Annotated in this window: 47 protein-coding genes and 2 tRNA genes; 31 read left to right on the plus strand and 18 right to left on the minus strand. The window is 68.7% G+C overall.

Features of this window, described 5'->3' with window-relative positions:
• Nucleotides 1–460: 460 nt before the first annotated feature.
• Complete coding sequence (gene mnmA, locus EUC46_RS08800) at nt 461–1,636, minus strand: tRNA 2-thiouridine(34) synthase MnmA (protein WP_128773841.1); 1,176 nt, start codon at nt 1,634–1,636, stop codon at nt 461–463.
• Between the two features lie 136 nt (nt 1,637–1,772).
• Here mnmA and EUC46_RS08805 point away from each other — a divergent pair, with 136 nt between their 5' ends.
• A complete protein-coding gene (locus EUC46_RS08805) occupies nt 1,773–3,071 on the plus strand; it encodes an alpha/beta fold hydrolase (RefSeq protein ID WP_128773799.1) in 1,299 nt (432 codons plus the stop codon).
• Nucleotides 3,072–3,257: 186 nt separating this feature from the next.
• On the opposite strand, the gene epsC is transcribed toward EUC46_RS08805, so the two are convergent.
• The 3 genes from epsC to EUC46_RS08820 all read right to left on the minus strand — a co-directional run bounded on the left by epsC (nt 3,258) and on the right by EUC46_RS08820 (nt 5,915).
• On the minus strand, nt 3,258–3,833 hold the full coding sequence (epsC, locus tag EUC46_RS08810) for a serine O-acetyltransferase EpsC (protein ID WP_128773800.1): 576 nt from the start codon (nt 3,831–3,833) through the stop codon (nt 3,258–3,260).
• A 113-nt stretch (nt 3,834–3,946) separates the two neighbouring features.
• Complete coding sequence (gene cysK / locus EUC46_RS08815; RefSeq protein WP_128773801.1) at nt 3,947–4,876, minus strand: cysteine synthase A; 930 nt, start codon at nt 4,874–4,876, stop codon at nt 3,947–3,949.
• A 358-nt stretch (nt 4,877–5,234) separates the two neighbouring features.
• Complete coding sequence (locus EUC46_RS08820; protein WP_128773802.1) at nt 5,235–5,915, minus strand: IMPACT family protein; 681 nt, start codon at nt 5,913–5,915, stop codon at nt 5,235–5,237.
• Between the two features lie 282 nt (nt 5,916–6,197).
• Here EUC46_RS08820 and rpmF point away from each other — a divergent pair, with 282 nt between their 5' ends.
• The 8 genes from rpmF (at nt 6,198) to EUC46_RS08860 (ending at nt 11,340) form a co-directional block, all read left to right on the plus strand.
• Complete coding sequence (gene rpmF / locus EUC46_RS08825) at nt 6,198–6,362, plus strand: 50S ribosomal protein L32 (RefSeq protein ID WP_128773803.1); 165 nt, start codon at nt 6,198–6,200, stop codon at nt 6,360–6,362.
• A 36-nt stretch (nt 6,363–6,398) separates the two neighbouring features.
• Nucleotides 6,399–6,472: transfer RNA gene (locus EUC46_RS08830), tRNA-Gly, on the plus strand.
• A gap of 43 nt (nt 6,473–6,515) precedes the next feature.
• Nucleotides 6,516–6,592 (plus strand) — tRNA-Pro (locus EUC46_RS08835).
• A gap of 228 nt (nt 6,593–6,820) precedes the next feature.
• A complete protein-coding gene (tig, locus tag EUC46_RS08840) occupies nt 6,821–8,218 on the plus strand; it encodes a trigger factor (protein WP_128773804.1) in 1,398 nt (465 codons plus the stop codon).
• 170 nt (nt 8,219–8,388) lie between these two features.
• The gene (locus EUC46_RS08845; protein WP_241655504.1) at nt 8,389–9,036 is read left to right on the plus strand and encodes a TetR/AcrR family transcriptional regulator; all 648 of its coding nucleotides are present in this window, start codon (nt 8,389–8,391) and stop codon (nt 9,034–9,036) included.
• The gene (locus tag EUC46_RS08850; protein ID WP_128773806.1) at nt 9,033–9,887 is read left to right on the plus strand and encodes an ABC transporter ATP-binding protein; all 855 of its coding nucleotides are present in this window, start codon (nt 9,033–9,035) and stop codon (nt 9,885–9,887) included. Before EUC46_RS08845 ends, EUC46_RS08850 begins: the two co-directional genes overlap by 4 nt.
• Nucleotides 9,884–10,609, plus strand: a complete 726-nt coding sequence (locus tag EUC46_RS08855) for a fluoroquinolone export ABC transporter permease subunit (RefSeq protein ID WP_128773807.1) — start codon at nt 9,884–9,886, stop codon at nt 10,607–10,609. The genes EUC46_RS08850 and EUC46_RS08855 overlap by 4 nt, the downstream gene beginning before the upstream one ends.
• Nucleotides 10,610–10,668: 59 nt before the next feature.
• Entirely contained in the window at nt 10,669–11,340 is a 672-nt protein-coding gene (locus EUC46_RS08860; protein ID WP_241655505.1) for an ABC transporter, read from the plus strand.
• A gap of 202 nt (nt 11,341–11,542) precedes the next feature.
• On the opposite strand, the gene EUC46_RS08865 is transcribed toward EUC46_RS08860, so the two are convergent.
• From EUC46_RS08865 to EUC46_RS08885, 5 genes are all read right to left on the minus strand, one after another.
• Nucleotides 11,543–11,884 (minus strand): cupin domain-containing protein, encoded by a 342-nt coding sequence (locus EUC46_RS08865; protein WP_128773809.1) that lies wholly within the window; start codon nt 11,882–11,884, stop codon nt 11,543–11,545.
• 73 nt (nt 11,885–11,957) lie between these two features.
• On the minus strand, nt 11,958–12,728 hold the full coding sequence (locus EUC46_RS08870; RefSeq protein ID WP_128773810.1) for an ABC transporter permease: 771 nt from the start codon (nt 12,726–12,728) through the stop codon (nt 11,958–11,960).
• A complete protein-coding gene (locus EUC46_RS08875) occupies nt 12,728–13,762 on the minus strand; it encodes an ABC transporter substrate-binding protein (protein WP_128773811.1) in 1,035 nt (344 codons plus the stop codon). The genes EUC46_RS08870 and EUC46_RS08875 overlap by 1 nt, the downstream gene beginning before the upstream one ends.
• An 81-nt stretch (nt 13,763–13,843) precedes the next feature.
• Nucleotides 13,844–14,476, minus strand: a complete 633-nt coding sequence (locus EUC46_RS08880; protein WP_128773812.1) for an ATP-binding cassette domain-containing protein — start codon at nt 14,474–14,476, stop codon at nt 13,844–13,846.
• Entirely contained in the window at nt 14,473–15,105 is a 633-nt protein-coding gene (locus EUC46_RS08885; RefSeq protein ID WP_241655506.1) for a class I SAM-dependent methyltransferase, read from the minus strand. The genes EUC46_RS08880 and EUC46_RS08885 overlap by 4 nt, the downstream gene beginning before the upstream one ends.
• Nucleotides 15,106–15,386: 281 nt before the next feature.
• Between EUC46_RS08885 and EUC46_RS08890 the strand changes: the two genes are divergently transcribed.
• The 4 genes from EUC46_RS08890 to EUC46_RS08905 all read left to right on the plus strand — a co-directional run bounded on the left by EUC46_RS08890 (nt 15,387) and on the right by EUC46_RS08905 (nt 18,594).
• Nucleotides 15,387–16,022 (plus strand): ATP-dependent Clp protease proteolytic subunit, encoded by a 636-nt coding sequence (locus EUC46_RS08890; RefSeq protein WP_128773813.1) that lies wholly within the window; start codon nt 15,387–15,389, stop codon nt 16,020–16,022.
• Between the two features lie 3 nt (nt 16,023–16,025).
• Nucleotides 16,026–16,688: an ATP-dependent Clp protease proteolytic subunit gene (locus EUC46_RS08895; protein ID WP_128773814.1), complete on the plus strand. Its 663-nt coding sequence runs from the start codon at nt 16,026–16,028 to the stop codon at nt 16,686–16,688.
• 281 nt (nt 16,689–16,969) lie between these two features.
• Entirely contained in the window at nt 16,970–18,271 is a 1,302-nt protein-coding gene (gene clpX, locus EUC46_RS08900; RefSeq protein WP_128773815.1) for an ATP-dependent Clp protease ATP-binding subunit ClpX, read from the plus strand.
• The gene (locus tag EUC46_RS08905) at nt 18,268–18,594 is read left to right on the plus strand and encodes a chorismate mutase (RefSeq protein WP_128773816.1); all 327 of its coding nucleotides are present in this window, start codon (nt 18,268–18,270) and stop codon (nt 18,592–18,594) included. The genes clpX and EUC46_RS08905 overlap by 4 nt, the downstream gene beginning before the upstream one ends.
• Before the next feature lie 131 nt (nt 18,595–18,725).
• On the opposite strand, the gene EUC46_RS08910 is transcribed toward EUC46_RS08905, so the two are convergent.
• From EUC46_RS08910 to valS, 3 genes are all read right to left on the minus strand, one after another.
• Nucleotides 18,726–20,618 carry an AMP-dependent synthetase/ligase gene (locus EUC46_RS08910; protein ID WP_128773817.1) on the minus strand — a complete coding sequence of 631 codons (1,893 nt, stop codon included), beginning with the start codon at nt 20,616–20,618 and terminating at the stop codon, nt 18,726–18,728.
• 77 nt (nt 20,619–20,695) lie between these two features.
• Nucleotides 20,696–22,543, minus strand: a complete 1,848-nt coding sequence (locus EUC46_RS08915; RefSeq protein WP_241655509.1) for an AMP-dependent synthetase/ligase — start codon at nt 22,541–22,543, stop codon at nt 20,696–20,698.
• A 246-nt stretch (nt 22,544–22,789) separates the two neighbouring features.
• Nucleotides 22,790–25,564 (minus strand): valine--tRNA ligase, encoded by a 2,775-nt coding sequence (gene valS / locus EUC46_RS08920; protein WP_128773818.1) that lies wholly within the window; start codon nt 25,562–25,564, stop codon nt 22,790–22,792.
• Between the two features lie 168 nt (nt 25,565–25,732).
• Between valS and EUC46_RS08925 the strand changes: the two genes are divergently transcribed.
• From EUC46_RS08925 to EUC46_RS08955, 7 genes are all read left to right on the plus strand, one after another.
• On the plus strand, nt 25,733–26,338 hold the full coding sequence (locus tag EUC46_RS08925; RefSeq protein WP_164918796.1) for an MptD family putative ECF transporter S component: 606 nt from the start codon (nt 25,733–25,735) through the stop codon (nt 26,336–26,338).
• A 4-nt stretch (nt 26,339–26,342) separates the two neighbouring features.
• Nucleotides 26,343–27,071 carry an energy-coupling factor transporter transmembrane component T gene (locus tag EUC46_RS08930; RefSeq protein ID WP_206645947.1) on the plus strand — a complete coding sequence of 243 codons (729 nt, stop codon included), beginning with the start codon at nt 26,343–26,345 and terminating at the stop codon, nt 27,069–27,071.
• Nucleotides 27,068–28,639 (plus strand): ABC transporter ATP-binding protein, encoded by a 1,572-nt coding sequence (locus tag EUC46_RS08935; RefSeq protein WP_128773820.1) that lies wholly within the window; start codon nt 27,068–27,070, stop codon nt 28,637–28,639. Before EUC46_RS08930 ends, EUC46_RS08935 begins: the two co-directional genes overlap by 4 nt.
• A 105-nt stretch (nt 28,640–28,744) precedes the next feature.
• Nucleotides 28,745–29,359: an ECF transporter S component gene (locus EUC46_RS08940; protein ID WP_128773821.1), complete on the plus strand. Its 615-nt coding sequence runs from the start codon at nt 28,745–28,747 to the stop codon at nt 29,357–29,359.
• Nucleotides 29,352–31,823, plus strand: coding sequence for an ATP-binding cassette domain-containing protein (locus EUC46_RS08945; protein WP_241655507.1), 2,472 nt, complete (start codon nt 29,352–29,354; stop codon nt 31,821–31,823). Before EUC46_RS08940 ends, EUC46_RS08945 begins: the two co-directional genes overlap by 8 nt.
• A 65-nt stretch (nt 31,824–31,888) precedes the next feature.
• Nucleotides 31,889–33,703 (plus strand): ABC transporter ATP-binding protein, encoded by a 1,815-nt coding sequence (locus tag EUC46_RS08950; protein ID WP_128773822.1) that lies wholly within the window; start codon nt 31,889–31,891, stop codon nt 33,701–33,703.
• Between the two features lie 2 nt (nt 33,704–33,705).
• Nucleotides 33,706–35,436, plus strand: a complete 1,731-nt coding sequence (locus EUC46_RS08955; RefSeq protein WP_128773823.1) for an ABC transporter ATP-binding protein — start codon at nt 33,706–33,708, stop codon at nt 35,434–35,436.
• Nucleotides 35,437–35,546: 110 nt separating this feature from the next.
• Here EUC46_RS08955 and proC read toward each other — a convergent pair whose 3' ends face one another.
• Both proC and EUC46_RS08965 read right to left on the minus strand, forming a co-directional pair.
• On the minus strand, nt 35,547–36,371 hold the full coding sequence (gene proC / locus EUC46_RS08960; protein WP_128773824.1) for a pyrroline-5-carboxylate reductase: 825 nt from the start codon (nt 36,369–36,371) through the stop codon (nt 35,547–35,549).
• Between the two features lie 123 nt (nt 36,372–36,494).
• A complete protein-coding gene (locus EUC46_RS08965) occupies nt 36,495–36,935 on the minus strand; it encodes an Lrp/AsnC family transcriptional regulator (RefSeq protein ID WP_128773825.1) in 441 nt (146 codons plus the stop codon).
• A gap of 189 nt (nt 36,936–37,124) precedes the next feature.
• Between EUC46_RS08965 and EUC46_RS08970 the strand changes: the two genes are divergently transcribed.
• Entirely contained in the window at nt 37,125–38,144 is a 1,020-nt protein-coding gene (locus tag EUC46_RS08970; protein WP_128773826.1) for an ornithine cyclodeaminase, read from the plus strand.
• Nucleotides 38,145–38,313: 169 nt separating this feature from the next.
• Here the strand turns inward: EUC46_RS08970 and EUC46_RS08975 are convergent, their stop codons facing one another.
• Entirely contained in the window at nt 38,314–39,735 is a 1,422-nt protein-coding gene (locus EUC46_RS08975) for an alpha-amylase family protein (RefSeq protein ID WP_128773827.1), read from the minus strand.
• 102 nt (nt 39,736–39,837) lie between these two features.
• Between EUC46_RS08975 and EUC46_RS08980 the strand changes: the two genes are divergently transcribed.
• From EUC46_RS08980 to ileS, 4 genes are all read left to right on the plus strand, one after another.
• On the plus strand, nt 39,838–40,617 hold the full coding sequence (locus EUC46_RS08980; protein ID WP_128773828.1) for an SDR family NAD(P)-dependent oxidoreductase: 780 nt from the start codon (nt 39,838–39,840) through the stop codon (nt 40,615–40,617).
• Nucleotides 40,618–40,752: 135 nt separating this feature from the next.
• Complete coding sequence (locus tag EUC46_RS08985; RefSeq protein ID WP_128773829.1) at nt 40,753–41,079, plus strand: PadR family transcriptional regulator; 327 nt, start codon at nt 40,753–40,755, stop codon at nt 41,077–41,079.
• A complete protein-coding gene (locus EUC46_RS08990) occupies nt 41,079–42,248 on the plus strand; it encodes a permease prefix domain 1-containing protein (protein WP_128773830.1) in 1,170 nt (389 codons plus the stop codon). The genes EUC46_RS08985 and EUC46_RS08990 overlap by 1 nt, the downstream gene beginning before the upstream one ends.
• Nucleotides 42,249–42,917: 669 nt before the next feature.
• Nucleotides 42,918–46,271 carry an isoleucine--tRNA ligase gene (gene ileS, locus EUC46_RS09000; RefSeq protein WP_128773831.1) on the plus strand — a complete coding sequence of 1,118 codons (3,354 nt, stop codon included), beginning with the start codon at nt 42,918–42,920 and terminating at the stop codon, nt 46,269–46,271.
• A gap of 179 nt (nt 46,272–46,450) precedes the next feature.
• On the opposite strand, the gene EUC46_RS09005 is transcribed toward ileS, so the two are convergent.
• Nucleotides 46,451–46,765: a hypothetical protein gene (locus EUC46_RS09005; protein ID WP_128773832.1), complete on the minus strand. Its 315-nt coding sequence runs from the start codon at nt 46,763–46,765 to the stop codon at nt 46,451–46,453.
• A gap of 60 nt (nt 46,766–46,825) precedes the next feature.
• On the opposite strand from EUC46_RS09005, the gene EUC46_RS09010 reads away from it, so the two are divergent.
• Nucleotides 46,826–48,700 carry a bifunctional folylpolyglutamate synthase/dihydrofolate synthase gene (locus EUC46_RS09010; protein ID WP_128773833.1) on the plus strand — a complete coding sequence of 625 codons (1,875 nt, stop codon included), beginning with the start codon at nt 46,826–46,828 and terminating at the stop codon, nt 48,698–48,700.
• Nucleotides 48,701–48,749: 49 nt separating this feature from the next.
• Here the strand turns inward: EUC46_RS09010 and EUC46_RS09015 are convergent, their stop codons facing one another.
• Nucleotides 48,750–49,424, minus strand: a complete 675-nt coding sequence (locus EUC46_RS09015; protein WP_128773834.1) for a hypothetical protein — start codon at nt 49,422–49,424, stop codon at nt 48,750–48,752.
• A 407-nt stretch (nt 49,425–49,831) separates the two neighbouring features.
• On the opposite strand from EUC46_RS09015, the gene dhaL reads away from it, so the two are divergent.
• Nucleotides 49,832–50,482, plus strand: coding sequence for a dihydroxyacetone kinase subunit DhaL (dhaL, locus tag EUC46_RS09020; protein ID WP_128773835.1), 651 nt, complete (start codon nt 49,832–49,834; stop codon nt 50,480–50,482).
• A 105-nt stretch (nt 50,483–50,587) separates the two neighbouring features.
• On the plus strand, nt 50,588–51,022 hold the full coding sequence (gene ndk / locus EUC46_RS09025) for a nucleoside-diphosphate kinase (protein ID WP_128773836.1): 435 nt from the start codon (nt 50,588–50,590) through the stop codon (nt 51,020–51,022).
• Between the two features lie 283 nt (nt 51,023–51,305).
• Here ndk and EUC46_RS09030 read toward each other — a convergent pair whose 3' ends face one another.
• On the minus strand, nt 51,306–53,063 hold the full coding sequence (locus EUC46_RS09030) for a L,D-transpeptidase family protein (protein WP_241655508.1): 1,758 nt from the start codon (nt 53,061–53,063) through the stop codon (nt 51,306–51,308).
• 282 nt (nt 53,064–53,345) lie between these two features.
• Between EUC46_RS09030 and gatC the strand changes: the two genes are divergently transcribed.
• From gatC to gatB, 3 genes are read left to right on the plus strand one after another with little or no spacing between them, the layout of a single operon-like run.
• The gene (gene gatC / locus EUC46_RS09035; protein WP_128773837.1) at nt 53,346–53,651 is read left to right on the plus strand and encodes an Asp-tRNA(Asn)/Glu-tRNA(Gln) amidotransferase subunit GatC; all 306 of its coding nucleotides are present in this window, start codon (nt 53,346–53,348) and stop codon (nt 53,649–53,651) included.
• A complete protein-coding gene (gene gatA, locus EUC46_RS09040; protein ID WP_128773838.1) occupies nt 53,648–55,168 on the plus strand; it encodes an Asp-tRNA(Asn)/Glu-tRNA(Gln) amidotransferase subunit GatA in 1,521 nt (506 codons plus the stop codon). Before gatC ends, gatA begins: the two co-directional genes overlap by 4 nt.
• Nucleotides 55,168–56,664, plus strand: a complete 1,497-nt coding sequence (gatB, locus tag EUC46_RS09045) for an Asp-tRNA(Asn)/Glu-tRNA(Gln) amidotransferase subunit GatB (RefSeq protein ID WP_128773839.1) — start codon at nt 55,168–55,170, stop codon at nt 56,662–56,664. Before gatA ends, gatB begins: the two co-directional genes overlap by 1 nt.
• Nucleotides 56,665–56,696 lie beyond the last annotated feature (32 nt).

The raw sequence follows: 56,696 nt of genomic DNA on the forward strand, positions 1-56,696 counted from the left end.
TTCTACAACCACGACCGCCGACACAGCACAGCCGACATGCAGAGCCCCATCGACTACGAGACCAACACGGCCCAGGGCCTGCCCAAAACCGCATAAGGAAGCCCTCCACGATTCGGGGGGAACCACACTCCGTATTGGCCACCCCCTGGGAGGCCAGCAGCACAATCCGCGCCCGCCGCACATAACCGGCAGGCATCGTCGAAGAACGCAACCAACGCCCAAGCTCCTCACCATCACCATCACGAAGCACAAGACCAGGAGCACCAGGATGAGCCATACCCACATACTCCCAAACACCCAACCGTCTAGACACTAACGACACGCGACACTAGGAGTGGGCACAGTGATCACCGCCCCGATTCTGACTGCGTTCTTGACCTGGTGGGCAGTGCGGGCCATTGAGCGCCACACCTGCCTGCGCTGAGGCCACCGGCCATTAACCGGGGCGGCCCTGCGGCATTCACATGCCGTTTGCCGGGGGCCGCGCCGGGCCGGCCACAGTCGCCTGGGCCAGGACCTGGACGCCGTCGCGCCCGCCGTAGACGACGATGCTCTGGCCCGCCGCCAGGCCCCGCAGGGGCTGGGCCAGGTCCGCGTGCAACCTCCCCGCCGCCGGGTCGACCACCACGCGCGCCGGCACCGTGCGGCCGTGGGCCCGCACCTGCACACTCACGTTCTCCCAGCCCAGGGGGCCGGAGTCGGCGGGGTAGGGGCCGGCGGCGTTAAGCGGTGCGGTGTCAGACAGGAGGACCAGTCCATCCCCGTCCACGCTGCGCCTGCTCAGCAGCTCTGCGGGGCCCACGACGACCTCGTTGGTCTCCGGACGGGTCTCAATGACGTAGCGCGGACGGCCGTCAGGGGCGGGGCGCGTCAGCCCCAGGCCCCGGCGCTGCCCCACAGTGAACCCGTAGTAGCCGTTATGAGAGCCCAGCACCTCGCCCTCGGGCGAGACCAGCGCCCCCTTGTCCGTGCCCAGAGCCCGGGTGAGGAATCCTCGCGTGTCGCCGTTGGCGACGAAGCAAATGTCGTAGGAGTCCGGCTTGTCCGCCACCGGCAGCCCCCGGTCCCGCGCCTCGGAGCGCACCTCCGCCTTCGAGGGGACCTCGCCCAGGGGGAACAGGGCCCGGGACAGGCCCTGGCGGCCGGAGACGGCCAGCACATAGGACTGGTCCTTGGCGCTGTTTCTGGCCCGGAGCAGTTCCAGGCCGGTCGCCTGCCCTGGGCATCCCGCGCTCGCCCCACCGCGCAGGCGCGCGTAGTGCCCGGTGACCACCGCGTCGAAACCCAGGGCCAGGGCGCGCTTAAGCAGGGCATCGAACTTGACTCGCTCATTGCAGCGCACACACGGGTTGGGGGTGCGTCCGGCCCGGTACTCCGCCAGGAAGTCCGACACCACCCGCTCCTCGAACTCCTGACTCAGGTCCCACACGTAGAAGGGGATCCCCAGGATCTGCGCGGCCCAGCGGGCGTCGGAGGCGTCCTCAATGGAACAGCATCCGCGCGAGCCGGTGCGGGTGGCGGCCCGGTTGCGGGTCAGCGCCATGTGCACGCCGACCATATCGTGCCCGGCGTCAAGCACCCGCGCCGCTGCCACAGCCGAATCAACGCCCCCTGACAGGGCCGCCAGCACGCGCATACACACGCACCTCCTCTCGGACAGAACGGGGCCGAGCCCCGTCGGCGGCAGGCGGGCCGCCGAGCTCACCGGGACATTGTGTCCCACCGCGAGGGCATCGTGCGCCTGTGCCTCAGGCTGTGCCTAGAGTTGCCGCGTGCCTGTCTCACCCGACCTGTTGACCAGCCCCTGGTCCCCGGCCACTGCCGGGCTGCTGACCCGCGACCACCACCTGACCGTCCCCCTGGACCGCAGCGGGAACGGGGATCGCCTCCCCGACGGTAGGGCGACCATGACCATCTACGCCCGTGAGATCGCCCTGGTCGCGGACCGCGACCCGACCGCCAAGCCACCGTTGGTCTTCCTTCAGGGCGGCCCCGGATTCGAGGCGCCCCGCCCCAGCCCCGACGCCGGTCTGGGGTGGATTGGCGCCATTTTGGAGCATCACCGTCTCATCTTGATCGACCAGCGCGGCACCGGCGCCTCCACTCCCATTGACCGCCCCGACGCCGGAGGGGACGCGGCCGGCACCGCCCGCCTGCTCACCCATCTGCGTGCTGACGAGATTGTCGAGGACTGTGAGGATCTGCGCCGCGCGTTGGGCCTGGAGCGCTGGAGCGTGCTGGGCCAGTCGTTCGGGGGCTTCTGCGTCACTCGATACCTGTCCGCCCACGCTCAGAGCCTGGAGCACGTCTATTTCACCGGCGGCCTGCCCGCCGTGGACCGGGGCATTGAGGACGTCTACGTTCTGACCTATGAGGCGATGCGCGCCAAGAGCGAGGACTTCTACGCCCGCCACCCCGCCGACCGCGACCGCATGGCCGATCTCACGGAGCGGGCTGCGCGCGGGGATCTGCTCACCCCGACGGGCAAGCCCATTAGCCCCGCCCGCCTGCGCTCCATCGGCGTCGTGCTGGGCGCCAGTGGTGGCGTCGACTCCTTGCACCACCTCCTGGAGGCCGATCCCGACTCCATGCGCTTGCGTCACGACCTGGTCGCCGCCCTGCCGTTTCAAGCCCGCAACCCGCTCTACCCCGTCCTACTCGACTCCTGCTGGGCCAATGGCGGGGTCACCGCCTGGGCGGCCGAGGGCGCCCTCCCGGCGGACTTCCACGCCGACCCCACCCTGCTCACCGGTGAGCACGTGACCCGCACTCACCTGGCCGAGGACCCGCTCCTGGCGCCCTGGCTGCCGGTGGCCCAGGCCCTGGCCGAGCACGAATGGCCCCGCCTCTACGACGAGGCCGCCCTGCGCTCGGCCCAAGTGCCCGGAGCGGCCGCCGTCTACGCGCGCGACGTCTTCGTGCCCATGAATTGCTCGCTGGCCACTGCGGCCCTCATGCCGCGTCTGCGCACCTGGGTGACCAGCGAATACGAGCACAACGGCTCGCGGGCCTCCGGCGGCGCCGTCTTCACCAGGCTGCGGGCCCTGGCCACGGGCGCGGTTATCCGCTGACCGTTCCGACCGTTTTCTGATCGTCTTCCGACCGTTTTCGGTCCCCGGTCTCGGTCTTCCCTGGTCTGCCGACCGGCCGCCGCGGAGGCGCGCGCCTCCGCGGTACCCCGGCGATGCGCGCCGGGGCGCACACGTCGAGGACTCAGATGTAAATCTGATAAATCAGATAAATGGGTGTCAATGGGCTCAGATGTAGATGGTGGGATCGAGCATGAGCTCGGGGTCGGTCTTGGGGTCGCGCACCCGACTGGGGACCCCTACGGCCACATGACCCTGAGGCACATTCTTAATCAGCACCGCATTGGCCCCGATCTTCGCCCCGTCCTGCACCGTGACCGGGCCCAGCACCTTGGCCCCGGCCCCGATCTGCACATTGTTGCCAATGGTGGGGTGGCGCTTGCCCGGATTCATGGAAACCCCGCCCAGGGTGACGCCGTGGAACATGAGGACGTCGTCGCCGACCTCAGCGGTCTCCCCAATGACCACGCCCATGCCGTGGTCGATGAAGAAACGCTCTCCAATAACCGCCGCGGGATGGATTTCAATGCCGGTGGCATTGCGGGCGGCCTGGGACAGGGCCCGGGCGGCGAAGCGGTGCCCCTTGCGCCATAGGCGGTGGGCGGCGCGGTGAGCCCACAGGGCGTGCACCCCCGGGTACAGCAGGGCCACCTCGAAGCTCGAGCGTGCGGCGGGGTCGCGCCTGCGGGCCGTGGCCAGGTCCTCACGGGCCAAATCGAGGAAGGACCGGTGCGAGTTGTGCATGGTGCTCCTGTCAGGAGAGTCGTCACGGGCGCCGCGCCGGCGGCCCCCGAGGGACAACGCCGCCGGCGGCGCCGGTGTTCCCGGGCGCCGCCGACAGCCGGCCGACTCATGACTCAGTTGAGGTAGTCGGCGTACAACGGGGTGGACAGGTAGCGCTCGCCGGTGTCCGGGAGCACGGTGACAATGGTCGTGCCGGCCAGCTCGGGGCGCTTGGCCAACTGCGCGGCGGCCACGAGGGCCGCACCCGAGGAGATGCCCACCAGCAGGCCCTCCTCGGCGGCGGCACGACGGGCGTAAACCAGGGCGTCGTCGGAGCGGACGTGCAACAACTCGTCCCAGATGCCCTGGTCCAGGACGTCAGGGATCACATTGGGGCCCAGTCCCTGGATCTTGTGGGGGGCGGCGTGGCCCTCACTGAGCAGCGGGGACTCGGCGGGCTCCACGCCGAAGATCTTAATGCCGGGCACCTCCTGACGCAGTACGTGCCCGACGCCAGTCAGCGTGCCGCCGGTGCCGATACCGGCCACGAAAACGTCGATCTTGCCCTCGGTGGCCTCCAGGATCTCCCTGGCCGTGGTCTCGCGGTGGATCTTGGGGTTGGCGGGGTTGGAGAACTGGGAGGCCAGGATCGAGTTAGGGGTGATCGCCTGAATCTCTTCGGCGCGCTTGACCGCCCCGGCCACGCCGCCCTCGGTGGTCAGAACCAGGTCGGCGCCGAAGGCGCGCATAATGGCCCGGCGCTCCTTAGACATGGTCTCCGGCATGGTGATGACGACCCGGTAGCCCAGGGCGGCGCCGACCATGGCCAGGCCGACCCCGGTGTTACCGCTGGTCGCCTCGATAATGGTGCCCCCCGGCTGGAGCGCCCCGGAGGCCTCGGCGGCGCGCACGATCGACAGGGCGATGCGGTCCTTGACGCTGCCGGCGGGCTCGAAACCCTCGAGTTTGGCCAAGACGGTGGCCGGTGCTCCGTCGGTGACGCGGTTAATGCGCACCAGGGGGGTGGAGCCGACAAGGTCAGTGATGTTGGAGGCGAAAGCCATGGTGGTTCCTTATGGTTGTTGGGTCCCTCGTCCATGAAGCTCCGGGAAACGGGGTGCGGCATGGAGGCGTTGAGGGGGCGGGCGTGTGCCGGTGACGGTTCGCCGCCGTCGGGTACGGGTCGGCGGGGCGTGCGCCCCAGGCGCCGGGCATGCGCGTGGCGAGACGCGCACAGTGTCATGGCCGGGCGCCCTATTGACACATGCAGCAGGAAAGGGGCATCGCGCACATGACGGTGGTCATGGGGTCCTCCTCTCCCGGGCTGCGGGCCCATCCCGGGAACCGCAATGAGCGGACCATACCGCTGCCCGTGGCGCCGCCGTCAAGTCCAGTCCACCAGCCAGTCCACTTAGGCGGCTCTCAGAGCGGACGTTCCACTACTCGGCTCCCGGCCGGCTCAGGGGTCACCCGCCCCTGAGTCAGGGAGGCCAGCAGCTCTCCCAAGGGTCGAGGGTCGGGGGAGTTCGTGGATACGACGACGACGGCGTGGGTGGAGCCCCAGCGCGTCTCCTCCACGGTGAGTCCGCCGACCGAGCCGACCGATTCGGGGTGCCCCCTGGTCGCACCCGGGTTCCGCAGCCCCGCTTCCAATCGTCCGGCCTGAGACACTGGCGTGCGCAGTTCCCACAGGTGGCGGCGCTCCAGGCGCACCCGGGTGGCCGCGGCCAGGGCCTGGGCGGTGGCCTGGGAGTAGGCGCGCACCAGGCCGCCGGTGCCCAGGAGGGTGCCCCCGAAGTAGCGGGTCACCACCACGGTCGTATTGGTCAGGCCCGTGCCGCGCAGCACCTCCAGCATGGGCTGGCCGGCGGTGCCCGAGGGCTCGCCGTCGTCGTTGGAGCGTTCGACCGGCCGGGCTCCGGGGGCGTCCACCACGAAGGCCGAGCAGTGGTGGCGCGCGTCGGGGCGGGCGGCGCGGATGCGGGCAATGAAGGCGCGGGCGGCCTCCTCGTCGTCGGTGCGCTCGGCGCGCCCCAGGAAGTGGGAGCGCTTGACCTCCAGGTCGACCTGTGGCTGCTCGCCGCGCGAGAGGGTCAGTGGCATAGCCGTATGGTTTCATGCCCCTGGTGTTCGGTGAGGCGCCTCGAGCGGAAACTGGTTCTCCGCCTCCGAATTCCCGCCCCGGGGGCCCGGCGGTTCCCGCCCCGGGGGCCCGGCGGGGAGCCGAGGCCCGGTCAGCCCGGCGGGGGCTCTCAACGGGAGCGATGTCACACGGTAGGGGCTGGCTCTGGGCTGGTAGCGACTCGCGTCAAGTCGTTATGGTGTCCCTTGGTCCAGTTTTCGACGGATCGCTAGATCCCCTAGACGCTTGAGAGGAGCGGGTCCATGGCAGTGCCGAAGCGGAAGATGTCCCGCAGCAACACCCGTACCCGCCGTTCGCAGTGGAAGGCCCAGCTCACCGAGCTCAACACCGTCCGCGTGGCGGGCCGCGAGATCACCGTGCCCCGCCGCCTGGTGAAGGCGTACAAGACTGGCCTGATCGAGCCCTGAGGGCGTCCTCCCGGGCGGCGACTGCCGCCTGATCGCGCGGGTGTAGCTCAATGGTAGAGCCTCTGCCTTCCAAGCAGATTGCGCGGGTTCGATTCCCGTCACCCGCTCCACGGGTCGGGTAGGGGCTGCGTCGGCAGCCCCTACCCACTCTCACGGGCTGTGGCGCAGTTTGGTAGCGCACCTGCTTTGGGAGCAGGGGGCCGCGGGTTCAAATCCCGCCAGCCCGACCATTGAAGCTGCACGCCGAATCGACGTTAGCCCATGTCATGGATGCTCCATGGCGTGGGTTTTCTCGAGCCCGGCGCCAGGCGGCGCCTGTGGCCAGGGTCATCGACCATGCCCCGGTCGTGCTTTCACTGCGCCGGGGGCGGTGCCCTAAGATGACACGGATTGACGCCGCACAAGGCGTCCACCGCGCAGCCGGTGCCACCTGTACCCCAGTTTCGGAGTAGACACTCGTGAAGAGCACTGTCGAGAACCTTGACCCCACGCGCATCAAGCTGACCGTGGAGGTCCCCTACGAGGAGCTCAAGCCCAGCCTCGACGCCGCCTACAAGGAGATCGGCTCCCAGATCCAGGTGCCCGGCTTCCGTCGCGGCCACGTCCCCGCCCGGGTCATTGACCAGCGGGTGGGGCGCGCCTCCGTCATCCAGGAGGCCGTCAACAACGCCCTGCCCGATATCTACCGCGACGCCATGACCCGGGCCGAGCGCGTCCCCATGCTTCAGCCCGAACTCGAGATCACCGAGCTGCCCAATGTCTCCGGCCCCCAGGGCGGCCAACTCGTCTTCACTGCCGAGGCCACCGTCCGCCCGGTCTTCGATCTGCCCGCGCTGGCCGACGCCGAGATCACGGTCGACACCATCGAGGTCGCCGACGAGGATGTGGACGCCGAGCTCGACTCCCTGCGCGCCCGCTTCGGCTTCCTGCGATCCGTGGCCCGCGAGGCCCGGACCGGCGACTTCGTCACCATTGACCTCAAGGCCGTCATCGACGGGGAGGAGGTCGACTCCGTGGCCGGTGTCTCCTACGAGATCGGCAAGGGCAACATGCTCCCGGGTCTGGACGACGCCCTGAGCGGACTCAAGGCCGAGGAGTCCACCACCTTCACCACCGAGCTGGCCGGGGGCGAGCACGCCGGCGAGCAGGCCGAGGTCACCGTCACCGCCACCGCCGTCAAGGAGCGGGAGCTGCCCGAGGCTGACGACGAGTTCGCCCAGATGGCCTCCGAGTTCGATTCGGTTGACGAACTGCGCGATGACCTCAAGGGACAGGTCGCCAGCCGCAAGGCCGGCGACCAGGCCGTCGCCGCCCGTGACGCCCTCCTGGAATGGCTGCACGCCGAGGTCTCCTTCGATGTCCCCGCGGCAGTCGTTGACGTCGAGGTCAAGCAGCACCTCACCGCTGAGGGCAAGGAGGAGGACGACGCCCACGGTGAGGAGATCCGTGAGAAGGTCGTCGGTTCTGTGCGCGAGCAGATCCTCCTGGATGCTCTGGCTGAGGCCCTCCAGGTCGAGGTCACCCAGGATGAGGTCTTCCAGTTCCTCGTCCAGACCGCCCAGCAGTACGGCATGGAGCCGGCCGAGTTCATGCAGGGCGCCCAGAAGGCCGGCCAGATCCCGGCCTTCGTCTCCGAGATCGCCCGCAATAAGTCCCTGGCCCTGGCCCTGCGCCAGGTCAGTGTCAAGGACTCCGCCGGCCAGGCCGTCGACCTCACCGAGTTCATTGGCTCAGATGAGCTCGACGCCCAGAACCTCGTCACCGAGGTTGAGCATGTCGCCGACCCGACTGACGCCGAGGACTCCGCCTTCTCGCCATCCTCCGCCTCCTCGGCCTCTGCTGACTCGGCGCAGTGAGAGCGGTGAGATAACCCTCTTCAGCACCGACCCGCACGGGCCCCGCACCGGTTTACCGGTGCGGGGCCCCGTTTTGTCGCGCCCTCATCTCGTGGTCTTGTGCACGGCGCCGCCCCGCCCTAGTATGTGACTGACCAGTCATATGACTGAGCAGTCACATGGAGGCGGCAATGCCCAAACAGACGTTCTTCAACCTCTCCGGGCGCAAGCGCACTCGGCTCATGGACGCCCTCAAAGCCGAGTTCGCCGCCCACCCCTACTCGCGGGCCTCCGTCGAGCGCGTCACGGTCGCTGCGGGAGTCTCCAAGGGGAGCTTCTACCAGTACTTCGAGGACAAGCAGGACGCCTACACCTACCTGGTCACTGAGCTCATGAGCAGCCGCATTGACGTGGTCGGCGCCCCAGTGCCCCAGGAGTCCTTCCGCGACGTGCTCCTGGCTCAGATCGGGGCTTCTCGCGACTTCCAGGCGCGCGACCCCCTGGGGTGGGCGGTACTTTCCCGCTCCTACGCCGAGGACGCCTCCATGGCGCTCGCCTCCCGGGCGCCCCTGGCCGACGAGGTCCGCGCCTGGGCCGTCGTCGCCATTACCGCCGGACAGGCCGAGGGCTCCCTGCGCGACGACGTCGACCCCCGCACCGCCGCGTGGCTGGTCGAGCGCGCGCTCATGGGCCTGCCGGAGCACCTCATGTCCCGCTTCCCAATCGACGTCGCCGCCGCGGCGTCCCGGGGCAGCGCCATGAATCGACCGGAGATAGCGCAAGTCGCTCGGGAGGTGGTCGACATGCTTGTCGCTGCCCTGGCCCCGAGGCGGCCATGAGCGCGCCGGCGCTGCGCCTGCGCGCACTGGGGTTCACCTACCAGGGGGCCGCCGCCCCCGCCCTTGACCGCGTCAGTCTGGAGCTTCCCACTGGCGGGGTTCTGGGCCTGCTCGGGCCCAGCGGCGCCGGAAAATCCACTCTTCAGCGCGTTCTCACCGGACTTCTACCGGGCTATCGAGGCTCCGCCCAGGTTCTGGGCGCAGAGGTGTCGGCGTGGGGGCGCGCGCTCTATGAGCGCATTGGGGTGAGCTTCGAGACCCCCATCTCCTTCGGGCGGCTCACCCTGCGGGAGAACCTCCGCTACTTCGCCGCCATGTACACCCGCCCCACCCGCGATCCCGACGAACTGCTGGAGGCCGTAGGACTCGAGGACGACGCAGACACCCTCGGAGCCCATATGAGCAAGGGCATGGGGGTGCGCCTCAACCTCGCCAGGGCCCTGCTGTCCGACCCCGAGCTCCTCTTCCTCGACGAGCCCACCTCCGGGCTCGATCCGGCCCGGGTTGCCCAGGTCGAGGCGATTATTGGACACCAGCGCCGGCGTGGCCGAAGCGTCGTGGTGACGACCCACGACATGGTCCTGGCCCAGCGGGCCTGCGACCGCATTGGCTTCATCGTCGACGGGCGCCTGCTGGAGACCGGTGAGCCCGACGCCATGCGGCGCCGCCATGGCGCCCCGGAAGTCTTAGTGACCTGGGAGGGCGGTGGCGCCCGCTTCCCCCTGGACGGACTCGCCGACGACGAGGATTTCCGCACCGCGCTGCGCACCCACCGGATCCAGTCCATCCACAGCCAGGAGGCCGACCTGGCCGCCGTATTCCTGGCCGTCACTGGTCGGAGCCTGCAATGATCCCCGCCCTCAGGCGCACGGGCGCCACCCTGCGGCTCAACATAGGGCGCCAGGCCAGGGGAGGGTTTTGGCTGGTCGCCCTGGCAGTGGGGGTGCTCAACGCCGCACTCATTCGGGCCCTGCCCCAAGGACCGGGCCCGTGGTGGCCCGTCATAATCCTGGCCGAATTGGCGGTGACCGGTTATTACTTCGCCGCCGTCCAGGTCCTGCTCGAGCAGGCGGAAGGGACCCTGGCGGCGCGCGCGGTCACGCCCATACGGCCGGCGGAGTACCTGGTCGCCCTGGTTGTCTCCCTGGTGGGCCTGGCGCTGGCGGAATCCGTGGCGCTGGTGCTCATTGGGCACGCCGGCGGCGTGCAGTGGGCCGCGCTGGCCGCCGGCGTCACCTTCCTGTCGGGCCTCTACGTGCTCTACGGAGTCATTGCGGTGGCCGAATACGACTCCATAGGCGGTTTCCTGCTGCCATCGGGGGTGTGGACACTAGTGCTCATTGTCCCCGCCCTGCCGCTCCTGGGACTGCCGGGCGGGTGGTGGCTCTGGCTCCACCCGCTTCAGGGCGCCTTCACACTCATCCAACTCGGCTTCGGCCAGGCGCGCCCGCAGGCGGCCCTGCCCGCGACGCTGGCCGCAAGCGCCTGGCTCTGCGGAGTTCTGGTGCTGGCGCGCCACCGGCTCGCCGGCATTGCGGCCGGGTCTCGAGGACGCTCATGGCATCGCCCGTGATCGTGGCTCTGGTCGACGCTGACCGTCGCCGACTCTCGCGCGACGGCCTCCTTGCGTGGATGTCAGCACTTCCGCTGGTCATGGCGGCCGCCGCCCGGACCGGCCTGCCGCAGTTGGCCGCAGCGCTGGGACGACGCGGCATCGACATCGGGCCCTGGCTCCCACGGGTGCAGGCCCTGGCCTTCGCCGTCGTCGTCCCACTCATGATCGGCGTGGTCGTGGGCTTTATGCTCCTGGAGGAGAAGCAGGACCGGGTATGGCAGGCCCTGGCGGTCACTCGGGTGTCTTTGCGGCGCTACCTGGCGTGGCGGGCGGTGACCTGCCTTGGAGTGGCGGTGGTGGTGACCCTGGCCGGCCTCCTTGTCGGCGGGCCCACCGGACTGACCGCGGCGCAGAAGGCCTGCCTGGCCCTGGGGGCAGCGCCCCTGGCGGGAATGGCGGCCTTGGCGCTGGCCGCGTGGACGCGCAACACCATCGAAGGATTCGCGGTGGTCAAACTGGCTTTCGCGATCCTGGTCCTGCCCGTTGCCGCGCCTGTGATGGGATCCCCCTGGCGGGAACTGCTCGCCCTTCTGCCCAGCTGGTGGGTCCTCCGGGCAGCGGAGGCCATGCAGGCGGGTGAGGGCTGGCAGCTGCTCGTCATCGGCGCCATGAGCGTCAACCTGGTGCTCATGGGGGCGGCGGCAGCCACCGCGGTGCGAGTCGGGGCACCAATCGGCGCCACTGCTTAGAACAGGCTCCAGCCCCCGGGCTCCTGGGGCGACCGGGTCCCGCCGCGCGGGGGCATGGTGACTGGGTCGCCCCTGCCCCCGGGCGCCTGGGGCGGCCGGGTCCCGGCGCGGGATCACCGGCCGCCCGACTCCCCTCCCGGCGCCCCCGGGAGAGGGTGACAACCCCGATGAATCTTAATGAATGCGGGGGCGGGTCGGGCCCTCAGCCCTGGCCGACCTCCACCAGGACCAGCTGCATGCGGCAGGCGGTGACGGCCTTCAGGGCGTGGCGCGCACCAGGAGCGAGGTAGATGACGTCGCCGGCCTTCATGCGCTCGGTGCGCTGACCGACGGAGAAGTCCATCTCACCCTCCAGAAGGGTGACGACCACGGCCTTGGTCGAGGCGTGCTCGGTGAGGAGCTGACCGGCGTCAAAGGTGAAGACGACGGTGCGCAGCACCTCGTTGTTGACCACGACGCGGGAGGTGGTGGCCTCCTCGCTCACCGGCAGGGCCTCGTTCAGGCCCAGACGGAAGAGGGACTCGGTGACAGGTGTCGTAGTCATGAGTGATTCCTTTCGATGGCGTACTCGTGTTTCATATGTGTTACAGATTGTCAGGTGTGTTCCGGGACTGACTCTATCGCCAGGGGCGGGCCAGTCGACGCCGCAGCGGTCCCAGGACGCACAGCTCCAGGACAAGTGTGAGCGCCGCCATGACCACGGACAGGGCGAACACGTCGTCGGTGTCCAGGTTGGTGCGCGCCCGCTGGACCATGGCGCCCAGGCCCGTTGTCGTGCTCAGCAGCTCGGACATGACGGTGACCCGCACGCTCTGGCCCACGGCCACTGTCAGGGCCGAGAGCACCGGCGGGGCGACGGCGGGGAGGATGACTCTGCGAACGGTCCACGCCCGCCCCCTGGCGAACACCCGCGCCATCTCCAGCAGGTCGGCGTCCACGCCGGCCACGGCGTCGCGCACGGTGGTGGTCAGCAGCGGCAGGGTCACCAGTGCCACGACCAGGACCACGACCCCGGCGGTGGGACCGAGCCAGATCATGCCGACCACCACGACGACGATCGGCGGTACGGACAGGAGCACCTGCATCCAGGAGTCCAGCAGCTCGCGCAGCCACACCCAGGTGCCCATGGCCCAGCCCAGTGGTATCCCCACCAGGCACGACAGCCCCAGCCCGGTGGCGCCGCGCCCTGCGGTCAGCACAAGGGCGTCGCCCAGGCGCCCCCGGTCGACGAGGTCGACCAGCGCCTCCCAGGTGGCCCGGGGGCCGGGCAGGACGTAGGCGGGCTGGGAGCGGGCCACCAGGTGCCAGATGAGGACCGCCAGGAGGATGCCGGCCCACCACAATACGGCCGAGCGCAGCCGCTCGGTACGGGACCGCGGCTCGTGCATTAGCGCGGGTCGGCGAGGTAGAAGTCGTTCGCCGGCAGGGAGCCTCCAATAATGTCGGAGTTGAGGGTGGACAGCCTGGTGTAGTAGTCCTCCAGTTCGTCCTGGGCCGTGGCGGCGGGGACTATCTCGAGCTGGAGGCGCGGGATGACCTCCTTGACCACCGGCACCGGTACGTCGTTGGCCTCCGAGATCGCCTGCACCGTCGCATCGGGCACGGCGTTCACGTCGGCCACGGCGGCCTCCAGCTCGTTCAGGACGGCGCCCACGAGCTCGGGGTGGGAGTCGGTGAGCGTCTGCGGCATGACCAGGCCCGCCATGGGGAAGCGGGCCTTGCCGCCGGTGACCTCGGCCCACAGCTCCTGAAGGTTGACCGTGCGCTCCAGGGTGCTGCCCTGCTGCTCGGCCTTGGCCAGGCAGGCGCTCGCGGCGTGCTCGGGCAGCACGGCGTACTCGACCTCCCCGGTCAGCATGGCGTTGAGCGCCTCCTGGCCCTCGGTGTAGGACCTGATGCTCAGGTCGGTGTCGGCGTTCCAGCCCTTCTGCCCGATCAGGTACCGGAAGATCAGGTCAGGCGTGTTGTTCGGCATGGGTACGCCCACGGTCGCGCCGCGCAGCGCCTCCAGGCCCTGGGCGGAGGAGTCGGCGGGGCCGACGATGTAGAGCATGCCCCACACCTGTATGGCGATCAGGCGCAGTGGCACGCCCTTGGTGAACAGGTTCGCCGCCGCGTAGGAGGGGGTCGCCGCCAGGTCCGTCTCGCCGTTGACGAGCAGGGACTTGAGTACGTCGGCGCTGGCCCAGGTGTCCTTCTTGACCTGCCCTACGAGGGCGTCGAGGTTGCCGTAGGTGCCGAAGGAGGTCATGGGGGCGGCGTAGGCCAGGGTGGTGGGGGTGTGCACGCGCAGGACGTCGAGGACCGTGGCCCCCGACCCCGAGGGCTGCGAGGTGTTGGCGGAGTCGGACGAGCAGGCGCTCAGGGCCCCCGGTGCCAGGAGGCCGAGCCCGGCCAGAGTCAGGAGGGAACGGCGCTTCATGGTGTGATTCCTTTCGCGGAGTTCGTACAGGTGGTGCGGTGGTGGCTGAGGCCCTGGGCGGCCGGGACCGCGGGAATGCGATCAGGTGTCCAAGCGCCAGGTACCGGGCGGGCCGTCCAGGTGCAGGTGGAGGTGGGAGACCTCCTCCGCCTCCTGCGGATCGTGCGTGACCCACACGGTCACCACGTCCTGGTCGGCCAGGAGCGCCATGAGGTCGGCCCTCAGGGAGGCGGCCAGGGGCCTGTCCAGGGCGGAGAAGGGCTCGTCGACCAGCAGCAGGGCGGGTGAGGCGGCCAGCGCCCGGGCGATGGCCACCCTCTGGCGCATGCCGCCGGACAGGCGGGCCGGGGGCAGGTGGCCCGCCGAGGCCAGGCCCACCCGCTCCAGCCACTGCACGGCCACCAGGTCCGGGGCGGGGCCGTCCGCAATGAGGGAGATATTGCGATGCGCGGAGTACCAGGGCAGCAGGCGGGGCTCCTGGAACACCTGGGACAGCCGGCCCGAAGGGCGCCTGATGCTGCCGGCGTCGGTGGGCGACAGGCCGGAGACGGCGCGCAGGAGAGTGGTCTTGCCCGCGCCCGAGGGGCCGGTGACGGCCAGGGTCTGGCCGGGACGGACGGTGAGGGACAGGTCCGTCACCAGGGTCAGGCCCCGGCGCACCATGGTGACGTGGTCGAGAACCAGGTCAGCGGTTGTGGAGGTCGTGGCGGTCATGCCGTAGACGGCCTCCGGGCCACTATGCCCACGGCGCTGAGCAGCTCGCCTTGCAGCGCAAAGGCTTGGCGCATGGCCCGTATCCGGTCGCGGGCCCCGGGGGTGCGACGCGCGTTGCGCCAGAAGCGGGCGGCACCGAGCAGGCCCTCGTCCTGGATGAGGCGACCCGGTTCGAGCAGGTGCATGGGGGCGGTGCCGGTCCACTCCACGACCAGCCCGGCGTTGGTGAGCAGCTCCTTCCAGGCCTCCAGCGGCAGCGGGCGGGCGCCGACCCGGATGGTGCGGGAGAGCTCCTTGCGGGTTGCCTCGAGCTGCGCGGGGGAGCGGTCCCCGCGCAGAGCCAGCTCGTGGATGGCGTAGCGGCCCTCCGGTGCCAGGAGGCGCACGGCCTCGGCGACTATCTCGCGCTTGTGCTGGTCGGACTGGATGGTGAGCATGGCCTCACCTACCACCAGGTCGGCGCTGGCAGCGGGCAGGCCCGTGGCGGCGGCGTCGGCCACCACGTACTCGGCCCCGGGGTGCCGCGCCAGGACGGCGGCCACCTGCTCGCGGCCCTGTCCTGCCGGGTGCAGAGGCGCGGGTCCCGGGGCGGGGCCGGTGACCCGGGACGGGTCTTGTATGGCATCCATGTCATTTGATCCTGTTTTCTTCGGTATAAATTGGTGAGGTTAGACTATCCTCTTCCGGTCCCGTAGCGCCAGGGGTCGACCCGCCCCGGTCGGAGCGGCGCCCCTCCTCGACCCCTCGCCCGCCCGTCGCCCGCCCCCGGTTGTGCCCGGTCCCCGCCGCTCGCGCAAAGGGTCCCTGTTGGTGACGCTAACCTGCGCCGTGGGCGAAAAGCCCAGGACGGTGGGCATGGGCCCGCCTGGCCCCGCGTTAGCGTTGGCACGACCAACACGAGAGGACTGACGTGAGCGAGCTCTACACGCCTGCGCCGGCTGTGCCCCAGGCTACTGACGGCCCCAGCGCCAGCCTCGGGCTGACCGATTCCATCTACAACCGCCTCCTGAAGGAGCGGATTATCTGGCTCGGCTCCGAGGTGCGCGATGACAATGCCAACGCTATTTGCGCGCAGATGCTGCTGCTGGCCGCCGAGGACCCCGACCGCGACATCTACCTGTACATCAATAGCCCTGGCGGCTCGGTGACTGCGGGCATGGCCATTTACGACACCATGCAATACGTCCAGCCCGACGTGGCCACCGTGGCCACGGGCCTGGCGGCCTCCATGGGCCAGCACCTGCTCAGCGCCGGAGCCAAGGGCAAGCGTTATCTCACCCCGCATGCGCGGGTGCTCATGCACCAGCCCTCCGGCGGCGCCGGCGGGTCGGCCACAGATATCCGTATCAATGCGGACCTCATTATTAAGATGAAGCAGGAGTTGGCGGAGATCACCGCCGCTAATACCGGCCACACGGTGGAGGAGATCATTGCCGACTCCGATCGAGACCACTGGTTCTCCGCCCAGGAGGCCCTGGAGTACGGCTTTGTCGACCACATTGTGCGCTCAAGCCGCGAGATCGGCCGGCAGAACGGGGAGAACTGAGACATGACCACCCGCCCCTACTTCGAGGCCGTCGCCCGCCAGATGCCGCAGTCGCGCTACGTGCTGCCCCAGTTCGAGGAGCGCACCGCCTACGGATTCAAGCGCCAGGACCCCTACGCCAAGCTCTTCGAGGACCGGATCGTCTTCATGGGCGTGCAGGTGGACGACGCTTCCGCCGACGACATTATGGCCCAGTTACTTGTTCTGGAGTCCCAGGACCCCGACGGGCTGATCACCATGTACATCAACAGCCCAGGTGGTTCCTTCACGGCCCTGACAGCCATCTACGACACCATGCAGTACATCAAGCCGCAGGTGCAGACCGTTTGCCTGGGGCAGGCGGCCTCCGCCGCCGCCGTGCTGCTGGCGGCGGGCAGCCCCGGCAAGCGCCTGGCGCTGCCCAATGCGCGGGTTCTCATTCATCAGCCCGCCATGGAGGGCATGCACGGTCAGGCCAGCGACATCGAGATTGTCGCCGATGAGATCGACCGCATGCGCGCCTGGCTGGAGGACACGCTGTCCTTCCACACCGGCCGCGACCGCGACCTGATCCACCGCGACCTGGAGCGCGACAAGATCCTCACCGCGCATCAGGCCCTGGAGTACGGCATCGTCGACCAGGTGCTCTCCTCGCGCAAGGCCGCGCCGTCGCCGCACTCGGCCTGACCCCGGCCGCTGTCCCAACGCCGCCCCGTGGTGCCCGACGCCATCCGCCCGCTGTTGCGCCGTCGGGCACCACTGCGGCCGCTCATATATGCTGTGAGTCCCAGGGGCGGCCTTCTCTAAGCATGTCCTCTCGTCAGGGCGCCAGTGATGGCGTCTTGTACACGGCATGATGATTACGAGCCGGACACACCATCATCTCTTGGCGCGATTGCGCCTTCGCGCCGTAGGCTGGGATCGCTGCGGGACGGCCCGCAGGCTCGCAAGGATTTGGGGGAAACCGGATGGCACGCAACGCTGAGAGTGTCGATCTGCTCAAGTGCTCCTTCTGCGGCAAGAGTCAGAAGCAGGTTAAGAAACTCATAGCCGGCCCAGGGGTCTACATCTGCGATGAGTGCATTGAGCTGTGCAATGAGATTGTCGACGAGGAGCTTGGCGATTCCGGTGCCGGTGTCCCCCTGGAGTTGCCCAAGCCGCGGGAGATCTATGAGTTCCTCAACCAGTACGTGATTGGCCAGGAGGGCGCTAAGCGCGCCATGAGCGTGGCCGTCTACAACCACTACAAGCGGGTTCAAGTCCGGGAGCGCTCCGTGGCCGAGGGGGAGGGGCTGGAGCTCGGTAAGTCCAACATCCTCCTGCTGGGGCCCACCGGCACCGGCAAGACCCATTTGGCGCGCACTCTGGCCAAGCTCCTCGACGTCCCCTTTGCGATCGTGGACGCCACCGCCCTGACTGAGGCCGGGTATGTGGGCGAGGATGTGGAGAATATTCTTCTTAAACTCATTCAGGCTGCCGATGGGGAAGTCAGTCGAGCAGAGAAGGGCATTATCTACATCGATGAGATTGACAAGATCGGCCGCAAGGCCGAAAACCCCTCGATCACCCGCGACGTCTCCGGCGAGGGCGTCCAGCAGGCCCTGCTGAAGATTATTGAGGGCACAGTCGCCTCGGTGCCGCCCGGCGGGGGGCGCAAGCACCCCCACCAGGAGTTCCTGGAGATCGACACCACCAATATCCTTTTCATCGCCGCCGGCGCCTTCGCCGGCATTGAGGAGATCGTGCGCCAGCGCCAGCGCAAGGAGGCGGGGGCCCAGCTTGTCGGATTCGGCGCGACCCTGGCCAAGGATGAAGCCAAAGACGTCTTCACCGCCCCCGTGCGCCCCGAGGACCTGCACAAGTTCGGCCTCATCCCCGAGTTCATCGGCCGCCTGCCGGTTATTGCCACCGTCCAGGACCTGGGAGTGCCCGAACTCGTGCGGGTCATGACCGAGCCCAAGAACGCCCTGGTCTCCCAATACCAGTATCTTTTCAGCCTCGACGGCGTGGAGCTGGAGCTCACTGACGCCGCCATTGAGGCCATTGCCTCCCTGGCCCTGGCGCGCAAGACCGGCGCCCGCGGGCTGACCAGCATTGTTGAGGAGGTCTTGGGCCAGTCCATGTTCGAGGTCCCCTCCATGCCGGAGGTCGGACGCGTCGTCGTCGACGCCGACGCCGTGCACGGCACCGGGCGGCCCCGCTACGAGGCGAGCTCCGGAGCGCTGCGCTCCGCCTCGAAGGTCGGCAATGACCGGAGTCGCAGCGCATGAGCGCACCCGAGGCCGTGGAGAAGAACATTCCGGGGGTGCCTCCCCAACTCGCCGAATACCGCGCCACCATTGACAACTTGGACGCCGCTCTCGTCCACCTGCTGGCCGAGCGCTTCCGTTGCACCCAACAGGTGGGGGTCCTCAAGGCCGAACTCAACCTCCCGCCCTCGGACCCGGCGCGTGAGGAGCGTCAGGTGGCGCGTCTGCGTTCCCTGGCTGAGGATTCTGGCCTCGACCCGGTCTTCGCCGAGAAGTTCTTCACCTTCATAGTCGCCGAGGTCATTCGCCACCACGAGGCCATACGCGAAGGACACGAACTCTGAGGGGTTGAGCCCCGCGCCGGGAGAGCCCTCGGCGCAGGCTGCGGCATGGGGCCGGCCCGGCGCCGCGAAGCGTCGGCCCGGTGCGGATCCAAGAACGCCCTGCCCGCCGCCGGGCCTCCGGGTACGGTTCCTCAGCCGGCCTTCGGCGTGGTGGGCGCCTTGGCGTAGAGCCTCTCAATCTCCTCGGCGTACCGGGCCGTCGCCTGGGCGCGGCGCACTTTCATGGTGGGGGTGAGCAGACCATTGGCCACCGTGAAGTCCCCGGGCAGAATGGTGAAAGTGCGAATGGACTCCGCCCGGGAGACCGCCTCATTGGCGCGGGCCACCGCTCGCTCCAGGGCGGCGCGCACGCGCGGGTCCTTCGTCGCCTCAACCGGGTCCATGTCCTCCAAGCCGTGGGAGGTCAACCACAGGGGCAGCATTTCGGCGTCCAGGGTTACCAGGGCCCCAATGCAGGGCCGGTTGTCGCCGACAACAAGCACCTGGGAGACCAGTGGGTGTCCGCGCAGGCGATCCTCCAGGACGGCGGGGGCCACGTTCTTGCCACCGGCGGTGACAATGATCTCCTTCTTGCGGCCGGTAATCCGCAAGAACCCGTGCTCGTCGAAGGAGCCAATGTCCCCGGTGCGCAGCCAGCCCCGCTCGCCCGGAGCGTCAGCGGCCCCGGGCACGAAGGCCTCTTCTGTGGCCTGCGGATTATTGTGATAGCCGGCGAATAGGCCAATGCCGCGAATAAGGATCTCCCCGTCGTCGGCCAGTCGCACCTGTGTGCCCGGCAATGGCCCGCCCACGGTGCCAATGCGCATGGAGGCCGGCAGGGTCACGGTGGCCGGCGCCGCGGTCTCGGTGAGCCCATAGCCCTCCAGGACTGTGACCCCCGCGCCCCGGTAGAAGTGCCCCAGGCGCTCTCCCAAGGGTCCACCGCCGCTAATGACGTGCGTGGCCCGGCCACCGATAATGGTGCGCAACTTGGCGAAGACGAGCCGGTCGAAGAGTTTGTGCTGGGCGCGCAGGGCCCGGCTCGGGCCGGCCGGCGTGTCCAGGGCGCGCGAGTAGGCGATAGCGGTCTTGGCGGCAATACGGAAGATCTTCTGCTTGGCGCCCGTAGCGCGGGCGTCGGCGGCGTTATAGATCTTCTCGAAGACGCGTGGAACCGCGATAACAAAGGTCGGGCGGAATGTCTCCAGGTCGGACACGAGGTTGCGGATATTGGGGGCGTGCCCCATGACGCCCCGCGGTGAGCACACAATCGCCACCTCAATGAACCGCCCCAGGACATGCGCCAAGGGCAGGAATAGGAGGGTGCGAACCTCGTCCTGGTCGAGGACCTCGGGCACATGGGCGACCGTGTTGACCGGCAGGTGCACCAGGTTGCCGTGCGTGAGCTCGGCTCCCTTGGGCCGACCAGTGGTGCCCGAGGTGTAAACAATGGTGGCCAGATCTGAACTGGTCAGGTGCGAAGTACGTAGGTCCAACTCCGTGTGATCCACTCCCTTGCCGCCGGCAATCAGCTCGGTGATCGCTTCTCGGGCGAGGTTGAGGACCTCAAGGTCCGCCAGCTCTGATGCGGTCTTCTTCAGGGCCAGGACCATGGTCTCCATGGCCTCGTCCTCCACGACCACGAGACGCACATCGGCGTCGCTGAGGATCCACTGGGCCTGCTCGGGCGACGAGGTCTCATAGATGGGGACGACAACGCAGCCCGCCTCCCAGATCGCAAAGTCCAGGAGCGTCCACTCAAAAGAGGTGTGCGCCATAATGCCGACGGAGTCCCCGGGCTTGAGCCCCCGGGCCACCAGGCCGGCAGCGACCTCGCGCACCTGGGCCCGGAAGGACTGCGCACTCATGTCCCGCCAGCGGCGCCCCAAGGAGGCCTTGCGGGCAATAAGGGTGCCGGTGGGATTGCGGTTGACGCGCTCGGCCAGCGCCCAGGGCGTGGTCATGCCGGCGTGGATGGGAACAAGGAGGTTGGTGGAGTACTCGCGGGCAGAAGTGGGGCCCAAGGGGGCGGCGTCGTGGGTCATACCTCGTATTCTCCTGATGAATGCAAATGGAGTCGCCGGAACACCTGGCGCCCCGGTGCCGGTGGCGCCGCGGGCCCCTACTCGGCCGGCCCCTTCTTAGTGGTGCGATAGATATCGGCGACCGCATCCGCGTGGACCTCCATCACCTTGCTGCGCTTGACCTTCATTGAGGGGGTGAGCAGGCCATTGGCCTCGGTGAAGTCGGTGGTCAGCACCCGGTAACTGCGAATGGATTCGGCCCGGGAGACCGCCCGGTTGGTACGTGCCACCGCCCGGTCCAGTGCGGCCAAGACCTGGGGGTTGGTGGAGGCCTCGACAACATCCATCTCCGGCAGGCCGTGGTTGTGCAGCCACTGGGGCAGCATCTCGCGATCCAAGGTGATCAGAGCGCCAATGAAGGGCTCCTTGTCCCCAACAACAACAACCTGGGAGACCAGCGGGTGTCCGCGCAGACGGTCCTCCAGAATGGAGGGGGCCACGTTCTTGCCGCCGGCGGTGACAATGATCTCCTTCTTACGGCCGGTAATGCGCACCCAACCATCGGCGTCAATGGTGCCAAGGTCCCCGGAGCGGAACCAGCCGTCCTCCGTGAAGGCCTCCGCCGTCGCCTCTGGATTATTGCGGTAGCCCTTGAAGACGCCCACGCCGCGGATCAAGATCTCGCCATCGTCGTCCACGCGCATCTCATTGCCGCACACCGGCGGGCCCACGGTGCCGATCTTGTTGTTAATGTCCAGGTTGACGCAGCTCGGCCCAATGGTCTCGGTCAGGCCGTAGCCCTCGAGGATGATCAGGCCCAGGCCGCGATAGAAGTGCCCCAGGCGCTCACCCAGGGGGCCGCCGCCGGAGATCGCGTACCTGGCGTTGGGGCCGAGCAGGTTGCGAATGGTGCGGTAGACGAGCGTGTCGGCGACCTTGTGCGCCGCCACCAGGGCAGGGGCGGGGCCGGCCGGCGTGTCCAGGGCCCGGGAGTACTCGATGGCGACCTTCGCCGCCCAGCGGAAGGTCTTGAGCTTGAAGCCCGAACCGGCCTTGGCGTCCGCGGCGTTATAGATCTTCTCCATAACGCGGGGGACGGCCAGGACGTAGGTCGGACCGAAGGTCTTGAGATCGGGCAGGAGGGTCTTGGCGTCGGGCGTGTGACCCAGGACCCCTTGGCCGGCGATGGCGAGCAGTTCCAGGAAACGGGCGTAGGAGTGGGCCAGCGGCAGGAAGAGCAGCAGGCGGGTGTTGGTGGAGAACAGCAGGTCGGGCAGCCAGCGCACGCCGTTCCAGGCCAGTCCGGCGGCGTTGGTGTGCGTTAACTCCACACCCTTGGGGCGCCCGGTGGTGCCCGAGGTGTAAATAATGGAGTAGGTGTCCTGGCCGCGCAGCGCCTTGGATCGCTCGTCGAGCACGTCCCGTGGAATCTCACTTCCGGCCTGCGTAATGGTGGTCAGCGCATCGCGGTCCAGGGAGAGGATCTGGACGGCAGGGGCCTGGGGGTTCGCGGCGGCGAGGGCTGCGGCTCCGGCGCGCACGACCTCAGCCAGGACTGAGGTCTCGGCAATGACCAGGCGCACATCGGCGTCGGAGAGAATCCACTCGATCTGTTCGGCGGAGTCCGTCTCGTAGATGGGAACCGAGACCAGGCCGGCGCGGGCGATGGCCATGTCCAAGAGCGTCCACTCGTAGCAGGTGCGCGCCATAATGGCCACGCTCGTACCCGGCTCCAGGCCCATGCCCACCAGGCCGGCGCCCACACGGGCGACCTCCTCACCGAAGGAGCGGGCTGAGATCTTCACCCAGGTGTTGCCCAGCGGGGACTTGCGCTCAATGATCGGCGCGTCGGGGCGCCGCTCAATGCGATCGGCGAGCAGCCACGGCACGGTCCAGGTCGGCGCGGGGACCTTGATGTAGGGGCTGGAGACAACGCCGTCGACCATGGTCGGCGGGCCTGCAATGGATGGTGTTCCCGTGGACATCACGGGGCGAGAGGCGGAGGAACGTGCAGTCACCCGGTCATTGTGTCAGGACCGGGGGTGCGCATCCGCCCATTAGACCGAATGAGAACTAGCTTCACACCTTGGAGGAAACCACAGCTGAGGGGGGAGTCGATCATAGAAAGCCACGACAGCGCCCGCTCGCCGGTCAGGCGTCGGGCGCTGCCGCACCGCATACGGGGTGGCCGCTCAGGTTCTCGCCGGCTTGGCGGGGGATTGACCGAGCTCGACGGCGGTGACCGTCGCCGGCGCCGCCTCGGCCCCGTCGCAGACGGCGACCTCCAGGGGGCCGGTAACTTTGGCGGCCTCGATCAGGTCCGCGCGCACGAGCGCGACGGCGGGCCCGACCTGAGGGGACACCGCTAGGGTGGCTGACAGGATGGGCGTCTTCTGGCTGGTCTTGGCCTCCGACTTCACCTTGCGCAAGGCCGCCAGGGCCAGTCCCGCGTGTGCGACCAACTCCGCGTCGGCGTCGCCCGCGGCCGCGCGCAACCACCCCGCCTGTGGCCAGGGGGCGCGGTGGACGCTCCCGGTGCGGTACCAGCTCCACACCTCCTCGGTGACAAAAGGCAGGAAGGGGGCGAACAGGCGCACAAAGGTGTCCACCGCGATTGCCAGTGCCGTGCGGGCGCTGCGCACGGCGGCCGGGTCGTGCGAGCCGTTGAGATTGTTGGCGCGGTCTTTGACCAGCTCGATGTAGTCGTCGCAGAAGGCCCAGAAGAAGGCCTCGGCGGCCTCTAGGGCGCGGGCGTGCTCAAAACCATCAAAGGCGGCAGTAGCGGTCTCCACGACGTCGGCCAGGGACGCCAGCACGGCCCGGTCGATCGGCTCGCTGACCTGCGAGGCGTCCAGGCTGGGCGCCGGGGCGGCCGCGCGGGTCTCCTCATCGGCATCCCAGGGGATACCCATGGACAGGGCGAACTTGGAGGCGTTGAGGATCTTAATGGCCAGGCGGCGGCCAATCTTGATCTGGGTCTCCTCGAAAGCGGCGTCCATGCCCAGGCGAGCCGAGGCCGCCCAGTAGCGCACCGCGTCGGAGCCGTACTGCTCCAGCAGGGCCATGGGGGTGACCACATTGCCCTTGGACTTGCTCATCTTCTTGCGGTCCGGGTCCAGGATCCACCCCGAGATGCCCGCATGCCGCCACGGCAGGGCGCCGAACTCCAGGTCTGCGCGCACCACGGTGGAGAACAGCCAGGTGCGGATAATGTCCTGGCCCTGGGGGCGCAGATCCATGGGATAGGTGGTGGCGAACAGGGCGTCGTCACCCAGCCAGCCGGTAGCGATCTCAGGGGTCAGGGAGGAGGTCGCCCAGGTGTCCATAATGTCGAGTTCGCCGACGAAGCCGCCGGGCGCCCCGCGCTGATCCTCAGTGAAACCGGGGGCCGGGTCTGAGGAGGGGTCGACCGGAAGAGCCGCCTCCTCGGGGACGATGACCGTCTCATAGTCCACCTGCCCGTCGGCTCCCACGCCGTACCACACGGGGAAGGGGACCCCGAAGAAGCGCTGACGGGAGATGAGCCAGTCGTTGTTCAGGCCCCGCACCCAGTTCTCGTAGCGCACGCGCATGAAGTCGGGGTGGAAGGCCAACTCGCGCCCGCGCTCGAGCAGCTCATCGGCCAAGTTCATCCCGGAGGCTGGGTTGACCCACTCCTTGCCGCCATTGCGGATGTACCACTGGCGTGAGGTCACGATCTCCAGGGGCTTGTCCCCCTTCTCGAAGAAGTTCGTCTGGCGCACGGTCTTGACCGGCTCCCCGCGCATCTCCCCACTGGCGGCCAGCTCGGCCACGAGGACCTTGCGGGCCGAGAAAGTGGTTTTGCCGGCCATCTCGCCGTAGACCCGGCGGCCCTCGCTGCTGGTGATCCACTCGGGGACCTCGGTCTCAATGCGCCCGTCCTTGCGCAGGATGGCGCGCAAGGGCAGGCCCAAATCCCGCCACCAGTCAATGTCCGTGGTGTCGCCGAAGGTGCAGCACATGGCAATGCCGGCGCCCTTGTCCATCTCCGCCGAGGGGTGGGCCAGGACCGGGACCTCCACGCCGAAGACGGGGGAGGCCACCGTGGCGCCGAACAGGGGCTGGTAGCGCTTGTCATCGGGGTGGGCCACCAGGGCCACGCAGGCGGCCAACAGCTCGGGGCGCGTGGTCTCCACGCACACGTCCACGCCGTTCTCAAGCGGTGCCCCCGCAGCCTCGGCGGCGGCCGCGGCCCCGGCGTCAGTAACATGGAAGGCCAGGCGGTGGTAGAAACCGGGGTACTCGCGCGACTCCAGCTCCGCCTGAGCGACAGCGGTGCCGAAGGTCACATCCCACAGGCCCGGGGCGGCCGCCTGGTAGGCCTCCCCGCGGGCGAGATTGCGCAGGAAAGCGGCCTGAGCCACTTTGCGGGCCCGCTCTCCAATGGTCTGGTAGGTGTGCGACCAGTCCACGCTCAGCCCCAGGCGGCGCCACAGCGCCTCGAAGAGCTTCTCGTCCTCCAGCGTCAAGCGTTCGCACAACTCCACGAAGTTGCGTCGGGAGATCGGCACCTGATCCCTGGCCTTCACGGACTTGCCCTCCCCGCCTTCGTGCGGCGGGGTGAAGTTCGGGTCATAGGGCAGGGAGGGGTCGCAGCGCACCCCGAAGTAGTTCTGGACGCGACGCTCGGTGGGCAGGCCATTGTCATCCCAACCCATGGGGTAGAACACGGCCTTGCCGCGCATGCGCTGGTAACGGGCGACAGTATCGGTGTGCGTGTAGGAGAAGACGTGACCCACGTGCAGGGAGCCGGAGACCGTGGGCGGCGGGGTGTCGATGGAGAAGACCTCGGGGCGCTTCGCGGCGGCGTCGAAAGCGTAGATGTGCTGGTCCTCCCAGCGCTCGCCCCAGGCGGCCTCCAAGCCGTCGGCGCTCACCTTGGCCGGCACGCGCGGGCTGTGGAGCTCGGAGGGCAAGTGGCGGGGGGAGTGGTCGGTCTCAGACATGGTCCGAATTCTGTCATGGGCCGGTGGTGCCACTGCGGCACGGGTGGGTCTCGCCCTATGAGGTGGGCCACGGGGCTCCTCGCAGCCTGTGTTAGGTTAGGCGCGCCTAATTCAGTATTCGAACCTGGTTCGACTCGAGCTCGGGCGCCCCCAGCGAAAGGAATGAGCATGACCGGTACCAGCGCCGCAGGCGACCGCATCACCACTCCGCGCAACCTCATTAACGTCGGCGTCTTCACCGCGGTCTACTTCGTCGCCCTTTTCGCCACCGGCATGCTCGGAGCCATCCACCCGACCATGATCTTCATAGGAGGGCTGCTCGGCTCCCTCATCAATGCCATGGTCTGCATGCTCTACGTGGCCAAGACGCGGGCCCTGGGCGCCTACACCCTCCTGGGGCTCATTATTGGCCTGCTCATGGTGGCCACCGGTCACGCCTGGGTCACCCCGATCCTCTCCACAGTCCTGGGCGCCCTGGCCGACATCATCACCCGCAGCGGAGGGTATGTAAGAACCTCGACGAACTGCTTGGGCTTCGCCGTGTTCTCCATGTGGGGCATTGGCCCGATGCTGCCGATCCTGTGGGCCTCGGACGAGTACTTCGCGAAGACGGCCTCCTCCATGGGGCAGGACTATGCGGACAAGTTCCAGGCGCTCGTCTCGCCACCGGTCATCGGGGGCTGGCTGGTCCTCAGCCTCCTGGTCGCCTACGCCTGCGCACTGCTGGGCATGAAGGTCCTCCACAGGCACTTCGAGCGCGCCGGCGTCGCCTGAGCCCGTGTCCGCCATCGCCCCGGCGTCCTTGGACGCCTCCTCGACCGTGCGGATTGCCGCCGACCCGCGCAGCAAGTTCCTCCTCCTGTTGGTGGCCAACGTGATACTCATGACGTCAGGGTCCGGCCACGTCGTGTGGCTCGTACTCGTGGTTGCGGCGATCCTCGCCGCGGTCGACCTGCGTGCGCGCCTGGCCGCGGGCCTGGTCGCGCTCAGTGTCCTGTTCTGGTTCGCCGCGGGGCTGCCGCGCCTGTGGCACCACGGGGCGGCCGTGGTGGTCGGCGTCGTCGCCTACTGGCTGCTGCGCTTCGGGCTGTCCATCGCCCTGGGCACCTGGTTCATCTCCTCGACTCGAGTCAGCGAGCTGACCGCCTCCGCCAGCGATATGAGGATGCCCCGCGTCCTCACCACCCCCCTAGCGGTCCTCTTCCGCTTCCTGCCGGTGGTCATTGACGAGACCAAGGGCGTTATGGAAGCCATGAGCCTGCGCGGCTACACCGGTTCCTACCTGTGGCGCCACCCCGTTGACGGCGTGGAGAAACTGGTGGTCCCGGTTCTCACCGCCTGCGCCCGGATCGCCGATGAACTCTCCGCGGCCGCCCTCATTCGGGGGCTGGGGGTCAGCGGGCGGCCAACACTCGTGGACAAGCCGCGCTTCCGGACGGCCGACGCCGCCCTGCTCGGCCTGTCTCTCATACTCCTGGTCTACCGGTACTGGGGGGCGAAGCCATGACCATCAGCGTTAAGGGGGTTTCCTACACCTACCCCACTGGTGCCAAGGTGCTCGACGACATCGACCTGGCCCCCGCCGAGGGCTCCCTGACCCTGGTGTGCGGGGCCAGTGGCTCGGGCAAGTCCACGTTGGTGCGTCTCATGAATGGTCTCATCCCGCACTTCCACCACGGTGAGCGGGACGGAGAGGTCACCGTGGAGGGTCGTGAGGTCGCCGGGACCCCCATTGAGGAGATGGGCAGGCTGACGGCCACCGTCTTCCAGAACCCCGCCTCCCAGTTCTTCACCACCACTGTGGCTGACGAACTCATCTTCGCGGGCCAGAACTATCAGGTCGAGGCCAAGGAGATCCGACGACGTCGAGCTCAGGCCGTCACTGAGCTCGGCATTGAAGACCTCCTGGGCCGTGATCTCAAGGGTCTGTCCGGAGGGCAGCTCCAGAAGGTGGCCTGCGCCCAGGCCCTGGCCCAGGCCACCCCCGTTGTTCTCCTGGACGAGCCCACCTCCAACCTCGATCCCGAGGCCATTGAGGATGTTCGTGCCGCAATCCAGCGCCTTAAGGAGCTTGGGCGCACCATTGTCGTGGCCGAGCACCGTGTTTATTTCCTTCAAGGCCTGGTTGACGAGGTCGTTCTTATGAGCAAGGGGCGGATTGTCGGGCGTATGGACGGGGCCTCCTTCTACGCCATGGGTGAGGAGGAGCGTCGCGCCCTGGGCTTGCGCACCTTGGAGCGCCCTGAGCTGGACCTGCCAGTCAGGGTGATCCCCGCTCGGCGCGGCGCGGAGGAGCCCGCCGGGAACAGTGGCGGGCGAGTGCCGTCATGGGCGGGCCGAGCGCAATGCGTAACGTACCCCGCGTACTCCGCCCAGCGCGGCGGGGAGGGGCCCGCCGGGGGCAAAGGGGGGCGGGAGGCGATGGCGTCGAGCGCCGGCGCCTCCCCGGGGCCGAGGTCGAGCACCCTCACGGACGACCGCTCGTCGCGCCCCGAAGGGGCCGGCGCCCCCAGCGGCGCTCTCCTCATTGAGAACCTCGTCGTCGAAGGCGGCGGTCGCCGGATCTTGGATATTGACTCCCTGTCCTTCACCGCCGGCGCCATTACCGGCGTGGTGGGGGCCAATGGCATTGGCAAGACCACCCTCGCCCGCGCCGTCTGCCGCCTGCAACGGGCCCGGCGCGGGGTGCGCATCACCCTTGACAACAAGCCCTTGCGCCGGGGTCAGGCCTTCTTAGTCATGCAGGACGTCCACCGCCAGCTCTTCGCCGAGTCCGTGAGCGACGAGGCCAGCGCCCCTCAGCTGGGCCGCCTCGACCTGGCCGCTCTCGCCGACCGCCACCCCCTCTCACTGAGCGGCGGGCAAAAGCAGAGGCTCGTCATAGCCACCGCCATGGATCAAGACGCCCGCGTCCTCATCCTCGATGAGCCCACCTCTGGCGTCGACAGACATCACCTGGACTCCATTGCCGCTGAGCTGCGCGCACTGGCGGACGAGGGGCGTGTGGTGATCGTCATCAGTCATGACATGGAGTTCCTCAATGAGTGCGCAGACAGTATGGTTGCCCTCATCTGATCCGATGATGATAATCATTCCTATTTAAGGATGGAGGTGAAGTGATAAGCCACCGCGAACCCCGGCGCCACTGCCGCATTGCCCACCCCAGATAAAGGACGAACCATGACTCAGTCCAACCCCGCGACCACAGATCCCCGCCCCATCCACTCCTCGGCCCGCCAGGGCCAGGCCGACTCGGTGCTGGGCACCCGCAACCTCATGACCGTTGCCGCGCTGAGCGTTGTCGGCATGATCATCCTGCTGCCCCTGAACTACCTCGCCCCGGCCACCGGGGTGACCAGCACCGGAGCGGTGTTCGCCGGCGTGGCCATTATGGGCCTGTGGGTCATCCCCTACCTGCTGCCCGCCACCGTTGTGCGCCGCCCCGGCGCCGTCATCATCGCCGCGCTCATTATGGGCATTATCAGCGTATTCACCACCCCCTCCGGCCCCGGCGCCCTTGTGGGGAACCTCCTGGGCGGTGCCTTCATAGAGGTGCCGTTGGCCCTCATGCTGTACCGCAAGTGGACCTGGTGGTCCTTCCTCATCTCGGCGGCCGTCTTCGGCCTGATCAACGGGACGATGTACATCATGCTGCTCAAAGAGGCCGTCGGGCTATCCGTCTCCCTGCCCCTGGTCGTCGTCTCCATTATCTCGGCCCTGGTCGGCGGCGCTATCACCATTGGGCTGACCCGTCTGCTCAACAACGCCGGCGTCGGCATCGACAACCGTGCCTGAGCAGATGGTGGCCGCCATCACCGCCGAATCCCCCGGGGGCGCCCCGGCCCCCGGCGGCGCCCAGGACGGCCTCGTCGTCACGGTCAAGGACCTGTCCGTCCACTACCTCGGGCGTCGCGGTTGGGTTCTGGACTCCGTGGATCTGACCCACCTGCGCGGCCGCGTCACCGCCGTCATCGGCCCCTCCGGCTGCGGCAAGACCACCCTTGTGCGCACCTTGTGCGGCCTCGTCCCCCACTGCCTGCCCTCCCGGTACGCCGGCAGCGCCTGCCTGTCGGGAACCGAGATCGCCGACGCCACCGTGCGCTTCCTGGCCGAGCGGGTGGGCTACGTCGGGCAGAACCCCGACGCCGCCGTCGTCACCCGCACCGTCCACGACGACGTCGCCTTCCCCCTGGCCAACCTGTGCCTGGGGCGCGAGGAGATCGAGGCGCGCGTCATTGACTCCCTGTTCCGCGTGGGCCTTCTGGAGCGGATCTGGGAGGACCCCTGGACCCTGTCCGGGGGGCAGCGCCAGCGCCTGGCCGCGGCCGCCGCCCTGGCCATGCGCCCGGGCCTTCTCATCCTGGACGAACCCACCTCCACCATTGACACCACCGGCCGGGCCGAGTTCTACGGGCTTATCGCCCAGCTCGTCTCCACCGGCACCGGTGTGATCGTCATCGACCACGACCTTGATCCGATTCTGCCCCTGGTCGACCAGGTTCTGGCCCTGGACGCCTCCGGGCGCACCATAGCCACCGGCAGCCCCCGCGATGTTTTCATGACCCACCGCTGTGAGCTCATCTCGGCCGGAGTATGGATGCCCCGGGCTTTGCGCAGCGCCCCTACGGGCCCCGGGAGCCCGCTGACCTGCGCCGAGGCGGGCATCACCGTCCCCGCGCTGTCGGACCTGTGCGCCCCGGGAGCCGTCCGGTGCCTGCGGCGCGGGGAGGCCGGCTGGCAGCAGGTCGAGTCCATTGATACTGCTGATACCGCCGATACTGCTGATACCGCCGATACCGCCGCCCACCCGCCCCCCGGAGAGCCGGCCCCTGTCGACCTGGTGGACCTGGAGGTCCCCGGCCGCTGCCCGCCCGTGACCATGCGCCTGGGGGGAGGAGAACTCCTCGCCCTCGTCGGACCCAACGGCGCGGGCAAGTCCTCTCTGCTGTCGGCTCTCGGCGGCCTCATCGACTCCACGGCCACGCGCGCCACAGTCTGCGGCAGGCCCATTAAACGCGGACGCCACCGCGTTGGCTACGTCTTCCAGAACCCCGAGCACCAGTTCGTCACCACCACGGTGCGCCGCGAGTTGGCCGTCGGGGGCGCCACCCCCGAGCGGGTCGAGGAGCTTCTGACCCAGTTCCACCTCACCGAGCACGCCGACCACCACCCCTTGACCCTCTCCGGCGGGCAAGCCCGGCGCCTGTCGGTGGCCACCATGGTCAGTGAGGAGCGACAGGTCATTGTCCTAGACGAGCCCACCTACGGGCAGGACTGGGACAACACCTGTGAACTCATGGCCTTCATTGAGGAGCTCAGGGGGCAGGGCCGCACCATTATTGTGGCCACTCACGACCTGGAACTGGCGCTGGACCACTGCACCCACGTCCTGGCCCTGCCCGCGCCCGAGGCTCCTGGCGCCACCCCCGTCTCGGGCACCACCAGTGGCGGCAGCACCGCCCCCAGCGTCAATAGCCCCCGACCTCGGTCCCAGGGCCATGGGGCCCCGGAGGGCGGACTCATGCCGCCCCCGCGCCCTCGGCAGCGCCCCGGCCTGTTGACGGGCCTGAATCCCCTGACCCTTTTCGGCGCCCTCATTCCCGCCATGGTCATGATCTTCGCCCTCAAGGAGCCCAGTCTCAACGTGACCGTCCTGGCCTCGGCCAGTCTTCTCATGGTCGCCGCCCGGGCCCCCCGCAGACGCACCATTGCCTCGGTAGCAGGCGTGTGGGCCATAACCGGGCTCCTAGCCTGGGTGTTCTCCGGCCGCTCCTCCCTGGGAGAGGCTTCCAAGGTCTACGACCTCGGCACGGCCGCCGCCGGCGCCACCGGCATTGGCGCCCTGGTCGCCCTGGTGCTCCTCTCCGGCATCTCCACCGATCCCGAGGCCCTTATCCGCACCCTGACCAGCACCTTCCGCATGCCGTACCGCATTGGATCGGCGGGAACGGCCGCCATCGCCTTCACCACCCGCTTCCGGCAAGATTTCGCCACCCTGCGCACCGCCCGCGCCCTGCGCGGCATTGGGAAGCGCTGGGGCCCGCTCGCCCCGCTGGTGCGCTGGGCGGGCTCGTTGGTGCCCCTCATGATTCTGGCGGTCCAGCACGCAGAACGGGTCGCCCTGTCCATGGACTCACGCGCCTTCGGGGCCTATCCGCAGCGCACCGAGCTTGCGGACACCCCATGGCGCCGACGTGATTGGGCCGTCATGGCCTGCACCTGGGCGGCAACCGCCTGCACCTGGGCCTGGCTCCTATAGGCCGGACCCCGTCCCACACCCCGGCGCGCCCGCCGCGCAACCGACCCCACAGGAGGGGGACCTCAATGAAAGTGACCATAAGCGATCTCATAAGGCCCGCGCGCGGATCCATGATCCTCTCCGGCATCCTCACCGCCATCGGGGCGGTCCTGTCAATCGTGCCCTTCGTGGCGCTGCGGAACATGGCCGCCATCTGGTTGGACGAGTCCGACGCCCAGGGATGGGCCGCCGACCCCCGGGCGTGGGCGGTAATCGCCGTCCTGGCCCTCTTCGCCGCCCAGTTCCTGTACCTGCTGGGCCTGGGTCTTACTCACCTGGCTGAGGCCAAACTGCGTCACTACTTGCGCGGCCGGGTGGTGGACGCCCTGAGTCGCCTGCCGCTGGGCCGTGTTGCCGCCATCCCTCACGGCGCCATCCGCAAGATGGTTTGCGACGACACCTCCTCCATCCACACCCTCGTCGCCCACGTCCCCGGGGACGCCACCTCCGCCGTGGCCACGGCACTGGTCGGCATCGCCTACCTGCTGTGGACGGACTGGAGGCTGACCCTGGCGATCCTGGCCGTGTGGTGCGTGGTCTTCGCCGTCGTCGCCTCCGCAATGCGCACCTTCGGCGGTATTACTGAGCGCTTCGGCGCCGCACAGACCGCGCTCGCCGCCGCCACCGTTGAGATGCTCGAAGGCATTAAGGAGATCAAGAACTTCCAGGCCACCGACGCCTCCCGGACCCGTTTTAACGCCGCCCGGGAGCGCTTCTCCGCCATCTCCTACGAGTGGACGAGTCAATCCGGCAAGATGGTGAGCCTCATGGGGGCGCTGCTGCGCCCGGCCACCATCTTCGCCACGGTGGCGCCCCTGGCGGTCCTCTTCGTTTGGCAGGGCTGGACCCAACTCTCGGCCACCCTGCCCTTCTTCCTGGTCGCCCTCGGGCTGCCTGAGGGCTTTCTCACGCTCGTGAGCATGATGCAGCAGATGTACGAGTCCAAGATGGCCGCGCGCACCACCGCCGAACTGCTTTCCGAGGAGCCCATGCCCGAGGGGTCCTTCAATGAAGGGGAGGGCTCCGCCCCGGGGCTGGTCGAGGTCGACGACGTGACCTTCGCCTACGAGCCCGGCTCGCCGGTGCTCCATGGCGTGTCCTTCACCGCCCAACCCGGTACCGTCACCGCGCTCGTGGGGCCCTCCGGCGGGGGCAAGTCAACGCTCGCCCGCCTCATCGCCCGCTTCTACGACGTCGAATCCGGGGCGGTGCGGATCAGTGGCGTTGACGTGCGCGAGGCCGCTTTCCCCTGGCTGCTCTCCCGGGTGGCCATCGTCTTGCAGGACGTGGCCCTATCCCACGACTCGGTGCACGACAACATCGCCCTGGGACGCCCGGGCGCCACCCGCGCCCAGGTGGAGGACGCCGCCCGCGCCGCCTGCATCCATGAGCGCATTACCCGTCTGCCTCAGGGGTATGACACGGTTCTGGGAGAGGAGGGCGGCTTCCTGTCCGGCGGCGAACAACAGCGAGTGACCCTAGCGCGCGCCTACCTGCAGAACGCGCCCATTCTCATCCTCGATGAGGCGACCGCACAGGCCGATCCCGCTTCCGAGCGGGACATCCACCTGGCCCTGTCCCGCCTCGCGGCCGGGCGCACCGTCATTATCATTGCCCACCGCCTGTCGACTATTCGCGACGCGGACCAGATCCTCGTCGTCGACGACGGACGGATTATCGAGAGGGGCGCCCACCCCGAGCTCTTGGCCGCGCAGGGGCGCTACGCCTCCATGTGGCACAGCCAGGACCTGGGGCGGGTGAGCGCGGGCACCCGCACCGGCGAAGAAACCGGCGAAGAAACGGACCGCGCCATTATGGACGCTACCGGGGAAGGAAAATGACCATGTGGACTATGTTGATGCGCCTGGTCAACGCGCGCGAAATGCGGATAATCGTCGTTTGGTTCATTGTCTCCGCCGTCCTCCAGGGGCTCACCCTGGCCCTCATGATTCCCTTCCTGCGGGCCGTCTACGCCGAGTCGGAGTCGTTGGGGGCCTGGCTGGTGGCGGTCCTCGTGCTGGGAGCGATCACCCTGGTGGTCGACACCATCGCCATGTACCGCTCCTACCGGGTCAGCGTCTACGAGATCTGCGACATCATGATCGATCGCGTCGCCGAGCACGTCCTGACTCTGCCCCTGGGCTGGTTCAACGCCGAGCGGGAGGCGGCCGTGGTCAACGCGACCTCCAAGGAGGTCAACACCCTGTCGCACCTGGCTTCCATGGTCATCCCGAACCTGTGCAACGCCTTCATTGTGCCCCTGGTCATGCTGGGGGCCACCGCTTTTATTGAGTGGCCCCTGGCGCTCATTATGGCCATCGCCATTGGGCCGCTGGTCCTGATCTGGCGGAGCATGGGCGCGGCCACCACCCGCGCCAACGAGATGGAGGACTCCGCCTCGGCGGCGGCCGCCGGGCGCCTGGTCGAGTTCGCCCGCCTTCAGCCGGTCCTGCGCGCCGCTGGGGTCACTCAGACCGGGTGGGAGCCGGTTCGTCAGACCCTCCAGGTCGACTCTGACGCCACCTTGAGCGGGCTGCGCGTCAAGGGGCGCCCCGCCCAAGCCTTCAACTTGGTGGTCAATATCGCTTTCGCCCTGGTCATGGCCCTGGGGCTGTCCTTCGTCAGCGGGCACCGGCTCGACGTCGTCGCCTACCTGGCGATTATGGCGGTCACCGCGCGCATGCTCCTGCCCCTGACCAAGGCCGCCATGTTCTCCTCCGAGGCCGACAATGCGAAGGTCGCCCTGAAGGCCATGAGCTCCATCCTCGACGCCAAGCCCCTGCCCGACCCCGCCCCGGGACAGGAGGCTCATCCCGAGGGCACCACCATCGCCCTGTCCGGGGTCTCCTTCGCCTACGACGAGGGTCGTCCCGTCCTGACCGATGTGTCATTGACCGCGCCCCAGGGCCGGGTCACCGCCCTCGTGGGGCCCTCGGGTGCGGGCAAGTCGACCATCCTGCGTCTGGCCGCCCGCTTCTGGGATGTTGGCGGCGGGTCGGTGAGCATTGGCGGCGCCGATGTGCGCCAGATGCCCGCCGCACGGGTTATGGAGATGATCTCCATGGTTTTCCAGGACGTGTACCTCTTCGACACCACCATCCGCGAGAACCTGCGTGTGGCTCGCCCCGAGGCCACCGACGAGGAGTTGACCACCGCCGCGCGCCGGGCCCGCCTGGACCGAGTTATTGACGCCCTCCCGCACGGCTGGGATACGCGGGTGGGGCCCGGCGGCCTGAGTCTGTCCGGCGGTGAGCGCCAGCGCGTGTCCATTGCCCGCGCCTTCGTCAAGGACGCCCCCATCCTGCTCCTCGATGAGATCACCTCCGCCCTGGACGGGGAGAACGAGTCGGCCATTACCGAGGTCATCCGCGAGCTGTCCCACGGCCGCACAGTCATGGTGGTGGCTCACCGTCTGTCTACGGTGCGCCATGCCGACGAGGTGGTCTTCCTGGAGCCCACCCCCCGGGGCGCCCGGGTGGCGCAGCGCGGCGCACCGGAGGACCTCGCACAGGCACAGGGTCCCTTCCGCGACTTCGTGGAGGCTTCGACCGCCTCATCCCGCTGGCGGCTGTAGCCCCCCGCCTCCCTTCCTCCCCCCTCCCCGCCCCTTCGACAAAATCCTCACAGCACAACGTCCACGGACGTCGTGCTGTGAGGATTTCGTTGGAGGGGAGGGGTGAGGGGTTAGGCGCCGAGTTGCCGGTCCCGGGCCACGGTCGCCTCGAAGCCGCGTATGACGGCGTCGGAGAACCCGGCCCGCTCCATGGCCACCAGTCCAGCCACCGTGGTGCCCCCGGGAGAGGAGACTGCGTCAATGAGGTCGGCAGGGGTGCGTCCTGGGTCGCCGGCCGCGCGCCGGGCCGCCTCGACCTGGACGGTGCGCGCCGAGCCGAGCACCGCTTGGGCAACGATGTCGACCGCCTGGGCCTTGGGGATGCCGCCGAGCACGCCGGCGCGTGCCAGGGCCTCGATAAAGGCGAAGACGAAGGCGGGGGAGGAGCCGGACAATGCGGTGAAGGTGGAGAAGTCCTTCTCCTCCAAGACGATGGTGCGCCCCACCGAATCCATGAGTGCGCGCGCCCTGGCCAGGTCACCGTCGCTGGCCTGCGATCCTGCGCAGAGGGCGCTCATGGCCTCCCCGACCGTGGCCGCCATATTCGGCATAACGCGCACTACCCGGGCGCCCTCGGGCAGGATCCCCTCCAAACGTGTTGTCGTGATCCCCGCGGCGATGGAGGCGATCAGTGGATTGTGGAGGCGGACCGCCTCGCTGATCTCCGTGGCCACAAGTGGGACCACGTGCGGCTTGACCGCGAGCACGACGACGTCGCTACCCGCGACCACGTCGCTGTTCGAGGCGGCCTCGATGGCGCCAGTGGCCTGCGCTAGGCGGGTGGCGGTGCCCTCGGTGCCGGTCAGGAGGATGTGGTCGGCCGGGGTTCCCGCCGCGATCGTTCCACGCACGATCGCGCCCGCCATTGCCCCCGCTCCAATGAATCCAATGCGCACGGCGGCTCCTTCCAGTAGACGGCCCGGTTCCGAGGGGATCGGCGCCAATGTACCGCGCGCCCATCCAGTTCCAGGGTCAGGCGGCCTCGACCTGCCGTTGGACCCGGCCCGCGGCGGCCGCGCTCACAGGAGCACACTGCGCAGCAGCAGGTTGGTTTCAGAGCGGTGCACGCCCTCGATCTCCCGGATGCGCCCCAGTGCCCGGTCAATGTCCGCCAGGTCGGTCACCGTGAGCTCGGCGATAAGATCCCACTCCCCATTGGTGGCGTGCAGGGCCGTGACGGCGGGCAGGCCCCGCAGCGCCGTGATCGCCGCCCTCATGGTGCGGCCCTCAATCGCCAGGTGGCAGATGGCACGGATTGCGTGCGGGTCGGCGTCCTGGGCCAGGCGCACCGTGAACCCCAAGATGATGCCGCGCTCTTCCAGTCTGGCGATTCGCTTGGTGACGGTTGCCCGAGTCACGCCTAGTTCCCGGGCCAATTCGGCGACAGGGGCCCGTCCATCGGCCCGCAGGGCGGTAATCAACGCATGGTCAAGTTCGTCGAGCACATCGAGTGCAACCATGTGCATATTGTGTCTTTCTGATGTGCTAACTGCAAGCATATAGGGCGCAGATTGTGCAGGCAGCTCATTGTGAGGGCACGCGGGCTCGCCCTACTCTGGCAGTCAGGACCAAGGCCCTGGGACACCGTCGGGCGCCGTCCTCATCCCCTACGTCCAGTGGCCGTCCGCCGCCTTAAAAGGAGGGCTCCTATGCGCTTCGTCGATGTCCCCCACATGGCCCGTTGGATCACCGAGTCCGGCCCCGAGGCCGTTATCGCCGGCATGATCGACGCACTGGAGGCCGACTTCGCGCGCTGGGAGTGCTTTGAGCTGCGTCCTCGGATCGCCTCCCACTCCACTGAGGGCGTCATTGAGCTCATGCCGACATCCGACGGCGCGACCTACGGCTTCAAGTTCGTCAATGGCCACCCGATCAACCCCTCCCGGGGCTACCAGACCGTGACCGCCTTTGGCGTCCTGGCGGACGTCCACAACGGCTATCCGCGCCTCCTGGCCGAGATGACGCTCCTGACCGCCCTGCGCACCGCTGCCGTTTCAGGCCTGGCCACACGCCTCCTGGCGCCGGCCGGCGCCACGCGCCTGGGCCTTGTCGGCGCCGGGTCCCAGGCCGAGTTCCAGGTCCTGGCCGTGTGCGCCGTGCGCTCCATTCAGCAGGTCGCCGTCTACGACGTCGACCCCGCCGCATCGGCCAAACTCGCCCGCAACCTGGCCCGCCACGGCATTGACGTGCGCATTGCCGCCAGTGCGGCCCAGGCCGTCGCCGGCGCCGACGTCATCACCACCTGCACCGCCGATAAGCGCAACGCCATTGTCCTGGAACGCCAGGACGTCCGCCCCGGAGTCCACATCAATGGCATTGGCGGGGACTGCCCCGGCAAGACTGAACTTGATCCGGCGATCCTCGACATGGGACCGGTTTTCGTTGAGCACGCCCCGCAGACACGCGTCGAGGGCGAGATTCAAGCCAAAGACTCCGACTACCCCGTCACCGAGCTGTGGGAGGTTGTTGCCGGGCGCGAACCAGGACGCACCAGCGAGGAGCAAACCACGATCTTCGATTCCGTGGGCTTCGCGGTTGAGGATTTCTCCGCGCTGTCCTATCTCGATCGGGTGCTCGATACCCCCGGGGGGAGGCGTTTCTGCCAGCAGATCAATCTGCTCGCCTCCCCAGCGGACCCCAAGGACCTCTACGCCCTCCTCGGGCAGTGACCGGGTGCGCGGTGCCCGCATGCCGGGCCGCGGGTGCGGGCACCCAGGGCACCACTGCGCAGCGCGATCGGCAGGGGCCGGGATCGCGCTGATCAGGGGCTGCACCGTCGAGTCTCATGAAGGACGGGCAACCCGTCCCGAGACCGCGCTGATCGCGGGCCGCACCCGCTCAGGCCAGCACCGCCCAGCCCAGGGAGGGCACCACCACGCCGTCGCGCTCAGCGCGCACTGAGCCCCCACCCGCCGCAAGCACCTGGTGGCGCCCGGAGGTGGGCAGCCACGCCTCGTGCTCCTCCAAGGAGAGCACCAGCACGATCTCTTGCTCCTGGCCCCCTTCAGCCCCCTGCTCTCGGGGCGCACTCAAGGATAGGCTCAGCAACCGATTGTCCAGGTGCAGGGTCTCCAGCCCGGCCCGGTACAGCCACGGCAGGCGGCGGCGCAGGGCGATGAGCTCCTGATAGAGGCGCAGTGTCCCCTCGCCCAGCGTGGACAGTTCGGCGGGGGAGCTGGGGAACGCCGGACGAATCGCGTCATCCCCGCCCAGGCGCTCCTCCTTGACGCCCCGGAAGGCCTGCTCGTCCCCGTAGTAGATGGCCGGCAGCCCCGGCAGCGTGAGCAGCAGGGCAATAGCGTGCGGTAGTCGGGCCGGATCGGTGAGCTGGGAGGCGATACGGGTGGTGTCGTGATTGCCCAGGAACGTCCAGGGCACGAAGTGGGCCAGCATTGCCTTGTGGCGCTTGAGGGTCCAGGTGAGCTCGTAGAAGTTCGAGGTTTCCAGGGAGGACCAGATTGCCTTCCACAACTCGTACTGGGTCACCGAGTCCATGCCGGACGTATCCGCGATCTGCGCGTAGTCCCCGTGAATGACCTCGCCAACGAAGAACACGTCCTCAAAGCGCTCGCGCACGCGCGGCAGGACTCGGGTCCAAAAGGCGGGGTCGACGGCGTAGGCGGCGTCCAGGCGCCAGGCGTCCGCTCCGCGCTCCAACCAGAACTCCATAACCTCCACGACCAGGTCGGCCACCGCCGGGGAGGCGTGGTTGAGGACGGGCAGCCAGTCCTGCCCTTCGAAGCGCTGGTAATCCGGGGCGGTGCCCGGGGCCCAGTCTGCCGGCCAGGTCAGGTGGAAGAAATCGGCCTCGGGGGAGTCCGGGCCTAGGCCGGGCAGGGCGGCGAAGGCGGGAAAGCCCTTGCCCACGTGGTTGAAGACGCCGTCGAGGATAAGTCGGACACCGCGCTGGTGGGCGGCGGCGGCCAGGGCCTCGAAGTCCTCGTTGGTGCCCAGGCGCGGGTCAATCCGGAAGTAGTCCACCGTGTCGTAGCCGTGCGACATGGAGGCGAAGATCGGACCGAGCGCCAGGGTGTTGCAGCCGAGCTCCACCAGGTAGTCCAGCCAGTCGATCAGGCGCAGCAGGCGATGCTCGCCGGCCAGGGCCCCGGCCGGCGAAGCGGGGTCCGCGGGGTCGCCCTCAGGAGCCAGGACCGGGGCGCCAGTGAAACCAAGGGGGAAGACCTGCCAGACGATGGCGTGCTTCGTCCAGGCGGGGGGTGTCGGGGCAGTGGGAGTGGCGGCTGGAGTGGCGTCGGTCATGGTTGTAAGTGTGTCACCCCTCGGCCAACTCCGCGTCGGCGCGGCGAGTTCGACTGCCGACGCCGGGTGCCGCGCGCGGCCTGGGCCGGGCACACTTGTTCCATGAGCCTTGCAACCGCATCCCCCGCCACGGCCGCCGCGCCGCGCCGCGCCCTCGTCACCGGCGCCTCCACCGGTATTGGAGCCGCTACCGTCCGCCTCCTGCGGGCCTCGGGTTGGGAGGTGATCGCCACCGCCCGACGCGTTGAGCGTCTGCGGGCCTTGGCCCAGGAGACCGGCTGCACCTGGGTAGCCGCCGACCTCCAGGAGGCCGACGACGTCGCCCGACTTGCCACCGAGGTCCTCAATGCCGGGCCAGTGGACGCCGTGGTCAACAATGCGGGCGGAGCCCTGGGCGTGGACCCGGTCGCGCAGGGCGACCCTCAGGAGTGGCTCACCATGTATGAGCGCAATGCCCTGGCGGCTCTGCGGGTGACCCAGGCCTTCCTGCCCGGCCTGCGGGAGCACGGCGGGGACGTACTTTTCCTGACTTCAACGGCGGCCCACGGCACCTACCCCGGAGGTGCCGGGTATGTGGCCGCCAAGCACGCGGAGCGGGTCGTGGCCAACACCCTGCGCCTGGAGCTCGTGGGGGAGCCGGTTCGGGTTATCGAGATCGCCCCGGGCATGGTGCGCACTGAGGAGTTCAGCCTCAACCGGCTGCACGGGGACGTCGCCAAGGCGAACGCCGTCTACGCCGGGGTTGCTCAGCCCTTGAGTGCGCACGACGTCGCCGAGTGCATTGTGTGGGCCCTGGAGCGACCCGCCCACGTCAACATTGATTCTATGACCGTGCGCCCGCGCGCCCAGGCCTCTAATACCCTCGTGGCCCGGGAGGGTTGAGAAAAGGCGTCCGGGCCCAGCGGGGAGCCCCACGGCAGGCGCCGCTGCCGCAGCGATCTTTCTGTTGACGTACTACGCCTGACGTAGTACGTTTGTCGTGTCGGAGCGGGTGTGCTCAAGGAAGCAAGGAGCCTCATGATCAGTTCGGACGCCATCCGTGGCTATGTCGATCTCATCATTCTTGCTCTCCTGCGCCGTCGGCCTTCCTATGCCTACGAGCTCTCAAAGACCATTGCGGAGGTGTCACAGGGTGACTACGTCATTAAGCAGACCACTCTCTACTCCGCTCTCAAGCGCCTCGAGGTCAGTGGATTCGTTGCATCGTCCGCCCGAACCTCCGCTTCCGGCAAACCCCGCACCTACTACCATCTCACCGAGGATGGCGCCGCCCATCTAGACCGCAAGGTCAGTGAGTGGGAAAGCACCAAGACCCTTGTGGACCGATTCGCGAAAGAGCTTTGATGGACGCGATTGACACTTTTCTGACCGCCATGTTCGCCCCGTACCCGTCCACTGCGCGCCTACTGGAGGCCAAGGGGGAGTTGCGGGCAATGATGGAGGACGCCTACAACGATGCCCTCGCCCGGGGTCGCAGTCACAACGAGGCTGTCGGCCAAGTCATTACCGACTTCGGCAACCTTGAAGAGCTCGCTCCTGTTCTGGGGATCGTCCCCGATCTCCACGCGGCGCAGTCGGACAATGCCGCCCCCCAGCCGGGTCCGGGCTCCTACTCAGAACACTCAGAAGGTACAGCCCCCCAGGGCGGGGGAGCCGCACCTCACCCCGAGGGCGGCGCCCACCAGGCGTTCGCCTCTGACGGTCCTGCCCCAGTGACTATTGCGGAGGCGCAGGAATTCGCCGAGGCCTACCGGCGCACCGGATCGACTCTCGGCAGGGCGATCGCCCTCTTCGTCATCGCCGGAGCGCCCCTCATCGCCCTGACCTCCGCGGATAATGGGCACAACCCGTGGGGCCTGGATGAGGACGTGGCCACCGGGGTGGGGCTGCTTTTCGCCCTGCCGTGCATTGCCGTCGGAGTCCTGCTCATGATCCGCAGATCCCAGGCCTTCGCCGGGGTCCAGCGGCTGCGCGCGCGCCAATTCCTCCCCAACCCGGTCGTCACCGCCTGGGCCGCCCGCCTGCGTGCCGAACACGAGGCCGAGCGCAGTCGCCGCCTGTCTCTGGCCGTGCTCCTGTGGGTCCTGGCCGTGCTCCCACCAGTCCTGAGCAGCCTTGTTTTCAGTTCCCTGTTCGAGAGCCTGCGCCTTGAGGGCACGGGTATCGCCCTGAGCCTTATTCTCGTGGCGGCGGGCCTCTACCTCTTCCTCCCCTCGAACTGGGCCGCCGCCACCTACGAACTCCTGACCCAGAACCAGACCCCGAGCACCGCCGGCGCTGACACGTCCCGGGCCAACGCCTCCCAGAGCAATCCGGTCATTGGCATGATCGGGAGCGTGTACTGGCCGCTGTGCACCATCATCTACCTGGTGTGGAGCTTCCTGGGCAACGCGTGGGACACCTCGTGGATTCTCTGGCCCGTGGCGGGCATCCTTTTCGGCGCCCTCGCCGCGGTCTCAGGTTCCTGGCGCGACTGGCGCGCCTGGCGCCATGACCAAGGTCGCGCGCGTTGAGGGTGATCCCGCGCGTCGAGGGTGATCCTTAGTCCTCATCTCCGAGATCTCCGAGCCCTCGCCTCAGGGACGTGGACCGCCACCAGTTGCTGTGGGGTCCACGTTCTTGGGCGAGGGGCCGTTCATGCGCAGGGGCCCGAGACTTGGGGCCCGCCGTCATCTCGTAGCCCGATAGCCCGAGTCGAACCGGCGCCCGGCCATCGCGGACGTATATGCGGACGCATATGTGGTAAGGATGACGCCCGGGAGGGGCCTTCTCATGTGGTTCTGGCCCACAGCCCCCATTAGACTCCCGCACACAAGGCAGCGACCCGGCTATCACCGGTGAGCCTCCGGAAGAACCGGCCCCGCGCCGCCCCGCCCCGCAGGGGCCAACGGCGCAGCCGCAGTAGAACCGGACGGGTCAGCCCGTCACAGCTGACAATGAAGCGGTCACGCACCGCCGGAGCAGGACCGCCCTATGGCGGTCCCGACCGGTCCGCCAACCGGGCCCACCTCGCCAGGTGGTCGCGCTGCTGGGGCCGGGGCCGGAGGGGCGCGGCAAGCGAGGTGGTACCGCGGCCCGCCGTCCACCACCGGCCCTGCGCCGGGAGGTGAGTGACGTCGTCGTCCTCGTGGCGCCCCGGGCATCCGCCCGGGAACGCAGGCACGAGCGAGACGAGACACCCCATGGCCGACCCCACTGCCCCCGCCGGCGCCGCCTTCTTCCCCCTGCACCGCCCCGGTGAGACGGTCCCCCCTTCCCCATCCTTCCCGGCCATTGAGCAGGACGTCCTGGCCTACTGGAAGAACGACGCCACTTTCCAGGCCTCCATTGACGCCCGCCCCGCCCACGACGCCGAGGGCCACTCCAACGAGTTCGTCTTCTACGACGGCCCTCCCTTCGCCAATGGCCTGCCCCACTACGGCCACCTGCTGACCGGATACGTCAAGGACGCCGTCGGCCGCTTCCAGACCCAGATGGGCCGCCGCGTCGAGCGCCGCTTCGGCTGGGACACCCACGGCCTGCCCGCCGAGCTGGAGGCCCAGCGGCTCCTGGGCATTGACGACGTCACCGAGATCACCCGACCCGGTGGTATCGGGATCGAGGCCTTCAACGCCGAGTGCCGCTCCTCCGTGCTGCGCTACACCAAGGAGTGGGAGGACTACGTCACTCGCCAGGCGCGCTGGGTCGACTTCGAGGGCGACTACAAGACCCTCGACCCCACTTACATGGAGTCCGTCATCTGGGCCTTCAAGACCCTGTACGACAAGGGCCTGGCCTACCAGGGTCACCGCGTTCTGCCCTACTGCTGGCACGACCGCACCCCGCTGAGCAATCACGAGCTCAAGATGGACGATGAGATCTACCAGGACCGCCAGGACAACACCGTCACGGTGGGCCTGCGCCTGGTCGAGCCGCTGCGCCAGGGCGCTGAGCGCCCCGAGCTCATCCTCATCTGGACCACCACCCCGTGGACTTTGCCCTCGAACTCCGCTATCGCGGTGGGAGCCGACATTGAGTATGCGCTCGTCCACGTCGACGAGACCCTGACCTCTCCGGTTGCCGGCGAGGACGTCCTCCTGGCTGCTGATCTGCTGGGCTCCTACGCCCGCGAGCTTGGCCAGGAGCCCGAGGTCCTGGCCCGCTACACCGGCGCCGAGCTGGTCGGGCGCCGCTACACTCCGATCTTCGATTACTTCGATGACGCCGAGCATCGCGCCGACGGCACCGCCCCCGGGCCCCAGGCCTGGCAGATTCTGGCCGCCGACTACGTCACCACCACCGACGGCACCGGCCTGGTCCACCTGGCCCCGGCCTTCGGTGAGGACGACATGATCACCTGCCAGGCCGCCGGCATTGGCACCGTCATCCCGGTGGACGACGGCGGCGTGTTCACCTCCGAGGTCCCCGACTACGCCGGGATGCAGGTCTTCGAGGCCAATAAGCCGATCATCACCGACCTTCGCGACGGCTCGGGCCCTCTGGCGGGCCGCGACGAGGCCACCCGGCCCGTCCTCGTGCGCCAGGCCTCCTACGTCCACAGCTACCCGCACTGCTGGCGCTGCCGCCAGCCGCTGATCTACAAGGCCGTGGGGAGCTGGTTCGTACGGGTCACCGCTATCCGCGACCGCATGGTCGAGCTCAACCAGGAGATCTGCTGGGTGCCCGACCACATTAAGGACGGCATCTTCGGCAAGTGGTTGGCCGGGGCGCGGGACTGGTCCATCTCCCGCAACCGCTTCTGGGGCGCCCCCATCCCGGTGTGGGTGTCGGACAACCCCGACTACCCTCGCACCGACGTCTACGGCTCCTTCGCCGAGTTGGAGCGCGACTTCGGGGTGAAGGTCACCGACCTGCACCGCCCGTTCATTGACACCCTGGTGCGCCCCAACCCGGACGACCCCACGGGCCAGTCCATGATGCGGCGCATCCCCGACGTTCTGGACTGCTGGTTCGAGTCCGGCGCCATGCCCTTCGCCCAGGTCCACTACCCCTTTGAGAACGTCGACTGGTTCGAATCCCACAACCCCGGCGACTTCATCGTGGAGTACATCGGTCAGACCCGTGGCTGGTTCTACACCCTGCACGTGCTGGCCACCGCCCTGTTCGACCGGCCCGCCTTCACCACCTGCGTCTCCCACGGCATTCTCCTGGGCGATGACGGGGCCAAGATGAGCAAGTCCCTGCGCAACTACCCCGACGTGTCAGCGGTCCTGGACCGCGACGGCGCCGACGCCATGCGCTGGTTCCTCCTATCCTCCCCAGTGGTGCGCGGCGGCAACCTCATGGTCACTAACCGGGCCATCCGTGACACGGTGCGCCAGGTGCTGCTGCCCCTGTGGAACACCTGGTACTTCTTCGCCCTCTACGCCCGGCAGGCGCGGGCCGGGGCGGGCTATGTCACCGCCGGAGTGGACCTGGATGACGCCTCCCTGTTCGGGGCCGACGGCGGCCTGCACGTCATGGACCGCTACATTCTGGCCCGCACCAAGGACCTGGCGACCACTGTCGGCGCCCAGATGGCGGACTACGACATTACTGGAGCCACCGCCACGGTGCGCGAGTTCCTCGACGTGCTCACCAACTGGTACCTGCGCACCTCGCGGAACCGGTTCACCGACGGCGCCGCCGCCACGGTCTGCCAGCCGGCCTTCGACACCCTGGCCACGGTGCTGCGGGTCCTCATGGAGGTCATTGCCCCGCTCGCCCCGCTGGTGAGCGAGGAGATCTGGCGGGGCCTGACCGGCGGGCGCTCCGTGCACCTGACCGATTGGCCGGTGCTGCCCGCGCACGCGGCCGACCCGGAGCTGGTCGCCGGCATGGACGAGGCCCGGGCCACCGTCTCGGCGGCACTCGGCCTGCGCAAGGCCCACAAGTTGCGCGTGCGCCAGCCCCTGCGCTCCCTCACCGTGGCCACGGCCACCCCCGAGGCGCTGGCCCCGTTCCGCGGACTCATAGCCGAGGAGGTCAATGTCAAGGAGGTGCGCGTCCTGGACGCTGCCGACGCCGGCTACCGGGCCCGCCAGGACCTCACCCTCAACCCGCGGGCCTTCAGCCCCGCGGTCCGTAAGGCCACCTCCCGGCTGTTCGCCGCCGTCAAGGCCGGCCAGTGGGAGGTCACCGAGGACGGCAACGTGCGCTTTGACGACGTGCTGGTCGACGGTGCCGCCGTGGTGCTGGAGGCGGGGGAGAACGCCTTCTCCCTGACCACCCGCATTGAGGTCGACGACGACGCCCTGGCCGCTACCGTCCTGGGCTCGGGCGCCTTCGTGGTGCTGGACACCGCCCTGGATGAGGAACTGGAGGCAGAGGGGTGGGCCCGCGACCTGGTGCGCCTCGTCATGGACGAGCGCAAGGCCGCAGGCATGCAGATCGGTGAGCCGATTGCCCTGACCCTGGCCGTGCCGGCGGACAAGGGCGCCTGGACCGGCGCCCACCTGGAGCTCATCAAATCTGAGACCAGCTGCGCGGAGGTCTCCCTCATTGCCGATCCCGGCCTGGCCGAGCCCACGGTCACCGTCACCACGGTGACCTCCTGACCGCCGCCGCGGCAGCGCCGGAGACAACGAGGAGCCCAATGAGCCCCTGGCCCGGCGGCGGTATCGGGATCGGCCGGACCCGGGGCCGTTGAGCCCGGCTCCGCGCCCGAGCCCGGGCGCGAGCGCCTGCGGGGAGCCGGCTCGCCCACGGCGCGCGCCATCGTGAGGACCAGCCAGGTTTAGCGCCTGCGGGGAGCCGGCACCTGGGACCACATGGCCTCAAGCAGCTCTATGAGCGCGCCCGCCTCCTGCTCGTCAGTGGGCAGCGGCAGGCGGCGGGCCGGCCTCGCCCCCGGGTAGGGCTCCTCCAGCGGCGCCTGCGGCACCGCCTCCCGCACAGCGGCCACGTCCTTGAGCAGGAGCCGCTCATCGTAGAGGCCGCCAACTACCCGCTCCCGCCAGTACAGGACGTACTCGCCCATCATGGCGCGACTCCGGGCTCCCGGGCCCAGGAGCTTTGTGAGCGATTCGATGGTCTGCCGGGAGGTCGCCATGCGCCTAGTCTAGGTACGGCGTCGCTAGGCTGTGCCCGGTCCACTGAAGGGGAGCAGCACATGAGCAGCGAACGCAATCGTGACGCCGACCAGGCCGGCAAGACGGCAGACGGCAGCCACCCCGGTGCCGCCTTCGGCATCCCTGCCGGGGCCACCGGTGAGGAGGTCATTGACGCGCTCTTGGCCGCCGAGGGCGCCAACGGGGACGTAGACCCCGAGCTCCTGCCCTACCTGGAGGCAGCTGACTCACACGATGGCCAGTCCATTGCCGAGGTGCGCCAGGCCGGCCGCGCCGATATCGAGCGCGAGGAGGAGGTCGAGGCCGAGCGCCTGGCCGCCCTGCGTGAACTGGTAGCCCACAATATGATCCCCGGCGGGGACCTGGCCCGCCTCGACGAGCTCCTCATGGAGGTGGACGCCGACGACTCCGATGACTGGAACGAGTGGGACAGTGTCCTGCCGGAGACCACCGATCCCGCTGCTTCAGCGGAGGAAGTCGAGGACGTCGAGGAGGGCGGCGGCGGGGCCCACGCCGCCGCCCTCCGGGAGGCTCACCATCGCACCACTGTGGCCCAGCGCATGCGTGAGGTGGAGGCGGAGATCCTCTCCCGCGCCCCGGAGCACACGATCCAGCCCTCCCTGGAACGGGTCGAGGCCGTCCTCGACATTGTGGGCAACCCCGAGCGCAGCTACCGGGTGGTCCATGTTTCCGGCACCAATGGCAAGACCTCCACCGCCCGCATGATCGAGCGGCTCGCGGCAGCGTCCGGCATGCGCACCGGGCGCTTCACCTCCCCGCACCTGGCCACCATCCGCGAACGCATTAGCCTGGACGGCGAGCCCATTACCGAGGAGGGGTTCATCGCCGCTTGGGAGGACGTCGCCCCTTACATAGCCATGGTCGACGAGCGCTCCGTGGCCGACGGCGGGCCGCGCCTGAGCTTTTTCGAAGTGCTTACCGTCATGGCCCTGGCCGCCTTCGCCGACCATCCGGTCGATGTCGCCGTGGTCGAGGTCGGCCTGGGGGGGCGCTGGGACTCCACCAACGTTGTTGACTCCCAGGTCGAGGTCATTACCCCCATTGGCCGGGACCATGAGCGTTGGCTGGGGTCAAGCATTGAGCACATTGCCGCCGAGAAGGCGGGTATTGTCAAGAATGGCGCCACCCTCGTCACTGCTCTCCAACCTGAGGCCGCCCGCGCCCCCATTGCCGCGGCTGTCGCCGAACATCAGGTCGTGTGGCGCCGCGAGCTCGACCCGGAGGAGGACCCGGAGGATCCCGGCGCCGGTGACCTCGCCGTCGTCGACCGACAACTCGCCGTCGGCGGTCAGCTGGTGACCCTGCGCACGGCCGCCGCCCGCTACGAGGACGTTTTCGTCCCCCTGCACGGGGAGTATCAAGCGCACAACGCCCTGCTCGCCCTGGCCGCGGCTGAGGCCCTGTTCGGTGGTAGGCCGCTGCCCCCCCGGATTGTGGAGAACGGTTTCGCCTCAGTGACCTCACCGGGGCGGCTGGAGGTACTGCGCTCCTCGCCCACGGTTCTGGTCGACGCCGGGCACAACCCGCACGGCATTGAAGCGCTCGCCGGCGCCATTGAGGAGGTTTTCGGCTTCCAGCACCTGGTGGCGGTGGTCGGCATTATGGCGGACAAGGACGTTGAGGGCGTCTTGGCGGGGCTGGAGCCCCTGTGCGACGCCGTCGTCTGCGTCCCTATTGACTCCCCACGTGCTCTGGGGGTCGACGAACTGGCCGAGGTGGCCACGGAGGTCTTCGGGGCGGACCGGGTTCACCGCGCCGATACGTTGGCCGAGGGGGTGGAGCGGGCCGCGACCCTTTCAGAGGGGTTCGACGCCCCTTTGACGACCTCCGGCGTGCTCGTCGTGGGTTCTGTGGTGCTCGCCGCTGAGGCGCGCGCCCTGTTCGACAGGTCCTGAACCTCCTCGTGGCGGCAGGGGGTGCAGGGGTTAAGGAGAGCACCGCGTTTCAGCCCGCGTCCGAGGAGGGCCCCACGGACTGGTTGGAGATGACGAACTGGGTACCGTCCCAGGTGAGATCGGCGCTGCCGACTCCCGATCCGGTGTGTATGCCCCCGGTGTCGCCGGGCAGGACCTCATTGCGCCAGGTCACGTGCAGGCTGGTGCCATTGTCGGTCAGGGTCTCGACCACCGGCTCAAAGGAGTCAGGACCGCCGAGCTGCGACAAATTGAACTCGACGACCAGCCGGTAGTCCGCATCGTAGAAGGCGAGTCGTGGGAATGCGCCGCTGCCACCGCCGGAACAAGCAAGGCTGAGCACCCGCGTGGGCCGACCATCGATGACGAAGGCGGCAGTGGGCTCCTCGATCTTCACGAATCCGGTGCTCCCCAGGGTGGCCTGTCCGTCGACGAAGGACAGCGTCCCATCCTTCGGGCGACAGGACTCCGGCATCTCCAAGGTGGCGTTGAGCAGTTCTTCTCGGCTAGGGGCCGTGGGGGCCGCCGACAGCGGGGCGGGCGATTGCAGGGCGTCTGATGAATCGGAGGTGGCGCTCTGGGAACCTTCCGAGGAGAAGGACGGGCCGCAGCCACCCAGGATGAGGCAGCCGCTAATGATCAGGGTAAGGATGAGGGCGCGTCGGCGATGAGGTCTGGAAGGGGCGACCTGGGATTGGGGCGGCACAGGGTCTCCTTGGTCGGTGAGTGAAGGCGCAGCACCCACTCTATGAGCCTCCCTGCTGCCGGTCGTCGAAGTCGGACGGACTTTCTCTTCCTTCTCCTCCTCCCCCCGACGGCAGGGCGCTGACGGCGCCTGCGCAGAGCCGCACAGCGGTGGGGCGCGTCCCACACGGCAAACGGGCGGCCGCGTCCCGGCCACCTGGTAACAGCGTCACGCCGCGCCACGGCCTTGCCCAGATGGGCGCCTTAAAACCTGTGGGCCCCCGGCTCCCATCGCGCCAGGTCCGGACGCGTGGGAGACTGCCTTCTAAGGGCCGCACGCCGGCGGTCCCGGGAATGGCTGTGAGGGACTGACCTCATGCCACCACATGCAGCCCGCTTCCGACGACGTCGATACCTGGAGGAATCGCCATGCCTCTGGATGCAGCATGGGCCATAGCCTGGACCCGCCTGGCTGCCGCCACCATATCCGAGCACCGGGAGGAGTTGAGCGAGCTCGATCGGCTCATTGGGGACGCCGACCACGGCGACAACCTCGACCGGGGCTATCGTGCCGCCGTATCGCGGCTCGACAGCACTGAGGACCCCGGCGCATACACGACGCCAGGGGCGGTTCTCAAAGCAGTCGCCACGACGCTGCTGGCTACTGTCGGCGGTGCTGCTGGACCGCTCCTGGGCACCGCCTACCTGCGCGCCTCCCGTGTCGCCGACGCCGAGGAGCTTGGACCCCAGGGCATTGCCGACCTGCTGGAGGAGGCCACCTCCGGCATTGAGGTGCGGGGCCGCGCCGAGGTGGGGGATAAGACCATGATTGACGCCTGGCGACCCGCTGCCCGTGTTGCCGCGGCGAAGGCCGCCGCCGGCGCCACCACTGCGGAGGTCCTTGAGGCCGCGGCAGCTGCCGCGGCCCAGGGTGCGATTGATACCGAGCCGCTCGTGGCCCGCAAGGGAAGGGCCTCCTACCTGGGGCCCCGGTCCAAAGGGCATCGGGATCCTGGAGCCGCCTCCTGCGCACTAATCCTGGCCGCCGCCGCGGCGGCGGCCAGGGGCGAGGCGGCGTGAAGCGGTCGAGCCGGCCCTCCTTGCGCCCGCGTGGAGCGATCAGTCACCCTGGGCCTGACACCGTGCCCCACGGACTAACCGCTTCGCGCCTCGAAAGGACCCGCCATGACCAATCAAGCACCCGGCCGCATTCTGATCCTCGTCAAGCCCGACGCCGTCGAACGCCGGCTCACTGGTGAGATCCTGCGAAGGGTTGAGGCCAAGGGGTACGACCTGGTGGCGCTCAAGGTGGTGACTCCCACCCCAGAGCTCCTGGCCGAGCACTATGCGGAGCATATTGCCAAGCCCTTCTACCCCTCTATTGTGGAGTACATGACCTCCGGTCCGGTCGTGGCCGCGGTGGCCAGTGGCCACCGGGTGGTCGAAGGGTGCCGCTCGCTCATGGGCCCCACCGAGCCGACTCTGGCCGCTCCGGGCACGATCCGCGGTGACCTTGGCCGCGACTGGGGGACTGACGCCATGAAGAACCTCGTGCACGGCTCGGACAGCGATGAGTCCGCCGCCCGGGAGATCGCCATCTGGTTCCCCGAGTTGGTCTGAGTCCCGGCCCGGGCCGCCCAGGCGCATGGGCGGGTGGTCCCCGGCATGAGGCGGCCCGGTAAGCGGTCGGCCCGTCGTGGCCGTCGGTCACGGCCATGCCGTGGACCCCCAGGGCCGCCTCCTCGCCCCGACCCGAACGAAACGAACAGGAGGGCCACGCAGGCGCTCCGGGGCCGCTCCGGGTCTCTCTTCCTGGCCGGCGGGATCTTGGAAAAGCCCTCGGGGGTGCCCGCCGCCTTGGGCGGGCACCCCCGAAGAAGAACTGGAGTCCAGGTCAGTAGTGTCAGTAGTGGCTGACCACCGTAGTTCCGATCTCGGTCCAGTTGTAGAACCACAAGGCCTGGTCAACAGGCATATTGACACAGCCGTGAGAGCCGGAGTAGCCGAAGCTTGAGCGCCACGGAGCACCGTGAAGGGCGTAACCGGAGTACCAGTAGGTCACCCACGGCACGTCCTCAGAGACGTAGGGCGTGCCATCGGCGTTCTCGCCGCGCATCGTCTGCGACTCGTACTTGAGGTAAACGTGGTAGGTGCCGGTCACCGTGGGGGTTTCGGCAGCGCCGTCGACCATGAGGACCGGGCCGCGCACGACCGTGGCCCCCTCGTAGGCGGTGACGGTCTTGTTGGACAGGTCGACATCCACCCACTTCTCATTCGGCGCCGCCGGATAGGCCAGATTCTCGGCACCATCAGCGATGGTCCGCTCCTCCCAGGTCGCCGGGGTCACGGTCATCTCGAAGGTGCCGGAGTAGGCGGTCCCGGAGTTGAGGGCGGAGGCAATGGCCTCGGCCACGGCGGTCGCATTGTTCACCGACTGACCGTCCTCGGCCTCGACCGGGGTGGCCACGACCTCGCCACGAGAGTTGACGTTGCGCTGACCGGTGATCGGCTCGGTGTTGACCTCCGTGGCCTGCTCGTTGACCCAGGTGGCGACTTTCGTGGAGTCCACCGACAGAGTCGGCAGGTCCCGATCCTTGGCGGTCACCGTAATCCAGGAGGCCTTGGTCGGCGCATCCGCGGTGAAGCTCTCCTCGCCGTCGGCCGAGGTCACCGTGACGTCCTGGGCGACCCATTCATTGGCGGTGTCGGCGACCTTCTGGGCCTCCTCGTCGCTGACGGCCGGGTCCGCGGCCTGGAACTGCATGGTCACTGAGGTCGAGGTCAGGGTGCTGGCCGCCTGCTGGGCGGCGTCGCGAAGAATCGACGCATCCAAGCTGGTGCCGCTGGAGGCCGGTGTAATCTCGAAGGTCTCATTGTCGGCGCCGAGCACGACGGAGGCGTTCTTGGCCTTACTAATGTCATCGGGGATCAGAGAGATCGCGTAGTCCACGGAGGCGGCCTCGTTGTTAGAGGAAACCACGCTGATCTCCTGGCTGCCGAACAGGGCGCGGAAACGGTCCGTGACGCTCGCGCCACGGGCCATGGCCGCGTCCGCGGTCGCCTCGGCGTCCACGGTGGTGCCAATATCCGTCAGCGTGGCCGTGGCCTGCACGTCACCGGAGATTGCGACCGTGGCGTTAGACGCCTTGTCCTCGACGAGAGTGATGATCTGCTCACGGCTCATCCCTGACACATCAGTGCCGGCAATGCTCGTGCCCGGCACGGCCAGGTCCGAGTAATGGCTGGCGTAGGCGAAGCCGCCCACGCCCACGGCGCCGAACAGCACCAGAAGGGCGGCCGCGGTCCACAAGGGCCAACGACGACGGCGGGCGGGCCGGGGGGCGCCGCCATACGACGGGTTCGTCATGTCGGAGAAGGGGGCCCTCGCGGAGGTCGCGATGGCCGCTTGCGCATCCCGGGAGAACTGGGGCGGAACAGTCATGGAGGAGGTGGGGGCGACACTGTCGGTCGCCGCGGCAGGAACGGAGCCGACCTCCTGAGTGGAAGTCGCGTCCAAATCTTGAGGCGCGACGGGCGCGGCCGCCGGGGCGTTGTCGAACTCCTCCGGGGTTGTCCCAGTGGGGAACTCTTCGCTGTGCATGGGGTCCTTGTCCCGGACGGTGCCATTGACTTGCCTGCCATGCACGGACTTGCTCGTCATGCGCTCCGTCCTAATTGCCAGATCCCGCTCCTACCGCGGAATCCTCATGGCCCCATGACACCGGTCGCCCGAACGAAAGTCAATGCCGCTCGCGCCCTCCGACCTGTGAGATCTTGCATGAGAGCCCGGGAATACCGCGGATTCGCTGGGTGTGGCCCGGTTGGCGCCGGGCAGCAGTGCCCAGGCTGTGGACAACAACGGGCGCGGGGGTTCTCCTCCGATGGTGCAGCGGGTGCCGGGCCGGTCGCGGCGCCGTCGTCCAAGGTGGCTACACTCGGCCCCATGTCAGCCATCTCCAAGGATGAGGTCGCCCGCGTCGCGGCGCTCGCACGCGTGGCCCTGAGCCAGGAGGAGGTGACGCGCCTGGCCGGTGAGCTGGACGCCGTCGCCTCATCCTTCGCCCGGGTCGCCAGCGTGGTCACGCCCGATCTGCCCGCCACCTCCCACCCGGTCCCGCTCACCAACGTGCTGCGCGAGGATGTCCCCGGTCCGACGCTCGATGTCGCCGAACTCCTCGCCGGCGCCCCGAGGGCCGAGGATTCCATGTTCCTCGTGCCCCAGATCCTTGGAGAGGACTCCGCCTCATGAGCGACCTGCCCCTCCTTCGGGCCACGGCCGCCGAGCAGGCCGCCGCCCTGGCCGCCGGGGAGATCTCCTCCCGTGAACTTACCGCCGCCCACCTGGAGCGCATTGGCGCCGTCGATGCCGCCGTGGGGGCCTTCCTGGACGTGGACGCCGCCAAGGCCCTGGCCGACGCCGATGCCGCTGATGCCGCCCGCCGCGCGGGCAAGGCCGGTCATGAACTGACCGGTGTGCCAGTGGCCGTCAAGGACCTCTTCGTCACCCGTGGGCAGGTCACCACGGCCGCCTCCAGGATCCTGGAGGGGTGGGTCCCGCCCTACGACGCTACCGCCGTCGCCAATCTGCGCGCCGCCCACTTGCCCATTGTGGGCAAGACCAACCTCGACGAGTTCGCCATGGGGGGCTCCACGGAGCACTCCGCCTTCAAACGCACCGCCAATCCCTGGGACCTGGGCCGTATCCCCGGCGGTTCCTCCGGTGGCTCGGCAGCCGCGGTGAGCGCCTTTGAGGCCCCCCTGGCCCTGGGCACGGACACGGGCGGATCAATCCGCCAGCCCGCCGCGGTCACCGGCACCGTGGGGGTCAAGCCCACCTACGGGACGGTGTCCCGCTTCGGCGTGATCGCCATGGCCTCCTCCCTGGACACCCCCGGCCCCATGGCGCGCACCGTCCTGGATGCCGCACTGCTCCACGACGTCATTGCCGGCCACGACCCGCTGGACTCCACCAGCCTGCCCGACGCCCCCCGCAATATGGCCGGTGTCGTGCGGGCCGCCCGGGCGGGGCGGGACCTCACAGGCCTGCGCGTCGGGGTCGTTAAGGAACTTGACGGCGGTGAGGGCTATTACGATGGCGTCGTGGCCTCCTTCCACACGGCCCTGGAGCTGCTGGAGGCCGCCGGCGCGCAGCTGGAGACCGTCTCCCTGCCGCACCTGGAGTACGCGCTGGACGCCTACTACCTGATCATGCCGGCGGAGGCGTCCTCGAACCTGGCCCGCTACGACGGTATGCGTTACGGCCTGCGAGTGGAGCCCTCGCACGGACCGGTGACAGCGGAGACCGTCATGGCGGCCACCCGTGGCGCGGGCTTCGGCGATGAGGTTAAGCGCCGCATTATCCTGGGCACGCACGTGCTGTCCGCCGGGTACTACGACGCCTATTACGGCAGCGCCCAGAAGGTGCGCACGCTGATCCAGCGGGACTTCGCCGCCGCCTGGGAGGACTTCGACGTACTGGTCTCGCCCACCGCCCCGGTGACGGCTTACCGCTTCGGGGAGAAGGACGACCCGTTGGCCATGTACAAGCTGGACGTCACCACCATCCCGGCCAACCTCGCCGGCGTGCCGGGCATGAGCCTGCCCTCGGGCCTGAGCGACGACGGGCTGCCCGTCGGCTTCCAGATCCTGGCACCGCAACGCGCCGACGACCGCCTCTACCGCGTCGGCGCGGTGCTGGAGGCGGCCCTGGAGGAGAGCTGGGGCGGGCACCTGCTCGCTCGGGCTCCTGAGTTGGAGGAGAAGTGATGAGCGAGCAGCTGATGGACTTTCAGGAGGCCGTGCGCCGCTACGACCCGGTCCTGGGCCTGGAGGTGCATGTCGAGTTGGGCACCGCCACGAAGATGTTCGACGCAGCCCCCAACACCTTCGGCGCCCAGCCCAACACCATGGTGACCCCCACCTCGGTGGGCCTGCCCGGGGCTCTGCCGGTGGCCAACGCCAAGGGCGTGGAGTACGCCATCCGCATCGGCTTGGCCCTGGGCTGCAAGATCGCCGAGACCTGCCGCTTCGCGCGCAAGAACTACTTCTACCCGGACCTGTCCAAGGACTTCCAGACCTCCCAGTCCGACGAGCCCATTGCCTACGACGGCGCCCTGGAGGTCGAGCTGGAGGACGGCTCCTTCTTCACCGTCCCCATTGAGCGGGCCCACATGGAGGAGGACGCCGGGAAGAACACCCATGTGGGCGGGGCCGACGGGCGTATTGAGGGCGCCGACTACTCCTTGGTGGACTACAACCGCGCCGGCGTTCCCCTGGTCGAGATCGTCACCCGGCCCATTGAGGGCGCGGGCGAGCGGGCCCCGGAGGTGGCGGCGGCCTATGTGCGCACCCTGCGCGACATCTTCCGGGCCCTGGGGGTCTCCGAGGCGCGCATGGAGCGGGGCAATGTGCGCGCCGACGTCAACGTTTCCTTGCGCGAGAGTCCCAGCGCCCCCTTGGGAACCCGTACCGAGACCAAGAATGTCAACACCTTCCGCGGCATTGAGCAGGCGGTGCGCTACGAGATCCAGCGTCAGGCGGCGGTGCTGGCATCGGGTCGTGAGGTGCTTCAGGAGACCCGCCACGGTCAGGCCGACGGCACCACCCGCCCCGGGCGGGTGAAGTCCGACGCCGACGACTACCGCTACTTCCCCGAACCCGACCTGGTGCCGGTGGCCCCCAGCCGGGCGTGGGTCGAGGAGATTAGCGCCTCACTGCCCGAGATGCCGGCTGTTAAGCGCCGTCGCCTCAGGGCCGAGTGGTCGCTGTCCGATGTGGAGATGCGCGACGTGGTCAATGCTGGTGCCCTGGAGCTCATTGAGGCCACTGTGGCCGCCGGTTCCAGCGGCCAGGCCGCCCGCAAGTGGTGGATGGGGGAGCTGGCCCGTGCCGCCAAGGAGCAAGAGGTCTCTTTGGAGGAACTGGCGGTCACCCCTGTCCAGGTGGCCCAGCTCCAGGGGCTGGTCGACTCCGGGCGCCTGACGGACAAGCTGGCCCGTCAGGTTCTCCAAGGCGTGCTCGCCGGTGAGGGCGACCCTCAGGAGGTGGTCGCCGCCCGGGGGCTGGAGGTTGTCTCCGACGACTCCGCCCTCCTGGAGGCAGTTGATGAGGCCCTGGCCGCCAACCCGGATGTGGCTGACAAGATCCGGGGCGGCAAGGTTCAGGCCGCGGGCGCGATCGTCGGGGCAGTGATGAGGGCCACGCGAGGCCAGGCGGACGCTAAACGGGTGCGCGAACTGGTCATGAAGCGCGTTCAGGGCTGAGAAGCCGCATTGCCGGACGGGATCGGCTTCTT

It is taken from the genome of Actinomyces oricola (assembly GCF_004104015.1).
Lineage (GTDB): Bacteria > Actinomycetota > Actinomycetes > Actinomycetales > Actinomycetaceae > Actinomyces > Actinomyces oricola.

What these genes read in the sequence shown, in the direction of transcription:
- mnmA (WP_128773841.1), bottom strand. Translation starts at nt 1,636, where the DNA reads ATGCGCGTGCTGGCGGCCCTGTCAGGGGGCGTTGATTCGGCTGTGGCA.
- epsC (WP_128773800.1), bottom strand. Translation starts at nt 3,833, where the DNA reads ATGCACAACTCGCACCGGTCCTTCCTCGATTTGGCCCGTGAGGACCTG.
- cysK (WP_128773801.1), bottom strand. Translation starts at nt 4,876, where the DNA reads ATGGCTTTCGCCTCCAACATCACTGACCTTGTCGGCTCCACCCCCCTG.
- EUC46_RS08820 (WP_128773802.1), bottom strand. Translation starts at nt 5,915, where the DNA reads ATGCCACTGACCCTCTCGCGCGGCGAGCAGCCACAGGTCGACCTGGAG.
- rpmF (WP_128773803.1), top strand. Translation starts at nt 6,198, where the DNA reads ATGGCAGTGCCGAAGCGGAAGATGTCCCGCAGCAACACCCGTACCCGC.
- EUC46_RS08845 (WP_241655504.1), top strand. Translation starts at nt 8,389, where the DNA reads ATGCCCAAACAGACGTTCTTCAACCTCTCCGGGCGCAAGCGCACTCGG.
- EUC46_RS08850 (WP_128773806.1), top strand. Translation starts at nt 9,033, where the DNA reads ATGAGCGCGCCGGCGCTGCGCCTGCGCGCACTGGGGTTCACCTACCAG.
- EUC46_RS08855 (WP_128773807.1), top strand. Translation starts at nt 9,884, where the DNA reads ATGATCCCCGCCCTCAGGCGCACGGGCGCCACCCTGCGGCTCAACATA.
- EUC46_RS08860 (WP_241655505.1), top strand. Translation starts at nt 10,669, where the DNA reads ATGTCAGCACTTCCGCTGGTCATGGCGGCCGCCGCCCGGACCGGCCTG.
- EUC46_RS08865 (WP_128773809.1), bottom strand. Translation starts at nt 11,884, where the DNA reads ATGACTACGACACCTGTCACCGAGTCCCTCTTCCGTCTGGGCCTGAAC.
- EUC46_RS08870 (WP_128773810.1), bottom strand. Translation starts at nt 12,728, where the DNA reads ATGCACGAGCCGCGGTCCCGTACCGAGCGGCTGCGCTCGGCCGTATTG.
- EUC46_RS08875 (WP_128773811.1), bottom strand. Translation starts at nt 13,762, where the DNA reads ATGAAGCGCCGTTCCCTCCTGACTCTGGCCGGGCTCGGCCTCCTGGCA.
- EUC46_RS08880 (WP_128773812.1), bottom strand. Translation starts at nt 14,476, where the DNA reads ATGACCGCCACGACCTCCACAACCGCTGACCTGGTTCTCGACCACGTC.
- EUC46_RS08885 (WP_241655506.1), bottom strand. Translation starts at nt 15,105, where the DNA reads ATGGATGCCATACAAGACCCGTCCCGGGTCACCGGCCCCGCCCCGGGA.
- EUC46_RS08895 (WP_128773814.1), top strand. Translation starts at nt 16,026, where the DNA reads ATGACCACCCGCCCCTACTTCGAGGCCGTCGCCCGCCAGATGCCGCAG.
- clpX (WP_128773815.1), top strand. Translation starts at nt 16,970, where the DNA reads ATGGCACGCAACGCTGAGAGTGTCGATCTGCTCAAGTGCTCCTTCTGC.
- EUC46_RS08905 (WP_128773816.1), top strand. Translation starts at nt 18,268, where the DNA reads ATGAGCGCACCCGAGGCCGTGGAGAAGAACATTCCGGGGGTGCCTCCC.
- EUC46_RS08910 (WP_128773817.1), bottom strand. Translation starts at nt 20,618, where the DNA reads ATGACCCACGACGCCGCCCCCTTGGGCCCCACTTCTGCCCGCGAGTAC.
- EUC46_RS08915 (WP_241655509.1), bottom strand. Translation starts at nt 22,543, where the DNA reads ATGGTCGACGGCGTTGTCTCCAGCCCCTACATCAAGGTCCCCGCGCCG.
- valS (WP_128773818.1), bottom strand. Translation starts at nt 25,564, where the DNA reads ATGTCTGAGACCGACCACTCCCCCCGCCACTTGCCCTCCGAGCTCCAC.
- EUC46_RS08925 (WP_164918796.1), top strand. Translation starts at nt 25,733, where the DNA reads ATGACCGGTACCAGCGCCGCAGGCGACCGCATCACCACTCCGCGCAAC.
- EUC46_RS08935 (WP_128773820.1), top strand. Translation starts at nt 27,068, where the DNA reads ATGACCATCAGCGTTAAGGGGGTTTCCTACACCTACCCCACTGGTGCC.
- EUC46_RS08940 (WP_128773821.1), top strand. Translation starts at nt 28,745, where the DNA reads ATGACTCAGTCCAACCCCGCGACCACAGATCCCCGCCCCATCCACTCC.
- EUC46_RS08950 (WP_128773822.1), top strand. Translation starts at nt 31,889, where the DNA reads ATGAAAGTGACCATAAGCGATCTCATAAGGCCCGCGCGCGGATCCATG.
- EUC46_RS08955 (WP_128773823.1), top strand. Translation starts at nt 33,706, where the DNA reads ATGTGGACTATGTTGATGCGCCTGGTCAACGCGCGCGAAATGCGGATA.
- EUC46_RS08965 (WP_128773825.1), bottom strand. Translation starts at nt 36,935, where the DNA reads ATGGTTGCACTCGATGTGCTCGACGAACTTGACCATGCGTTGATTACC.
- EUC46_RS08970 (WP_128773826.1), top strand. Translation starts at nt 37,125, where the DNA reads ATGCGCTTCGTCGATGTCCCCCACATGGCCCGTTGGATCACCGAGTCC.
- EUC46_RS08975 (WP_128773827.1), bottom strand. Translation starts at nt 39,735, where the DNA reads ATGACCGACGCCACTCCAGCCGCCACTCCCACTGCCCCGACACCCCCC.
- EUC46_RS08980 (WP_128773828.1), top strand. Translation starts at nt 39,838, where the DNA reads ATGAGCCTTGCAACCGCATCCCCCGCCACGGCCGCCGCGCCGCGCCGC.
- EUC46_RS08985 (WP_128773829.1), top strand. Translation starts at nt 40,753, where the DNA reads ATGATCAGTTCGGACGCCATCCGTGGCTATGTCGATCTCATCATTCTT.
- EUC46_RS08990 (WP_128773830.1), top strand. Translation starts at nt 41,079, where the DNA reads ATGGACGCGATTGACACTTTTCTGACCGCCATGTTCGCCCCGTACCCG.
- ileS (WP_128773831.1), top strand. Translation starts at nt 42,918, where the DNA reads ATGGCCGACCCCACTGCCCCCGCCGGCGCCGCCTTCTTCCCCCTGCAC.
- EUC46_RS09005 (WP_128773832.1), bottom strand. Translation starts at nt 46,765, where the DNA reads ATGGCGACCTCCCGGCAGACCATCGAATCGCTCACAAAGCTCCTGGGC.
- EUC46_RS09010 (WP_128773833.1), top strand. Translation starts at nt 46,826, where the DNA reads ATGAGCAGCGAACGCAATCGTGACGCCGACCAGGCCGGCAAGACGGCA.
- dhaL (WP_128773835.1), top strand. Translation starts at nt 49,832, where the DNA reads ATGCCTCTGGATGCAGCATGGGCCATAGCCTGGACCCGCCTGGCTGCC.
- ndk (WP_128773836.1), top strand. Translation starts at nt 50,588, where the DNA reads ATGACCAATCAAGCACCCGGCCGCATTCTGATCCTCGTCAAGCCCGAC.
- EUC46_RS09030 (WP_241655508.1), bottom strand. Translation starts at nt 53,063, where the DNA reads ATGACGAGCAAGTCCGTGCATGGCAGGCAAGTCAATGGCACCGTCCGG.
- gatC (WP_128773837.1), top strand. Translation starts at nt 53,346, where the DNA reads ATGTCAGCCATCTCCAAGGATGAGGTCGCCCGCGTCGCGGCGCTCGCA.
- gatA (WP_128773838.1), top strand. Translation starts at nt 53,648, where the DNA reads ATGAGCGACCTGCCCCTCCTTCGGGCCACGGCCGCCGAGCAGGCCGCC.
- gatB (WP_128773839.1), top strand. Translation starts at nt 55,168, where the DNA reads ATGAGCGAGCAGCTGATGGACTTTCAGGAGGCCGTGCGCCGCTACGAC.